The organism is Stenotrophomonas sp. (assembly GCF_032099025.1).
Classification (GTDB): Bacteria; Pseudomonadota; Gammaproteobacteria; order Xanthomonadales; family Xanthomonadaceae; genus Stenotrophomonas.
The window spans coordinates 22,409-71,574 of the sequence record NZ_DAMCID010000002.1 but is presented as its reverse complement, the minus strand read 5'-3'; the positions used below and the strand labels follow the sequence as shown (position 1 = coordinate 71,574).

Genomic DNA, 49,166 nt, shown 5'->3' with positions numbered 1-49,166 from the left:
ACGCCGGTAGAGCCACGCCCTGCGTGGCTGCCCGCGGTATCACCCCCACGCAATAAACCCGATCGCCACCACCGCCAACGCCAACCCCGCGCGGTTCCACCGCGTGGTCGGCTCGCCGAACGCGAACACCCCCACCAGCGCCCCCAGCACCACCACGCCGATGTTCATCCCGGCAAACACCGTGGCGGGGCTGTCCGGCAGCGCCTGGTGCGCATGCACGTAAAACAGGATGTTGCCGCCATTGAGCAGGCCCAGCAGCGCACCCGCGCCCAGGTTGCGAACCTCCAACCGGCTGCGCCCGCTCCCATGCCGCCACAGCTGCACCCCCAGCATCAGCACGAAGGCGATGCTGAAACAGGCCAGCAGCGCCGCCATCGACGGCGTACCCGACAGCGCCACCTGCTTGAGCAGCACGTCCACCAGCGCAAACCCCACCCACACCGCCAGCAGCCAGCGCCAGCTGCTGCCGTCACCGCTCACCGCCGGCCCACGCGGGCGCAGGCTGATGCCCACCATCGCCACCAGCCCCAATCCCAACCCGAGCAGCTTCAGTGGCGTGGCGTCCTGGCCAAAGAACAAAAACGCGGCCAACAACGACAACAGCAGCGACAACCGCTGCGCCACGTCGGTACGCACGATCCCGGCTACCGCCACCGCGCGGCCCAGCACCAGGAACAGCGAGGGCAGCACCACCGCCAGCAGCAGCAACGCCGGCCACGGCGCATGCGACGACTGCAGCGCGTCCAACGGCGGGCGCAGCACCAACGCCGTGAGTGCGGCGGCCACCAGGTAATTCCAGGTCACCATCTGCCCCACATCCAGGCGGCGGCGGGCGGCCAGCTTCAGCAGCACCGACACCAGCACGCTGCAGACCACGCTGAAAAGCAGATAGAACATGGGGTTCCAGGCAGGCGCGGCGGTCAAGCCCGCGGGGGAGCGGTATTATGACGCCATGCACAATCCCCCATTCCCAACTGAAAGCGGCACGCTGACGCTGGCCGGCCCGGTCGGCGCGCTGGAAGTGGTCGTCGACCTGCCCAAGGCGGACGTGCCGGCCCAGCCGGTCGTGGCGATCGTCTGCCACCCGCTGTCCACCGAGGGCGGCACCCTGCACAACAAGGTGGTGACCATGGTCGCCACCACCCTGCGCGAGCTGGGCATCACCACCGTGCGCTTCAACTTCCGCAGCGTTGGCGCCTCGGAGGGCAGCTTCGACCACGGCAACGGCGAGCAGGACGACCTCAAGGCCGTGGCCGCCTGGGTGCGCGAACAACAGCCGCACGCCACCCTGTGGCTGGCCGGTTTCAGCTTCGGCGCCTTCGTCTCGCTGCGCGCCGCCGCCGACCTCCAGCCCGACGTGCTGGTCTCCATCGCGCCGCCGGCCGGGCGCTGGGACTTCGACGGCGTACAGCCGCCGGCCAACTGGCTGGTCATCCTGGGCGAAGACGACGAAATCGTCGATCCGCAGGCGGTCTATGACTGGCTGGAGGAGCTGGGCGCCCCGCACGAACTGGTCCGCATGCCCGAGACCAGCCACTTCTTCCACCGCAAGCTGATCGACCTGCGCGGCGCGCTCACCCACGGCCTCAAGCATTGGCTGCCCAACCCGGACAGCGCCAGCGCATGAGCGATACCGCACTGACCCCGTCGCAGCGCTACGCCGACGGCGTGGCCCGGGGCGAATGGCAGAACGATCCGGCCCAGCACGCCGCCCTGGCCGAACTGGACCGGATCCACATCGCCCTGGTGGACAGCGCCCAGGACGGCTGGCTGGACCGCCTGTCGGCGTTCTGGAAGAAGCCCGAGCCGGTCAAGGGCCTGTACTTCTGGGGTGGGGTGGGGCGCGGCAAGACCTTCCTGGTGGATCTGTTCTACGACGGCCTGCCGATCGAACAGAAGTACCGCACCCACTTCCATCGGTTCATGCGCGGCATCCACGAGCGCCTGCGCGAGCACCAGGGCCAGAGCGACCCGCTCGCCCGGATCGCCCAGGAATGGCGCAACAAGCTGCGCGTGCTGGTGCTGGACGAGTTCTTCGTCACCGACATCGGCGACGCCATGCTGCTGGCGCGCCTGCTCGAGCGCCTGTTCGCCGAGGGCGTCACTCTGGTCACCACCTCCAACACCGCCGTGGAGAACCTGTACCTGAACGGCCTGCAGCGCGACAGCTTCCTGCCGGCCATCGGGCTGCTGCAGACCTACTGCGTGGAGCTGTACGCCGAAGGCACCGAGGACTACCGCATGCGCGCGCTGACCCGCTCGCCGGTGTACCAGTCCCCGCGCGACGCCGGCAGCGATGCCTGGCTCGGCGAGCGCTGGGCCGCGCTGAGTGGCGGGCAGCCGGCCAAGCCGGGCAACATCGAGATCGAAGCGCGCAAGATTCCGGTGCGCGCGCGCGGCAAGAGCATCGTCTGGTTCGACTTCAAGGCCCTGTGCGAAGGCCCGCGCGGCCCGTCGGATTACATCGAGATCGCGCACGAGTTCAACACGCTCTTGCTCGGCGACGTGCCGCATTTCGACCGCATGAACGAAGATGCCGCACGCCGCTTCGTGAACCTGATTGACGAGCTGTACGACCGCCACGTCAACCTGGTCTGCACCGCCACCGACCTGCCGGTCGCGCTCTATTCGGGCACCCGCCTGCAGGGCGCCTTCGAGCGCACCGCCTCGCGCCTCATAGAGATGCAGAGCGCCGAATACCTGGGCACGCCCCACAAGGCGTGATTGCGCCGCCGGAATCGAGGCACGCGCCTGTGGCGTGGCGTACGCCGCCTGCCGGCGGCCGGACATCACGCCCGAACCGGGGCACGCGTCTGTGGCGTGGCGTTACGCCGCCTCCTTACGCGTAGGGACACGCCATGCGTGTCCGCGCGGTGCCCGCCACCCCACGTTTGTTACGCCCACGTGATGCCCATCGTTCCGTTTTTCGCGCCCCTGCATCGCATCAAAAACACGGCGCAGCCGCTTGACTGCGCACTCCCTTTCGACGGGTCGCAACCGTTCGTCGGACGCCCCGCGCGCCGAATCCTTGCGCCACAAGGGATTGACCAGATTCACAAGATTTGGCGTTGACGGACCCCCATACCCCCACTATCTTGTGGCCGTCGGTCCCCTCGACCACAAGTCGAAGGGTCCAACGGGCCCAACGCCCACCGACAACCGCATGCCGTACAGGGTGCGGCGCTGGTAGCGCCAGTCTCCGGGGGGAGATGACCGGTGAAGCAAGGGGAAGCGTCCGCAGCGCCGTTGCGCTGGTCGCGTCCCATGCGACACCGTCAGTCCACCCTGAGACCCGAGTGCACCGGTCCCACGCCTGCCCCCCGCAGGCGACCCTGTACCACCCCAAATCACGCCCAGAGGAAAACGCCGTGAGCACCGAAACCAGCGCAGCCACCGACCAGGAAAGTGAATTCCTGTTGACCTCGCCGCCGACCGCGATGGCCATGAGCGTTACCAAGCGCAATGGCACCACGGAACTGGTGGATCTGAACAAGATCGTGCGCGCGGTGCAGCGTTCGGCGGAAGGCCTGCATTCGGTCGACCCGATGCGCGTGGCCACCCGCACCATTTCGGGCCTGTACAACGGCGCCACCACGCAGGAGCTGGACGAGCTGTCCATCCGCACCGCCGCCCTGCTGATCGGTGAAGAACCCGAGTACGGCCGCCTCGCCGCGCGCCTGCTGGCCAACTACATCGCCAAGGAAGTGTCGGGCCAGGAAATCCACGCCTTCTCGCAGTCGGTGGGCCGTGGCCACGAAGTGGGCCTGATCAACGACCGCCTGCTGAACTTCGTGCAGACCAACGCGCGCAAGCTCAACGATGCCATCGACATCGGTCTGGACCTGAACTTCGATTACTTCGGCCTGCGTACCCTGTACGACCGCTACCTGCTGCGCCATCCGCACACCCGCAAGGTGATCGAGACCCCGCAGCAGTTCTTCCTGCGCATCGCCAGCGCGCTGAGCGAGGACGTGCCGGAAACCCTGGCCCTGTACAAGCGCATGGGCAGCCTGGATTACCTGCCCTCCAGCCCGACCCTGTTCAACTCCGGCACCACCCACGAGCAGCTGTCCTCGTGCTTCCTGCTGGATTCGCCGCAGGACTCGCTGGAGTCGATCTATTCCAAGTACGGCGATATCGCCCAGCTGTCCAAGTTCAGCGGCGGCATCGGCGTCAGCTACACCCGCGTGCGTTCGCGTGGCTCGCTGATCAAGTCCACCAACGGTCATTCCAACGGCATCGTGCCGTGGCTGAAGACCATGGATTCGTCCGTGGCCGCCGTGAACCAGGGTGGCAAGCGCAAGGGCGCGGCCTGCGTGTACCTGGAAACCTGGCACGCCGACATCGAGGACTTCCTCGAACTGCGTGACAACACCGGTGACGAATCGCGTCGTGCGCACAACCTGAACCTGGCCAACTGGATCCCGGACCTGTTCATGAAGCGCGTCGAAGCCGACCAGGAATGGTCGCTGTTCGATCCGCGCGTGGTGCCCGAATTCACCGACCTGTTCGGTGAGGCGTTCGAGCAGGCCTACCTGCAGGCCGAAGCACAGGGCAAGGCCAACCGCACCATCTCCGCGCGCAAGCTGTACTCGCGCATGATGCGTACCCTGGCCGAGACCGGCAACGGCTGGATGACCTTCAAGGACAAGTGCAACCGCGCCAGCAACCAGACGCTGCGTGCGGGCAACGTGATCCACCTGTCCAACCTGTGCACCGAAATCCTGGAAATCACCTCGGCCGAAGAAACCGCGGTGTGCAACCTGGGCTCGATCAACCTGGGCAACCATTTCGATGCCCACGGCGAGTTCGACTACGAGAAGCTGGCCGACACCGTGCGCCTGGCCATCCGCCAGCTCGACCGCGTCATCGACCTGAACTTCTACCCGATCGAATCGGCACGCCGCGGCAACCTGCGCTGGCGTCCGGTTGGCCTGGGCTGCATGGGCCTGCAGGACGTGTTCTTCCGCAAGCGCCTGGCCTTCGACAGTGCCGAAGCCCGCGCGCTGTCGAAGAAGATCGCCGAGACCATCTACTTCCACGCGCTGGAAACCTCGGTCGAACTGGCCCAGGAACGCGGCAAGCACCCGTCCTTCGCCGACACCCGTGCCGCCAGCGGCGAGCTGCAGTTCGACGCCTGGAACGTGGTGCCCGAAGATGCCGCACGTTGGGACGCCCTGCGTGAGCGCATCAAGGAACACGGCCTGCGCAACTCGCTGATGATCGCGATCGCCCCGACCGCGACCATCGCCTCCATCGCCGGCTGCTACGAGTGCGTCGAGCCGCAGGTGTCGAACCTGTTCAAGCGCGAAACGCTGTCGGGCGACTTCCTGCAGGTCAACCGTTACCTGGTCACCGAGCTGAAGAAGCTGGGTCACTGGACCCCGGAAATGCGCGACGCCATCAAGCTGGCCGAAGGCTCCATCCAGGGCATCGTCCAGATCCCGGAAACGCTGCGCAACGTGTACCGCACCGCATGGGAACTGCCGATGCGTTCGCTGATCGACATGGCCGCCGAGCGCGGTGCCTTCATCGACCAGTCCGCCTCGCTCAACCTGTTCATGGAAAGCCCGAACATCGGCGCCATGTCCTCCATGTACATGTACGCCTGGAAGCAGGGCATCAAGACCACCTACTACCTGCGTTCGCGCCCGGCCACCAAGATCGCCAAGACCACCGTCAGCAGCTACACCCCGGTGGAAGCCGTGGCCTGCTCGCTGGAAAACCCGGAAAGCTGCGAGGCGTGCCAATAAAAGGCGTGCCGGCCTTCACGGCCGGCGCCCGCCGGGTGCACCGACCAACGGTCGGTGCCTACCCGGTCGAACACCACATTCGGTAGGTACCGACCGTTGGTCGGCACAATATTCGGTAGGTACCGACTGTTAGTCGGTACAAATTCGGTAGGTACCGACTGTTAGTCGGTACGCCCCAGAAGGAAAGAAACACCATGGCCGACAAGCCGACCCAAATGCTGCTCGATCCCGGTTTTGAACTGACCCTGCGCCCCATGCGCTACCCGCAGTTCTACGACATGTATCGCAACGCGATCAAGAACACCTGGACCGTGGAAGAGATCAACTTCCAGATCGACATCAGCGACCTGCATGGCAAGATGTCGCCGGGCGAGCGCCACCTCATCCACCGCCTGGTCGCGTTCTTCGCCACCGGCGACTCGATCGTGTCCAACAACCTCGTGCTGAACCTGTACCAGCACTTGAACGCCCCCGAAGCGCGCATGTACCTGTCGCGCCAGCTGTACGAAGAAGCGCTGCACGTGCAGTTCTACCTGACCCTGCTCGACAACTACCTGCCCGATCCGGACGAGCGCGCCAAGGCGTTCGACGCCGTGGAGAACATCGACTCCATCAAGCAGAAGGCCGACTTCTGCTTCAAGTGGATCGACTCCATCCAGAACCTCAAGCGCATCGAAACCCGTGACGAGCGCCGCCAGTTCCTGCTCAACCAGATCTGCTTCGCTGCGTGCATCGAAGGCCTGTTCTTCTTCGCCGCCTTCGCCTACGTGTACTACTTCCGTTCGCGCGGCCTGCTCAACGGCCTCGCCTCGGGCACCAACTGGGTGTTCCGCGACGAGAGCGCGCACATGGAGTTCGCCTTCGAATGCGTGGACGTCATCCGCGAGGAAGAGCCGGACCTGTTCGACGATGCGATGAAGCAGCAGGTCTATGACATGCTGGCCGAAGCGATCGAATGCGAAGTGAAGTTCGCCGAAGACGTGCTGTCCGGCGGCGTGGCGGGCATTTCCACCCGCGACATGCGCCACTACCTGCAGCATTGCGCCGACAATCATTTCCACCGCCTCGGCATGGAAAAGAAGTACAACGTGCGCAACCCGCTGAGCTTCATGGAACTGCAGGACGTGCAGGAGCTGACCAACTTCTTCGAACGCCGCTCCTCGGCCTACCAGGTGGGCGTGAAGGGCGAAGTGTCGTTCGACATGTCGTTCTGATCCAGCCGCACCACGTGAAATGAAGAGCCCCGGCACTGCCGGGGCTTTTTCGTTTCCGTTCGCATCGCTGCCGTATCATCCCCGTCGACCCCCCACACCGGCCACCGCCATGACCGCCACCCCCGACGTCGTCCCGCCCACCGAAGTGCGCATGGCCGAGATCGTTTTCCCCAACCACACCAACCACATGGGCACCCTGTTCGGTGGCCAGGCGCTGGCATGGATGGACAAGGCCGCCTTCCTCGCCGCCGCGCGCTACTCGCGCCGCACCGTGGTGACCGCCCGTTCGGACCAGGTGGATTTCAAGCTGCCCATCAGCATCGGCCAGATGGTGGAAACCGTGGGCCGCATCGTCGAAGTGGGCCGCAGCTCGATGAAGGTGGAAGTGGAACTCATCGCCGAAGACCTGCACACCGGCGAGCGCAAGCTGTGCACCCGCGGCCACTTCGTCATGATCGCGCTGGGTGACGACCACAAACCCACCGCCGTGCCCCCGCTGCCGGCGGACATCGCCGGTCCCTGAACGGCCGGGGACGATTGCGTAGCCCGCAATCGCCCCCATCTTGCTGGCATGTCCACCCCTCTGGCCGACTTCATCGACCGCGCCCGCCGCCTGTTCGTCCTCACCGGCGCCGGCTGCAGCACCGACTCGGGCATTCCCGACTACCGCGATGCCGACGGCCAGTGGAAGCGCACCCCACCGGTGAACTATCAGGATTTCATGGGCGAGGGCGCCACCCGCCAGCGCTACTGGGCGCGCAGCCTGCTCGGCTGGCCCCGCTTCGGCCACGCCCGCCCCAACGCTACCCACGCTGCCCTGGCCGCCCTTGAAGCGCGTGGCCAGGTCGAAGTGCTGCTCACCCAGAACGTGGACTGCCTGCACCAGCGCGCCGGCAGCGTCGGCGTGATCGACCTGCACGGCCGGCTCGACCAGGTGCGCTGCATGGGCTGCGAAACCCGCAGCGGCCGCGAAGACTTCCAGCACGCCCTGCTGGCCGCCAACCCCGGCTGGGACCGCCTGGACGCCGCCATCGCCCCCGATGGCGATGCCGACCTCGACGGCGTGGACTTCAGCCGCTTCAACGTCCCGGCCTGCCCGCAGTGCGGCGGCATCCTCAAGCCGGACGTGGTGTTCTTCGGCGAAAACGTCCCGCGCGACCGCGTCGCCGCCGTGCACGACCACCTTGCCAATGCCGATGCCGTGCTGGTGGTCGGCTCCTCGCTGATGGTCTATTCCGGCTTCCGCTTCGTCCAGGCCGCCGCCAAGGCCGGCCTCCCCGTGGCCGCACTCAATCTGGGCCGCACCCGCGCCGACGACCTGCTCACCCTCAAAGTAGAGCAGTCCTGCGCAGAAGGCCTGTCATTCCTCCTACCAGCCACCGCGTAGAGCACGGCGCTTCGTTTCCCCGGCGCGTGGCGACGCGTTCCTTACAATGGTGGTCGGGTTTCAAATCGCCTGTACGCTGCCCTGGTAGAGCGAGGCACTGCCTCGCTGGCCTCACCGTTCCACACATACGGTTGCCCGCAAACCCGCTTCGCGGTGCAATACCACCCCTGTTTCATCTCCCCCCGAGTCGCCCGCCCGTGAGCCAGCTTTTTTCCCCCGTTTCCTTCGGACCGCTGACGCTGTCCAACCGCATCGTCATCGCCCCGATGTGCCAGTACTCCTGCACCGACGGCCTGGCCAACGATTGGCACCGCCAGCATCTCGGCCAGCTCTCGCAGTCGGGCGCCGGCCTGCTGATCCTCGAAGCCACCGCCGTGCTGCCCGAAGGCCGCATCAGCTACGCCGACCTGGGCCTGTGGAATGACGCCACCGAAGCCGCGCTCACCTCGGTGATCGCCTCGGTGAAGCAGTGGTCGCCCATGCCCGTGGGCGTGCAGCTGGCCCACGCCGGGCGCAAAGCCTCCTCGGCACGCCCGTGGGACGGCGGTGGCCCGCTGCCGCCCACCGACCCCAACGGCTGGACCGCGCTCGCTCCCTCCGCACTGCCGTTCGCGGCCAACGGCCCGGTTCCCGAGGCGCTGGATGAAGCCGGCATCGACGCCGTGGTCGAGGCCTTCGCCGTGGCCGCACGTCGCGCCGAACGCGCCGGCTTGGACCTGATCGAACTGCACGCCGCGCACGGCTACCTGCTGCACCAGTTCCTGTCGCCGCTGAGCAACAAGCGCCAGGACCAGTACGGCGGCTCGCTGGAAAACCGCATGCGCCTGCTGGTGCGCGTGTTCGACGCCGTGCGCGAGGCCGTGTCCGACCGCATCAGCGTGGGCGTGCGCATCTCCGCCAGCGACTGGGTCGATGGCGGCTGGGATATCGAACAGAGCAGCACCCTGGCCCAGATCCTGGACATGCGCGGCTGCCAGTTCCTGCATGTGTCCAGCGGCGGCCTCGACGCACGCCAGAAGATCACCCTGGAGCCGGGCTACCAGGTGCCGTTCGCGGCGGCCATCAAGGCCAAGGTAAAGATGCCGGTGATCGCCGTTGGCCTGATCACCGATCCCTCGCAGGCCGAATCGATCCTGCGCCACAACCACGCCGATGCCGTGGCCCTGGCGCGCGGCATCCTCTACGACCCGCGCTGGCCGTGGCACGCCGCCGCCGCCCTGGGCGACTCACTCGCCCCCGCGCCGCAGTACCTGCGCTGCGAGCCGCGCGAAGCACGCGGCGTGTTCCTCGCACCCACGGCGTAACGTCACCGTCCCACGGCGGGTTGCCGTGGAGACATCGGTAGCGCCCGACCGTTGGTCGGGCGTTGCTGGATGTCACGCAACATCCACCCGCCAAGCAGCCGGCAACCCGTCCACCACGTGCTGCATCAACGCCCGCACCTTTGGCGTCAGATCCCGCCGATCGCTAACGCACAAGAACAACCGCATCGGCTCCGGCGACGTCCGCGCCCCATCGCCCGACGCGAACAACACCTGCAACTCCCCGCGCGCCAACCACGGCGCCGCCACGAACGCCGCCAACCGCGCGATCCCGCCCCCTGCGGCCGCCATCGCCGCAATCGCATCGATGTCATCGGACACCAGCGCCGGCCGCATCTCCGCATCGAAGCGGATCCCATCGCGAATGAACCCCCACGGCAGCAGCCGCCCCTCCACCGGGTAGCGGAACACCAGGCAACGGTGCTCGCGCAGGTCCTCCGGCGTGGCCGGCACGCCCGCCTCCGCCAAGTACGCGGGCGCAGCACACACCTGGAACGGCACCTGCGCGATGGCACGCGCCACCAGTCCTTCCGCCAACTGCGGCTCGATCCGGAAACTCACGTCCACGTCTTCGTGCGCGTGGTCCACGCTGCGGTCGGCCAGCAGCAGCTCGATCGCCAGGCGCGGGTAGCGCGCCTGCAACGCCGGCAGCATCGGCGCCAGCACATGCCGCCCGAACGCCGACGTACTGGCAATCCGCAGCCGGCCGTGCGGCATCGCCTCCGGATCGGTCACCGCGGCCTGCGCCCGCTGCAGGTCGCGCTCGATGTGGCGCACCTCCGCCAGGTAACGCGCGCCGCGCTCGGTCAGCGCCAGCGTGCGCGTGGTGCGGTTGAACAGGCGCACCCCCAGGTGGGTCTCCAGCCGCGCGATGTTCTGTCCCACCGCCGCCGGGCTGATCCCCAGCGTGCGCGCCGCCCCGGCCAGGCTGCCGGCGTCGGCGGTACGGATGAAACTGCGGATTGACTGGAGAATGTTCATGACGGCGCCTATTCTGGCCGGGCATTGCAAAGGTTTACTTTATAAAGAGCCAAGCCGACGCGGTCTACCGCCGTCGAAGGGGCCTGACTATCGTGCCGGTCCCGCAACCGCCGGTTGCCACTGAACTGGACCCCCGATGTCGCAACAACCCGACACCCTCGCCGCACCGCGCTGGAAGCTCGGCGCCCGCACCACGCCGTACGTCTTCGCGTTCTTCATGGCCTCCATCATGGCCATGCTCATGTGCCTGGTGATCACCGCCGCCAACGCCGGCATCCACGCCGACTTCCCCGCGCGCGTCCTGGCCGCCTACCAACTGGCCATGCCCACCGCGTTCTGCTGCGTGCTGGCGGTCCGCCCGCTGGTGATGCGGCTGGTGGCGCTGACGGTGCATCCGGCGCGGTGATGCTGATGAGCACTGCAATGGAAGTGCAGATGATGATTGATTGTCGATATACCGCAATTGCGCGCACAGATCGGAATCGGCGCGCACGTCACTCTCCCGGCGCGGTACATCCGCCGCGCTGGAAGGGAGAGAACCATGCAACCCGCAATGACAGGCGTAGTGTTGATGTTGGCGTTGATGCCAGTACGCGTGGAGGCCTGCACGCCATCATTTACCGAGGACGCGCAGCGCTCGGCGCAGGAGTTGCGTGCCGCGCCGATCAACAGCGCCGCCACGCTGGCCACGTACATCGACGCATTGCCCTACGACTCGCCGCTGCTCGCCCTGAGTGAGCCCTCGCGGAAGCGCTTCATTGAATCGATGACCTTCAACGCCAGCGGCCTGACCGGCTTCTCCTACGCGGATATCGAGGGCGAGCTCAGCGTGAGCCAGGCGCATGCCCTGCTGGAAGTGATCGGTTCGCAACGGGTGCTCGTGCATCTGCACCAGCTGGCGACGCGAACGGACCTTGATCGCTCCATCCGCACCGCCATCGCCAAGCGATGTGCAGGGGAGGCGGCGGGTACATCCCTCTAAAGTTTCAGATGACAGCATCCCTGCAGGGCGCGGTGCCTGTCCTCTACACTTGACCCATGCGCCCTGATTCCATCCTCACCCTCTCATGCCCGGACCGTACCGGGATCGTCTATCGCGTCTCCGGCCTGCTGTTCGAGCAGGGCTGCAACATCCTTGATGCGCAGCAGTTCGGCGACGACGAAAGCGGTCGGTTCTTCCTGCGCGTGCATTTCAACCGCGATCCGGGCCAGCCCATCGAGACCATCCAGCACCGCATGGCCGGGCTGGCAGAAGACTTCCAGATGGACTGGCAGCTGCATGACGCCCGCCGCCGCGCCCGCCTGCTGGTGTTGGTGAGCAAGCAGGGCCACTGCCTGAACGACCTGCTGTTCCGCGCCCACAGCCGCCAGCTGCACGTGGATATCGCCGCCGTCGCCTCCAATCATGAAGACTTCGCCGCGCTGGCGGGATCCTACGGCATCCCGTTCCACCATCTGCCGGTAAATGCCGACAACCGTGCCGTGCAGGAGCAGCAGATCATCGACCTGGTCGAACGCGAGCAGATCGACCTGGTGGTGCTGGCGCGCTACATGCAGATCCTCTCGCCGCGCCTGTGCGAGGCACTCGCTGGCCGCGCCATCAACATCCACCACAGCTTCCTGCCCAGCTTCAAGGGCGCGCAGCCGTACCACCAGGCGCACGCACGCGGCGTCAAGATCATCGGCGCCACCGCGCACTACGTCACCTCCGACCTGGACGAAGGCCCGATCATCGAACAGGACGTGGCGCGCGTGGATCACGCGATGACGCCGCGTGATCTGGTGCGGTTGGGCAGTGACACCGAATCGCAGGTGCTCGCCCGCGCGGTGCGCCGGCATGTGGAGCATCGCATCATCCTCAACGGGCACCGGACTGTGGTGTTCCGATAGCTGATTCCGTCAGCGGGATTGGCCATGCCAACACGCGCCAGCGCCGGCCGGCCGGCGCGTCATGGTTCCTACTGGTCAGCCGTTGCTATTCCTTCACACTCCCGCTCCAGCGCGGAGTAGGATGGCGCCATCTGGATGTATACGGAGCTTTGGGCGAAGGCCTAGAGTGTTCAGATGCCGCCACCGGTTACAGGCCTTGGCCGTTTGACGGGAGTGATCCCTAAGGGCATCCGCGAAACCCCCGCAAGGGGGTTTGTTTTTTCAGGCGCTGCGATGGGTGCTCAGGGCGTAGAAGCAGCAGCCGGGCGGAGCCCGGCTCTACCCGGATTCCGTCACTTCCTACTGTTCCGAATGCTCCTTGCGCGAGCGCTGCTTCTTCGGCTCGTGCTTGCGATAGCGGTAGGGCAACGGCACAGGCGCTTCATCGAGCTTCAACGTGACGCGCCCGGGTGTGACCTCTACAAACACACGATGGCCCGTCTTGAACCCCAGCCGCTCCAACCACACCCCACAGAGCGATAACTGGGGAATGGCCAGGCCCGGCGGCAGAATGTTGCCGGCAGGGTGCCGAAGGGCCAAAATGCGTAAGCTCTTGGGCTGATACCAGCCGATCCCAACCTGCTGACTGGGATCGTTGCATGAATCCATCTTTGAACTGCGCATGCGTCTACTCCATCGGAAGTACTCCCTCGTCGGCGACGAGGGAGTCGGGAGGTTGATATCCGCTAGACCGACGGCGTGACTTATTTCCCAGGGGGTGTTGTATTCGCCACCCTCCCGACGCAGAACTTCGCACTTTCATTGGTCTAACGAGGGGATATCAAGCCCCGAATCCAGACGATGCACAGCTGCTCTAATGAAGAGAAGTTGATGCTTAGCCAGCATAACGGCATGTTCCATTCATCGGGCAAATGGCATGACGCAAGTAAGCCGTAACGCGGGTGACAGCGAGTCTTCGCTGGAACGAACGTCGCAGAATCAAGGGCAGGCCACTGCGCACTGCGAATCTACTCATTGACCGACGCGCGACAAAGAAAAGTCGCAACCAACCCCTGATGCGCTGACATTGCTGAGAAGAGCAGGCGCAACCCGTAACGCCGGCCGCTGGCCGGCACGTAGCGGCAGGACGCTTGCGAACTATTGCCCAACGCCACCAACAGCGGCAGCAACGCCAGTTTGTAGCCCCCAACGAGCGTTACGCCGATCAGCCGCTGCCCGCGCACACGACGCCTGCTATTGCTTTGCCGATGAATCATCGTGCCGCCGCAAGGATGTCTCTACCTGCGCCGCCATCTTTACACCATCAACTGTCACCGAGCCGGAGCATTGTCCGGGAAGGCTCGCGCCGACTCGCAACAAAAACGGCAGAGCCGAATGTCGCGCACTTCAAACGCTTCTGCAAATATTCATCACTACTCACCTTGAGTGGGTGTGGGGCGAAGTCCTTGGCTAAGAAACTCGTTGAAGCCTGGACGAGCGTCCAGTCCTGTGGGCGACTGCAGAGGGGCGTTCATACTCCGCGACAACATCTCTTGCATGAGATCCGATTGAAGGCGCTGCGTACCGTTGAGCTGATTGGACACCAGGTAGCGCTGTTCGAACCCGGACTGGTCACCGGCGCGAGCCTGCAAACCGTAGTAGGCACTCGCCATGGCCGGATCGCGGAAGCCTTTCACTGCCATGTAAATATCGCCGGCGGTCTTCAGTGCGTAGACAGATCCTTCGTTGGCCGATTTGCTCAATATCGTAAGAACATCTTCGCGCGAGCCGCCCGAGGTAGCCAGCTTGTACGCGTAAATCGCGGCCGCGGGTTGATTGCCTCGCCCGGCAAGGGATTCCAGTTCCTGCATGGAGAGGCGTCGGAGATGATCTTCAACATCCGGACCTGGAAATCCCCGGGACTCCAACCATGCAGCGTCAGCTTCGCTTGCTGCGATGCCTGGCTTCGACGCATCCCACCGATATCCCAACTCCGACCTGGTGAAGGCCTGCGGCGAGGTTTGAGCAAAAGTCACTACAGACGAGTGTGATGTGACTTGAGAAGGCTGCTCACTCAAGCTCTGCCGGCTTGGTGAGCTCTCTCTGTCTTGAGCGGGCTCTTGATGCACGAAAGAATACAGTGCGAATGAAACGCCGGCTGCCAATGCTACGACGACGAAGACTTTAGTTCCTCGACCCATAGCCACGCCTCCGATCATGATTCATCTATTGTTTGCATGTTTTGGATTGTTCGTCAAAGGACCGGTAGCCCACCTGTTTTTGCGTCTTGGCAGGTCCACTTTTACCTTGGATCCAACCGGTCGATGCAACCCGCTTACGACCGCACGTTAGACCAATCTGTCGCTGCGCGTATGTCTATCGCTGCGCGTATGGCACAGGTCTACGCGAGAATGCGGGCGGACACCCCTAGGAGGGTGCCGCCCGTGACCGAACTTGATCAGGTCAGTTTGTAACGCTCTTCGATTGCCGCGAGCAGCTGAGCAGCCTCTTCGTTGGCGCGGCAACTGTCGTCGGTGGAGAGCGGCGCCAATACGATTCCGTCGTCGCCCCCGACATAGGCTGGCCCACCGACATCGTCGTCATACGCAGTACCGTCCTCGTTGATCGCTTCATGCCGGTCGCGGCTCAGGTCCCCACCCAGCATCCGCGATAGGTGCATCCAGACCCAAGCGCGGAACGGGGTCTCGCCCCGGCGTTCGATGAGCTCGCGCATGGCCGATACATCACCCTCGCGTGCGAGCACGGTCAGCCATTGGTAGGCCAGCTCGGATAGACCATTCGTATCGGCCAAGTCAGCCATGTCGTACGGCTCCATTTCATCCGACGGCTCAAGCTCGAGCGCTCCAGGATCGCGGTAGCGTTCCGCGGTGATCAGCATCGCGCGCCTATCCCCGCCGCGTGCCGCGGCAAGGAGATGGTACCGATGCTTGGCCACCACCTGAACGAACCTTTCTGCGTCTGCGGCGACCTCCGCGAAGCCCACTGGCTGGGTCGACCACTGACCGCGGCGGCGCAGTTCTCGACCGAAGCGGCGGTCATCCTCGGCTGACAGATCCCCATAGGGCTCGAGCACGTACGCGGTAGCAAGATGCGCAGCGGCCATGCCGCGCGCCGCAGCCGCCTCCAATCCCTCGAGCAGCAAGGGGAGCTCGCGGAGCAGCGCATCTACCCCTTGCTGAATGCGGCTGACTAGTTCAGTGGAAACCCACTCGGCAACGAGATGCGACCCCGCCTCATCAGTTTCCGCCCACTCGTCTTCTTCGCTGGCGAGCGCGGCAATCAGCTCCTCAAAGCGCACAGGCCCGTAGCCAGATACGCCGAGGAAGTTGACCACGCCTTCGGCTGTGCGCTCTGCCTCCTCGGCCGACATCCCAAAGTGCAGACAGCGCTGGATCACCCTATCCCTATCCGGCATCAGGCCAGTATCGCGCCAGGCAACATCGCACCACGCGGCCTGGTGATGGAAAGCGGCATGGGTGGCAAAGCCGGCGGCAGCCGCCAGCAGCTCATGGATCTGGCTGCGGGTAAGCGACGCGAAGCCCTGAGTCCGAAGGCACGCATGGGCATGAAACGCATACTGCTTGATGGTCATGACTCGTCCTCTACGGCCAGGCAGATCCGGGTCAGGCGCACACGTTTAACTCCCCGGCAGCTGGCCTGAAGAAGAGTCGATCAGGGATACGGCCTGTTTTTGCTCGTGTGCAAGCAAGGCGGGCGCCGCGGCCAGTGTATGCGGTCTGCTACCGTGACTCCACGCGCGGGCGAAAACTGTACGCGTCGGATCGCTGGGTAACCGTTGAGCTGTGCCTGGCCCCTTGACCGGGCCGAGTGGCGAGGCTCGATTCTCGCCGAGAGCGGCAAGGTAGCCCTGTGACCTGGCTACGGTAAGGGACGGGCAATTCATCGATTGTGTCTACCCGCATGCGACCCTCCAAGGCTCCCGCGAGTTGGAAGTGGATGAAGGGGCTTGCCGGGATTCGTCATTCGCGACCATGATTGGTCAAGAAGGCGGCGTATTGCGCTTGCGCCCGCACCGTGCGAAATTCCGCCTGTACTCCGGAGTAGTTCAGTGGCAGAACCCTCGGCTCTTAACCGGGAGGGCGCTGGTTCGACTCCAGCCTCCGGACCCATCTCTTCGCGATATCGACATCACGGATGACTTCAGATCGAAGTGACGGGCCCACTAGCGCCCTGGGCTTTGCTTACGCGCAGTTCCAGTTGGCCAAAGCGCTGGTCAGCAGCGAGCATCACATGGACCCGGAAGTGCGGGCCCGTGCCGAGGCGCGGTCTGAGCGATGGCGGCGGATACTCGAGCATTTTCGGGGTGGAACCGCGCAGTATGGCTCGCGCACTCCGTTCGAGGAGGTGCCTGCTTGGGCGACGCTGGAGGTCGCGACCGGCGGTTTCGCCACGGGAGGCCTGCTCGCCGGTGGTGAGCTGACCGACTACGAACGTGAGCTTTCACAAGGGGCGACAGGGGTTCGGGCCGATCAGACGCGGTTGGATCTGAATCTCTGGCATTTGACCGATGATGGCCTGAGCCACCTCCAGCAACTTCTCGCGGACGGTCGCTACCGAATCGACGTGCCTGAGGAGGCGGCCCTGCCGATGGTGGCGTGGCTTGTCAGTCAGGGGCAGATCGAACAATCGCAGGCGATCATCGAAGCGATTGCGCCCTTCTTTGACAGGCTGAGGTTCTTTCCGGCGCATACTGATGACGCCTCGCCTTTGACTGCGGAGGTAAGCGCCTTCACCGCTGGCGATGTTCGCAAGCGCCTATCCGGGCTCAAGGGGCAACGCCGGCTGGCGGAGCAGAAGCGCGCGATCAGCATCCGCCTGCCGCTTTACGACGCCACGATCTCGCTGTTCCTTGCCACCTACGTGGACGGATGGCCGTGCCGGCTATACCCGGAAGGCTGGCACGTATCAGCCAAGGCCCTGCTGACGCAGATCGACAGCGCAAAGGTCAGATTCCGCGGTGAGATCAACAGCAGGAATGACCGGGCGAGCGAGTTGCTCCGGCTCCTCGCAACCTGCTGCGACGATTCAGGCAACCTGACTGGGCGCCAGGTCGGGCGCATTCGCAGAATTGTCGACGATTTCGTTACTGCACATGGCAGACCCGAGTCGCCGCAGCACGTCGCCTTCAGACAGCGGCAACAGCGCGACGTTTCCTCAGCGGCGCACCACCTCATCGGGCACGCCGTTGCCGCGCGACTGGAGGGGTATCCAGAATCCGAGGGCATCGGTGACTTCTCTACGTTGACCTACTCAGTTACTGAGAGCGAGGCCGCCGAGTATTCAATAGAACCGGGAGAGGCGTTGCCCGACAGGATTCGCGAGCGTCTGGAGCGTTGCCGCCGCGGCACCATTGCAGAACTGGTCGATGTTGGCATCGTAACCTCCGGCGACACGATCGCCCGCCTGCTTCCAGCACTGACCGCTGAGATTCGAAGCAACCAGCTGGCGGATCCCATGCTGCGCCGCTTGTACGCCTCAACGTATCGCGCCTTCCGCAGACGGCGCTCGCTGCTGCTGCTCAATCTCCAAAGCCAAGTGCGTCTGAAGGAGCTGCCTTGGATCGCTGCCGTGGACGGCAATCGTGAACCAGACGCGGCCAGCGCGGAAAGTGCACGCTTGGCGCTGACTGAATCGGCGCGGGTGGCAATTGAGGCGTTTCCCCATGCCATCACCCCCAACAAGCTGGTGAGCGAGTTCCGCGCCCTTGCCGAAGGAGCCAAGCTGAAACTTCCGTTCGTGGATGAGATCGCAGCCGATATCTTCATGGGGGAGTTCACCAGCACGTTCATTGCGGCTTCCCGAAGCGCGGCACGTGTTGTAGCTGGAACGCTCTACGCCAACTATTACGACATTGACACCGATGCGTTGGCGGCACTGCCGGACAAGCGGAAAGCGAGAGCAAGGTATGCCCTGTGGCGCCGGTCCACTGATGGTTCGGACGCACTTTCGAAATTGGCTGTTGAACGTGCAGACGTGAGCTCGGCTGGCTCGTCCACCGCGATGAACGGCGCCATCCTCGAACAGTCACAGATCCTGACCACGCACAATCTTGCAGTGCTGTTCGACGGTGCAGGGCTCCGCACGCTGTTGGACGCTTCACTGGATGCGATGGCAATACGTTGCTTTCAGTGGATCTGCAAACGCCAGCAGATGCGTATCCCGCACTGGCATGGCCGTCTGATCATGCTCAAGAACACCGCGTATGCCTGGAGACAGATGATCTTCTTCCTTTCGATGCTCGGCGATGCCCGCAGGCATGCTGCGATCGCGCGAATTGAAGCCCATTTCCGGGAGCAGCCCGAAACCTTCAGGCTGCGATTCGCGCCCGCCATGACGGGGCTACGGCAGGCCGAAGCCGGCCGACGCTTGCCTCAACACGCGCCCGGCGTGGATGGGGCGCGCGTCTTCAAGGGGTGGACAACGGCAAGGCACTGGCTGTTGCCCTGAGCTTCCCAAACAAATTGGTAATAGCGGCGCGAACGAATTCGGACATTGGCCGGCGGAGAAATGGCGTGAAACAGTACCATCGAATGATGCGACGCCGGAATGCGACTCAGCACACCGACGCCGAGCGCAGTGACCTATTTCAGGTGCTGACGTCGGCTCCGGGCGCATCGAACGTGGAGATCGTAGAGGTGCACCTAAAGGGTGGATATCGGACTACGTTTGATTTGGAGCCGGAGTCAATCGACGCGTTCATTTCATACCTGGAAGAGAAGGACTGGATGTCTGTGTGGTAGGTCCCCTCTTGGCCGGAAAAGAGCCTTCTCTGCCGACCATTCAACCGCGGGTGTAAGAGGGTTAGAACGATGACGGCAGTCACGAACAACGGTCGTGACCTACCGGCGGAAGCAACGTCGGGCATTCTGCAGCGTACCCGTCCTGTGGGACAGATCACCGCAACCTTGGCCTTCGCCAACTGCTCACGCACCATCCCATCATTGGACTCAGTCACCGGCCGCGTCAGCTCCCAATGGAACTTCACCCGGAACCCAGCCTTCACGGCATCCTGCGCACTCCACAACACGCAGTAATCCCGCGCCAGCCCGCACACATGCACCTCGCGGATGCCGCGCTCATGCAGCCAGCCGGCCAGCCCTGTAGCCGGTCGGGTGCCATCAGGGCCGTGGTTCTCGCGGAAGGCGCTGTACGAGTCCACCTCGCGGCGGGTGCCCTTGCGCAGGATCAGGTCGGCTACGGTCCAGTCCACGCCCGGGTACAATGCGGCACCGGCGGTGCCCTGCACGCAGTGGTCCGGCCACAGCGTCTGTGGCTGCGAATGCAGCAGGATCGCCTCGAACGGCAGCTGGCCCGCGATGCTCTCAGTCCCTTTGGCGGCCCGTCCGGCCGACGTGGGGTCACACTTGGATCTCATCCAAAATGCCATCTGAGCAGTAGATGTCTGCTTCTGGCGGAAGGCCAACACTCGGAAACTCTGCCACCTTGATCATCGGAGTTGAAGAGGTGCCCCGTGATTGTGTGTTGAGCTTGGCTCGAAGCAGGCTCTGATCCAGATGTCTGCCACTTACGCTACTGTTGGGAAATGAATCATGGATTTTTGAATCTGCCAGGCGCCTTGCTGTCGCGAAGCTCAACCAGATTCATCCATCCGGGTCCTTGCCCGAGTGGGTTGATCGAGCTGTCACCATCGGCGGCGCCAGGTCTGCTGGCGGCGAATGGAGGGTTGATTTCATCTTCTTCGAGAAGGAACCGTTGGAAGATGGTGAGCAATGGAGCCTGATCAATGGTAGTCGTGTACTACTCCGCCTCAATGCAGCGACAGGCAATGAAATGGTGGTTCTGACCCGGGGCAGTAAGACTGAGCCTCTGGTGGTGTTCAGTGTGCTGGTGGATCCAAGCACAGCTGAGGTCAGCGTTCTGCGTGATTGCGAGTTCGCTGAAATGAATGCTGATGACTACGAGGTCATTGTCTGACGTGCTGCGGGACGCCGCAGTTCTGCGCCTACTGCGAGAACACCGGGCACTACAGTCCATCGAAACGGTTGGTTCGCAATCTGCCGCACGACAGCTTTCGGTTCCCTGCCGCTTGGAACGTTGCACCTTAGATAGGACGCCAGGTTCCACAACATGATCGATCAATCGCAAGCGCTGCCATGTCTCGTGGAAGCATGCCCAACATTTCAGGATGCTTGGGAACGACACCTAGTCGAATGGGGACAAGATCTCCCGTACATTGCAGCCGGCGAACTGGCCCACCACCTGCTCGAACGATATCGAGTCGGGGATTCATCCTCATTCCCAGGACTGGCATTGGCTATTGAGCAATTGATAACTGAGGGCTCGCCTTGGGTGCAGGAATCTGCCGTCATCGGCGTATTGGAGGCAGTTCAGAACGTGTGGGGATGGGGGGACACCAACCCTGACATGTTTGCAATTCATCTGGGCCCTCAGGGTCTGTTGGAGTGGACTCGACTCAACGAATTTTGGTCCGGTCGCGCCATTTCTGAGAGTGGAGCGGCGTCCAACGCAGGCCGATGACCGCTTCTGGCTGGAAGCGGACGCACTGTCAACCAGCTCTCAATGATGATGCTAGTGCTCACCTGCCGCCCCCCCATAGGACGCATCAGAGTCCTGAGGTTTGAACAAATCGCAGGCACAGAGCTTGGAATCGATGGCCAGGTTGTACAGTGACAGGTCACAGACCTTACCGCGCAGCTGCAGCCAGACCCGGATTGCCCAGATGTCCCCGAGTTTGAGAGGTGCCTTCTGGGCGAGCAGGATTCCCTTGTTCCAAGGTTGACGGGGCTGATGCATGAAGGCTTGCCATTACCATCTCCTATTCGAAGGTGGATCGGCAATGGTTCTCTCCTAAGTGGCAGTAGGGCGTGATGCGACCCGAAGCGGACTTAAACGCGGAGCGCATCGAACGCCAAACGGAATGCAGGCGATGACTGTCTACGGCCGGTGTAGTACAAGTGGTATCCAGGAAACGGCGGACACCAACGCGCTAGCACTCGCACCAGTTCGCCTGATTAGATATGATGCGCGAACTCGACTTCGGGCAGGAAGGTGCTTCTTAGGCCATCCAGCGCGGCCGCGATGAAAAGGAAGTTGGTGCAGCGATGTCCTACCAGATCGCGCGGCGTCTTCGGTCGCGCATCATTACTTGATGGCCGCCTCTGGACGAGGCTTGTCGTATGAACGAGGGGGGGCTCATGGACATAAAGATTCTTGGGGGCAACGGACTGCACGCTAGCGAAGTTCGAGCGGTCAAGAGGATGCAGGAGTCGTTGAGGCAAAGCTGGTTTGGTTACGCCAGTCTGCTCGTTGTTGATGACGAGGGGTCCATGGACGTTGACACGATGATCGTCACGCATGACCGTCTATTGCTTGTGGAGCTCAAGGAATGGACCGGAAAGCTTGAAAGCAGTGACAGCCGCTGGTACCTCAACGGTTACTCCAAAGGGAAGAGTCCCTATGAGATCAAGCGTGTCCACGCGATTCGAATTGGCAAGCTGCTAGGAAGGGAACTTCAACACAAGCTCGGCTATGTCCCCAGGGTCGAGGCCCACGTCGTAATGTGCGGGACTGCTGGTCCAGAGAATCTCTCTACAACTGAACGTCGCTTCGTTCACACGCTTGATGAGTTTCTCAAAATTGCTGGGGCCAACGACTACGCAAGGCTTGCTTCTGAGGCGCCGCAAAATTACACGGACCTGTTTGATCGCCGAGGGAAGCCGCGACCAAATAGCGCGACTTGTCGGCCGATCTTCGAACAGCTCTTCGCCGGAAGCCGAGTCAGGCCGAAGGAATTTTCCCATCACAGCTACACGGCCGAGCCAACCCCTTGGTTTCGGCACAAGCTCGGCTTGTTCGCGGAGTTCAAAGGCCATCATCAGGAAATTGCCAATGATCTGGCGCTGATGAGGCGTTGGAACATGTCGTCGCTCGGCGTCGGCAACGCGACGCAAGAACAATGGGCAAAAGTCGCCCTTCGCGAAAATCGAGTGTTCGCGCTCGCAAAATCCCATGAGCGAGGACTGGAAGAATATCTGCTACGCCCGCTCCTTCCGCTCAGCACGAGTGACGTTTCTGACGACTTTACAGAGCTTTACGAGCTCAGGAGAACCTTTAGCCGCCTAGATGAGCACCTAAGCAAATTAGGTCCGGCTCATGATCCCAAATCCCGCTTGGATCTGGTCAGAGCTCTCTTAGCGCCATTTTCAGAATTGCACGCTCTAGGTGTTGCGCATCGTGATGTCGACCTTCATAACTTATGGCACGCGTCTGATCAGCGAAGCGTGGTCGTCTCTGGCCTCGCAGCGGCTTTTTTCCCAGAGCGCGGAACGGTTAGCGAGGTACGAGACCTTCTGCAGGGTTCGCATGTCCGGTTGCCGGAAGAGGCGATGGGCGTAGACGGGGAGATCTACGACGCCTTTAGGCAAGATGTATTCATGCTGGCCGCCGCTGCGTATCGAATTCTGTTCCCTGAGTCAGACCTTCCGCGCGACGAGCAAGGAATCTGGCAATGGGTCCCCCCAAAACAAGATCCATATGGCGGCGCCTTGAGCGATTGGCTTCAGCGCGCCCTCTCCTGGGGGCCGGCCGATCGCTTTGAAAATGCTGCCGCGATGTTGGCGGCTCTCAACGAGTGCTTTAAGCCGGCGGCGGCGAGCAAAGATGAGGAAATCAATACCTGGAACGAGATATCGGATGGCGAGTTCATAAAGCGGGGATGGGGCCAGTTTCAGATCTATCAGTACTTCCCACCAAGCCACGGCGAGAACCCTGGATCGGGACAAGTGCTCAAGTACAGATCCGCGGTTCACGACGAGCCCGTACTGGTCAAGCTTTGGTTGCAGGTTGCCCCGAACGCCGGCACGCACGGACTGAATCGGCGTGTCGCGGCATTCCGATCAAGGGCCGAGAAAGTCAGGTCACGTGAAACCGCGACCCCGCACCTTGTCGACTTCGGCTTGCTGGAGTCCGGAGGCCTCCTTGTTGTAACAAAAATTGAGCCAGGTAAGGAGTGGCAGGAGGCTACCGCCGGGGCGGACATACCATCGCGCAGGCGTGTCGCTGCGGCCCTGATCCAAGCAGTTTCGGCACTGCACGACCAGCAGCTGAGCCACGGGGACATCCACCCAGGAAACCTGCTGGTGCAATCTTCCGAGCCGCCAGAGGCAGGCTCCGAAAGGGTCCTTCTGCTCGACTTTCTCGACTTTGGGGAGAGGACGCAACCCTTCAATGTCGAATATGGCCCATCAAATCCGGCATCAACCGACGGCTTCGGTCGCGATCGCTTTGCGGTCTACAAGCTCGTGGAAGAACTCCTAGTCGAAGAATCCGACGAACAATTCAGACAGGAGCTAGAGGTCGGTCGCAGCCAGCCGCAAGGCGTTCCCGTATCGCTATCTCCGCTGCAGGCCGAGGTTCGACGGCTCATCGAGCGAGCATCGGAATCGCCCGATGCGGCGGCACCCATCATTGTTCCTTGGAACCGACTTCAGTTCGCAGGCTCGGAATTCGCGCTCGAGTCCGATGGCGGCGGCTACCACTTCAATTGCAAATGGGATAAACGCAACGATGCCTTGCTTGACTGCTACGTAACGGGACTTAATGGAGCAATCACGTTTGTGATTGACCCCGAGCAACGTCAACTTCGGGATGTCCGATTGGCAACCCCAATATCGCTCAGTGAGCTTGTGTCAGCCAGCAGCAGGTCCTCCGCAAGCATCGAACGCCCCATCGAGCTTCTCAAGTCGAATGAACGCGGGCCAGGGATTCAAGATCTGCTCGACCTGGTTCTGGGGTTGGATCCGGTGCTCTCGCTGCTTGAATCGAAATTCTCCCCCCCGAGCTCGGAAGCGACGGAGAGACAGGAGGACTCAGGCATCCGTATCGAAGAGATTTGGCGAGCTCTGATGAACACGGAAGAGGCGAGCATCCTCGAAGTCGAAGTAACCGGTGCCATCCAAGAGAACGCTGTGGGCCAAATGCGGCTTCCATACCGTACGGCGAACGGTGCCGCGATGGATTTTGGCTCGGATGATCGCGTTTTCGTTAGTTTGAAGGGCGACGGTAACAATTTTGCAGTCCTGGACATACTCCAAACGAGTCAAGATGAGCTCGTGATCGATGTCACCAGAATGGACGCCCGAAAACGTGTCATAACGGGGGCGATACTAAGGCTCGAATCCTTGCAGAGCAAAGCCTCGCGAGACCGAAAATCCAAAGCAATGGAGCGAGTGCTAGAGCACGCCTCGGCAATTCCCGATCTCCTAAAGTACTTTGACCCCATTGCTAAGCCATCGATCTATCCGATGGCCCCTCGACCCAGTGCCGAGCGAATCAGACAGCTGTACGATGATGAAGAGACAAGCCTCAATGAGCGGCAAGTCGAGGCTTTTCAACAACTAATTGAGCACGGGCCCGTTGGCGTTCTTCAGGGGCCACCAGGCACCGGAAAGACCACCTTCGTTGGGGCGTTCATTCACTACCTCTTTAGCGAGGTCGGCGTTAGAAATGTCCTGCTGGTCGGGCAGTCTCACACGGCTGTTGATGCAGTTGCCACGAAGGCTCGAGCGATGTGCCAGAGGCACGCTCTTCCGCTCAGCGTAGTTCGAATGGGACAGGAGCGCATGCTCGCCACACCAATGTTGGATGCCCACTCGCGGGCGATCCAGCGTCAAATGCGACATTCATTTCATCGCGAGTACGAGCATCGTATCGCGGTTTTTTCAGAGCGTCTTGGGATACCGACGCAGCTTTCGGCCGAGTTGGCCTCTCTGCACCGAACGCTAGATGGGCTCGTCTCGTCAATTGCTAGGTACAAAGCCGAGTTGAACTTAGCAAAGTCGGGGACAGCAAGCGGTGACATTCGCGAACGTGTTCCTGAGCTGCAATCTCGGCTCGACGAAGTCCGAGATCTCACATCGAGAATTGTTCGAAATCGATTCCCAGCAGAGGCCGCGTCTCTCCTAGAGTCCGAGGATCTATGGGAGAGCACCATCACGTTGGTTGCCTCTGCCCACGGCATCAATAACCCAGCAGCTCTCTCCCGGCTAAAGATGTTGCTTTCACTCAGCCAGGAATGGCTTTCGGTCCTACACGCAGGCCAGGCCAACTACGACCAATTCCTGGTGCAGACGAGGCAGCTGGTCTGCGGCACTCTGGTTGGCATGGGACAGAAGCAACTCGGCGTAGCCGATGTCGATTTCGATTGGGTGATTGTCGATGAAGCTGCTCGCGCGCAAGCGAGCGAGCTAATGATCCCACTTCAGTCTGGACGCAGGATCTTGTTGGTGGGTGACCACAGGCAGTTGCCGCCGGTCTACGAACCATCTCACCTTCGCGCGGCTTCCAAGTCTCTGAGAGTCTCGCCGGACTCACTTAGACAGACCGACTTCGAGCGCGCATTCCGTGTTACCCGCGGAGTTGCCCTCAATACGCAATATCGAATGGTCGAGCCAATTAGCGACCTGGTTTCCGATTGCTTCTATAAAGATGACGGCGTGCAGCTGAGGACCGGCCGCGGCCAGTCACAAGCTTGGTGCGAGCACCTTGCCTTTCCTTGGAAGTCTCCTGTCACTTGGATCGATAGTGGAGCTGGGCCAGACTCAACCGGCGACAGCGACCCGAGTAAGCGAGGAAAATACGTAAATCCTCACGAAGCCCGCCTAGTGCTTCGGCTCCTTCAGCGCCTCGCCGCCCCAGACAAGGCGGAGGTGCTCAAGAATATCCAGTCCTCACACCATCCAATTGGCGTGATCACGATGTATAGCGCGCAGAAGGCACTGCTTGAAAAGGAACTCAGCAAGGCCGAGTGGGCTGCCTCGATTCGTAGCCTGATTAGAATCGATACGGTCGATAGCTATCAGGGGCAAGAAAATCCGTTCATCATCTTGAGTCTTGTTCGAGACAACGTCAGCGAGGCACAGGGCTTCATGTGGGAGCCGTCGCGAATCAATGTTTCGCTTTCCCGAGCGCAAGAACGCCTTGCTATCGTAGGTGCAGCACGCATGTGGCGAAAGCAAAATAAACTACATCCGTTGGGGCGCGTGCTTCACTTCATCGAGGAGAAGGCGGCACTGCGGCATCCGGGATATGCGATCGTGACGGAGTTGCCCGAATTCGACTTCCAACAGGCCGTCGCTGAGGAGGCCCAAAATGCTTGACGAAGAGCTTGATGTCGGCGAGCTGGAAGGGCGGGGCAAGCGGCGACTGGCAAATGTCATTTCCGTACTGCTGCCGGCGAGGGAGTACCGGCTGGAGTGTTCGTGGACCACCGAAAGGCCGCTTCCGGCTATTGAGGAATTCGCTTGCAGATTGATCGTCATGATGGAGAGCGCTAGCCCTGGCGAGCTTCAAGCGTACTTTGGACTGTCTAAGCTGGAGACAGATGGCTTGGTTGGCAGCCTTACAAGAAATAGGCTGGTTGACGTTGCGGACGACGGGGTGCTTCACCCTTCGGCGATCCTCCGCGCGAAGCAGATCATTGCAGGAGAGGTTCCGACGTTTACAACCTTCGAAACCCGAGAGGAAGACGCAGTATTTGACCTACTGGCCCTTCAGCTCGTCCCGCGGCGCGGCTACAGCAATTCGAGGTTTGGTCTGCCCGAGGTCCCAATGCCGGACATAGCGAAGTCGGTCGCTCCCGACCGCGTAGCTGAGGCATTCAGCGAGCAGTCTCGAGCGTTCTTGGAATTCTCGTGGGGCCGCACGAAGGAAAGCTTCAAGACTCGCCTGTACAAGGTGGCCCGCTGCCGACCCATGCGCACCCTGCAGGTGCCGGTGGACATGGAGATTTCGCTGGATGTGGGCGCCACAGGCGACTTGAACGTACACCGAGACGCTGTGGAACGCTTAGGAGACAACCGTAAGCGGCCACTTTCGATCGAGCTTGAGTCGAAGGTGGCGGACTACCTCGCAAGCGAGAGCCTTCCCAAGGCCGGCGCAACCTTCTCAGACTTTTGCGCTTTGGTTGACGACGAGGTTCTCGCTCGATATGTGCGAGAAGGCGAATTCGACATTTCTAAGTGGCTAAGGGACCGAGATGCGAACAAGACTGGCTATGGGTCACAACTGACCAGGGGCATCCTGGGGCCGATTTACCTCGCTGGAAATCGAACGACGCTCATCAATATGTTGCGGCCGGAAGACCCCGAGGAGGAGAGGTCCAGCATCGCGCACTGGTTGCCTGCGGACGTCCCATTCTGGGCAGCGAACAGCACTGAACTGGTCGAATTTGTCGCAAAATTCCAAAAGGCCCTTGATCGAAGAGATGGAGGTCGACTGGTCGCGTGTTTTAAGGGTGAGGGCGCTTCGGAGGAGCGTTGGCTTAAGCGGACATTTCACTCTAGGTTGCCTCACGCAGTGATGTTCTCCGGTGGAATCCGATTGGATAGATTCGAATTGCTCGTGGTACCCGAGCGCCTGGCAGTTGCGCAATACCACGTTCAACCGAGCAAGGTGAGTGCAGTGACGCTTCCGATTGGTTACGCAACCACGGACCCAGATCGAGTGGACAGAATCACTAGGCTATTCGCTCAGCGGCTCGCACCGACGAGTAGCACTTCTATTTCTTGGTCGGCCGATTCGCAGCAGGTTCAAAGCCTGATCGATTTCAAAGCACTAGGTATTGGTGAGGCGGCCCGACCGAAACCCTCGGGCGCGGCTAGGACGACCGACGCAACCCCCGCAGCATCGGCTGAGAAGCCGCGCGCAAAAATAATCGTCAAGCGACCAAAGTTTAGCTCTTGACGAGCGACCACTCGCCTCTTGATTTCAACCAGCGTTTTCGTGACAGATAGTGAGTCATACGTGAGTTAAGCGGCCAACATGATGAGACGTCCCAGGTAACCGTTGGCGAGTCCTCTAACCCGCCCCCACTGGTCCGCAATCTGGTTAGAAACGCCACTGACCGATCGCCGTCTCGCTGATATCCGCTTATGGCCGGAAGCGGACCTTATCTGCGGGCCGTACAGCCGTGGGTGTCAGCAGGGCAGAACGATGACGGCAGCCACGACCAACGGTCGTGACCCACCGGCGGAAGCAACGTCGCGCATTCTGCGGCGTGCCCGTCCTACGAGTCAGATCACTGCAATCTTGGCCTTCGACAACTGCTCCCGCACCATCCCATCATTGGCCTCAGTCACCGGCCGCGTCAGCTCCCAAATGAACTTCACCCGGAACCCAGACTTCACCGCATCCTGCGCACTCCACAGCACGCAGTAATCCCGCGCCAGCCCGCACACATGCACCTCACGAATGCCGCGCTCGTGCATCCAGCCGGCCAGGCCGGTGGCGGGACGGGTGCCATCAGGGCCATGGTTCTCCCGGAACGCACTGTACGAATCCACCTCCCGCCGGGTGCCCTTGCGCAGGATCAGGTCGGCCACGGTCCAGTCCACGCCCGGGTGCAGCACGGCGCCGTCGCTACCCTGCACGCAATGATCCGGCCACAGCGTCTGCGGCTGCGCGTGCAGCAGGATCGCTTCGAACGGCAGATGCCCCGGGTGCTGGCTGGCGAACGAGGCGTGATCGGCCGGGTGCCAATCCTGGGTGGCCACCACGGTGCAGTAGCGGCGCTCCGCCAGCAGGGCGGCAATCGGTGCCACCAGCCCATCGCCCTGCTTACACGCCAGCGCGCCACCGGGCATGAAGTCCGGCTGCAGGTCGATCACCAGCAGGGCAACATCGGCGGGTAGGGCGGTCATGGCAGGTCCAACGCGACGAAACAGGGGCGACCAGCGTGGCCGCCCTTGGCGTGAACGTCAATCGCCCTTGGGCGCGTCGTTGTCCTGGCCGTAATACAACAGGCCAATCTTGATGCGCTCGCGGTTGTTCTCGCGGCGGTGGCGGTTGGCGTCGCGCAGCGAGTACACGCAGCCGCAGTACTCCTGCTGGTAGAACTGCTCGCGCTTGCTGATCTCCACCATGCGCGCCGCACCGCCGCCCTTGCGCCAGTTGTAATCCCAATACTGGATGCCCGGGTAGTGCGCAGCCGCGCGGTGGCCGCAGTCGTTGATCTGGTTCATGTCCTTCCAGCGCGAAATTCCCAGCGAGCTGCTGATCACCGGAAAGCCATGCTCATGGGCATACAGCGCGGTGCGGACGAAACGCATGTCGAAGCACATGGTGCAGCGGATGCCGCGTTCGGGTTCGTTCTCCATGCCGCGCGCCCGCGCGAACCAGTTGTCGGTGTCGTAGTCGGCGTCGACGAACGGCACGCCATGTTGCTCGGCGAATCGGATGTTCTCCTGCTTGCGCAGCTCGTACTCGCGCGCGGGATGGATATTGGGGTTGTAGAAGAAGATGGTGTAGTCGATGCCGGAGGCGGTGATGGCTTCCATCACTTCGCCCGAACACGGCGCGCAGCACGAATGCAGCAGCAGCTTGTTGTGGCCGCCGGGCAGGGACAGGGTAGGGCGAATGAAATCGGTCATGCGGAAATCCATCGGCCCCGCCGCCGGCAACGGCGGCGGCGGGGCCTTCATGCAGCGGTGAAAGAAATCAGGCGGCGTTGGCGTCGGCGGTCTCGTCGCGCAGCTCGCGGGCGGCCGCGACCAGCGCGTCCAGCGCGGCGCGGGTCTCCGGCCAGCCACGGGTCTTGAGCCCGCAATCCGGATTCACCCAGATCTGCTCGGGACGCAGCACCTCCGCGGCCTTGCGCAGCAGCGACAGCATCTCTTCCTTGTCCGGCACGCGCGGGGAGTGGATGTCATACACGCCCGGCCCGATCTCGTTGGGGTACTGGAAGCGCACGAAGGCGTCCAGCAGCTCCATGCGCGAGCGCGAGGTCTCGATCGAGATCACGTCGGCGTCCATCGCGGCCACCGAGTGGATGATGTCGTTGAACTCGGAGTAGCACATGTGGGTATGGATCTGGGTGGCATCGCGCACGCCGCTGGCACTGATCCGGAAGGCTTCCACCGCCCAGTCCAGGTATTCGCGCCACTGCGCGCGACGCAGCGGCAGCCCCTCACGGATGGCCGGCTCGTCGATCTGGATCACGCCGATGCCGGCCGCCTCCAGGTCCAGCACTTCATCGCGCAAGGCCAGCGCAATCTGCCGGCAGGTATCGGCACGCGCCTGGTCGTCGCGCACGAACGACCACTGCAGCACCGTGACCGGGCCGGTCAGCATCCCCTTCATGGGGCGGTCGGTGAGCGACTGTGCGTACTGCGACCAGCGCACCGTCATCGGCTTCGGGCGGGTCACGTCGCCGTAGATCACCGGCGGCTTCACGCAGCGCGAGCCGTAGCTCTGCACCCAGCCGTTCTTGGTGAAGGCAAAGCCGTCCAGCTGCTCGCCGAAGTATTCCACCATGTCGTTGCGTTCGAACTCGCCGTGCACCAGCACGTCCAGCCCGATCTGCTCCTGGATGCGCACGCAATGCTCGGTCTGGGTGGCCAGGAAGGCATCGTAGTCGGCGTCGGACAGCGTGCCGGACTTGTTGCTGGCGCGTGCTTCGCGCACCTCCAGCGTCTGCGGGAAGGAACCAATCGTGGTGGTGGGGAAGCGCGGCAGCTTCAGTGCGGCCGCCTGGGCCTGGTGGCGCTGCGGGTAGCGGCTGTGGCGCTGTGCATCGGCTGGGGTGAGTGCGGCCAGGCGCGCGGCCACCGCCGGGTTGTGCACACGTGCCGAGCGCCGGCGCGACTCAATGCGCTCACGCGAGAGGGCCAGCGGGGCTTCGGCACGGGCCGGGTGGTCGATGGCATCGGCCAGCACGCGCAGCTCGGCAAGCTTCTGCTTCGAGAAGGCCAGCCAGCCGCGCAGTTCACCGTCCAGCTTCTTCTCGTGGTCCAGGTCCACCGGGCTGTGCAGGAGCGAACACGACGGGCTCAGCCACAGGCAGTCGCTGCCCAGCTGGCCGTGCGCATAGCGCGCGAGCACCAGCGCGTTGTCCAGGTGGGTGCGCCAGATGTTGCGGCCGTTGACCAGCCCGGCCGAGAGCACGCGGCCAACGGGCAGCGCCTTGATCACCGCGTCCAGCTGTTCCGGTGCACGCACCAGGTCCACGTGCAGGCCGTCCACGGGCAGCGACGCGGCCAGCGCCAGGTTGTCGTCCAGAGCGCCGAAGTAGGTGGCCACCAGCACCTTCGGGCGCACTGCCTTGGCCAGCACCGCGTAGGCATGGGCGAAGGCCGCGCGTGCGTGGTCGTCCAGGTCCTGCACCAGCACCGGCTCATCCAGCTGTACCCACTGTGCGCCGGCGGCGTGCAGCTGGGCCAGCAGTTCCACGTACACCGGCAGCAGCGCGTCCAGCAGGTCCAGCGCCGGGCTGCCGTCGGTGGTCTTGGACAGCAGCAGGAAGGTCACCGGTCCAATCAGCACCGGGCGCGTTTCAATGCCCAGCGCCTTGGCCTGGCGGTATTCGGCCAGCGGCTTGTCGCCGCGAAGTGCGAAGCCTTGGCCTGCCTGCAGCTCCGGCACCAGGTAGTGGTAGTTGGTGTCGAACCATTTGGTCATTTCCAGCGCGTGCAGGTCGTACCCGTCGCGTTGCACGCCGCGGGCCATGGCGAAGTAGCCGGCCAGCGGGTCGGCGTCGGCCAGGGCGCGGTAGCGCGCCGGGATGGCATCGAACAGGAAGGCGGCATCCAGCACCTGGTCGTACAGGCTGAAGTCGTTGCTGGGCGGCACGTCTACGCCGGCGTCGCGCTGCAGCTGCCAGTGCGTGGCGCGCAGGCCGGCGGCGGTGTCGAGCAGCGACGCGGCGCTGCTTTGGCCGGACCAGAAGGCTTCCAGCGCGCGCTTCAGCTCGCGCTTGGCGCCGATGCGGGGAAACCCCAGGTTGGTAACAGTGGTCATGGAACGTGTCCTCATTGCGTATTGGCATTGAGGAACGAAGGAACTGCGCGGCCACCACGCCATTGCTGCCGTGCCCGCTGCGCCAGCGACCTTCGCCCCCGCGGGCGAACCGGATGCCGTGAAGCGGACGCACAGGGACAGCGCCACGCGGCAGGCGTGGCGTCAGGCCCCGGCAACCTCCCCGCGGACGTTCCAGGTCGAATCGGAGGACGGTCGTGTCCTCCGGCCGGGGCCGGTATTCGGGCTGATGGACACGGGCGCGGACGCCCACCTACTCCCTGCCGCTTCCCAGGCGATCACGCCCAGTGCTGTTGGCAGGCTTCGTTTCCATTCACCGCTGCGGGGCAGCTCCGGAATGGGTGCGCAAGGCACCTTCACCGGATTCCCGTTTAAACCCATCCCTTCATCTGCATGAAGAGATGGATACCTTCGGCGAGCACAAGGTAGGCCCACTTGGGGCAACGGTCAAGAGGCGTTGCTTACAACCGCGCGGTGTTGGCCCGGCCGCGGATCTGCTCCAGCGCCTCGTCGTGTAGCAGCTGGCCGTTTTCCCAGACCGTCACCATGGCGTCCTCGAAGCCCAGCGGCATTTCCATGTCGGCCAGCGAGGCGGCGGTGGCCGGCACCGGCACGGTGCGGAACTGGCCGTACTCGCGGTGGCGCAGCAGGCGCAGGCGGCCGCGCTTGCTCTGCTTGCCGCTGTCGGTCACCGGGTCCTTGTAGACGTCGATCCAGCGACCATTCACCCGGGCGGCCGAGCACTTCAGCGCGAACTTCTGGGTGTCACGGTCCAACCGCTGCAGCAGCGCGCCGCCCATGCCGAAGGCGAGGTTGTCGGCGGCGTAGCCGGCCGTGGTGATGCTCTCCAGGATCTCGCCGATGCTGGTCGGGTTGACCCCATCGCCCTGGATCACGCGCACATGGTTCAGCACCTTGTAGCCCTTGCCGTTGACGGTGTGCCCGAAGGCCTCGTCGAGTAGCTGCAGGCACTTGAGGACCACCGTCACCGGGTCGCCCGAGTCCGGGCGGATCACTACCGTGGCGCCCGAGTCGATCACCTGCTGGCGCAGCGTGGTGCCCCAGTGCTCGGTGATGGCGTGGTAGATGTCGTAGCTGTCCGACACCACCGCCACCAGCGCGCCGGGTTTGGCGAACTGCGCCAGCATGTTGCGGTAGGCCTCCACCTCGCCATCGCGGCCCCAGCTGGTGATCGTGCTGTGCTCGGCGGCCGGAATCGAGTAACCCGCCATGGGGGCGTGGTAGAACGCCCGGGCATACAGCAGGGCCGACACGGTGTCGGTACCGAGGAAGTTGACCAGGTGCGCCGCGCCGCCGATGGCGGCCGATTCCAGGCTCGAGACACCGCGGCTGCCGAAGTCGTGCAGCTTGAATGGCAGCTGCCCCTCCGGGTCATCGCTGGTGCGTTCCAGGAACTGGCGAATGGTCTGCTTGGCATGCCAGCTGATGGTCGCCACGGTGACCGGGTACCAGATGCGCAGCAGCATCGTTTCCAGATACGACGGCACCCAGAACGCGTTCGGGTCGTTCGATTCGATGGTCATCAACGCGTTGTGGACCGGAACGACCGTCCCCTCGGGCACCGCGCGGATGCGGATCGGCATCAGGCCGTCATGCTGGTCGACGATGTAGCGCCAGCCGTCTTCGTTGAATGGCACACCGTGGGCGGCGAACAGATCGCGCGCGGTATCGACATCGGCATGGGTGATCGGCTTGGCCAGATACTCCTTCAGGAGCGCCTGAAGGCCGAAGAAGACGGTGCGGTCGTACAGGCCGCCGCGCGATTCCACGTAGAAGAAGGTGGCATCGGTACCCGGCGGATACTGCAGCCAGTGGCTGGCCTTGTAGCTGTCGGTATTGAGGAGAAGATTATCGAGGTAGTGCATGACGGAAGCTCCTTCGCGTCGGGGGAACACCGGCGGTCTATCCGCCGGCGTGGGAAACGGGTCGGGATCAGCCCCGGCCCAGGAAAAACTCCAGGATGTGCAGGTGGTCTTCGTACAGCTGCGGGCCCATGTCCAGCGCTTCGCTCACCGGAATCCAGCGTGCCTTGTCGGCATCGTCGCCGCCGCGCACGGGCGGCAGTTCGCCTGCCGCAAACTCAAAGTGGAAAGCATGGGTGATGGTGCGGCCGCGCTGGCTGCGCTCGGGGTGGTCGAAGACATGCTGGCTCTTCAGCGAGCCCTTCAAGACCGGCAGCGGAATCTTCAGGCGGGTTTCTTCGCGCAGTTCACGCAGGCAGCTGTCGAGCAGGCTCTGCTGCTGGCCCACGAAACCGCCCGGCAATGCCCACAGGCCCTTGCCCGGCTCCGAACGGCGGCGCACCAGCAGCACGTGGCCGGAATGCACCACCACGGCATCGGTGGTGACGAAGGTGGGCGCGTAGGGCGCATCCTTCCAGGCCGCACGGTACTGCTCGATGAAGCGGTACTCGGCCACCAGCTGGCCGTACGCCGGCGAGCTCTTGCGGAAGGCTTCCAGCATCTCGTACACCGGTGCCGGCACGTTGCCGCGCAGCATCAGCAGTGCGCCGTGGAAGTCCAGGTCGCCGGACTCGAACAGGTAGCGGCGCAGTTCCGTGGCCGAGAGCGTTTCGGTGTGCTGCACATCCACCAGCGGCCACTGCGGAAACTCGCGCAGGTAGTAGCTCGACACATCCTTGTCCATGCCCACCAGCCCGACCTTGGCATCGGCGGCGGCACCATCGCTGCGCAGCGCGTCGGCCACGGCACGCTGCACGCCGGCAATCCAGTGCGCCTCGTTGTAGAGGTGGTCGCGAAGGGGACGGATGATCAGCCGTTCGGTGCTGCCATCGAGGGCAGCCTGGATCATCACGGCGCGTTCGGCCACGGTCCAGGGATTGCGGAGGCTGCGGGGGGTGTCGGCAGAACCGACCAGGAAGATCAGCTTGCGTGCCCGGCTCAGGGCCAGGCGGGCAACGGCGGCATGGCCGTTGTGGAAGGGCTCGAAACGCCCGATGAAAACGAGATAGTCGTATTCCATGAGAATCCCTCATGTCGTTGTGGCTGCCGCGGGTCTGTCCCTTGGCTTGCTGCAAATGCTACGCCTCCTGTTCAGGCCGTCAAGCCCCTGCGCTCGGCTGACTCGCCAGCGCCTGGACCGCCTGCGCCACGCGCGCCTCCACGCTGCCGGTAAGCAGGGTGAACGGCATGCCCTGTGCGGACAGCGCCGCCACGTAGGCGCGTTGCTGGGCCAGGCGGAAGGCATCGTCGCGTCGGGTGCCATCCTGCACGAACGGGAAGTCGGCCGCGCACAGGAACAGCAGGTCGTATCGGCGCTGCGCCAGCGCGTGCAGCGCGGGCTCGGCGCGGCCGAACATGTCTTCGCAATACAGCAGGGTGGTCAGCGGGGTGGTGTCGCACACCAGCCAACGATTGGCGTGGCCGGCCATGGCGTCTTCCCGCGCGACCTGCACCTGCGCGATATGCAGCAGGTCGTCATAGGTCAGCGCACCTTGCCGGGCCTCCCAGTGTTCGCGCCCGAACTCTGCCACCCATTGGGTCTGCAGGTGGCTGGCCAAGGCGGCGGCGAGCGTGGTCTTGCCGCTGGATTCGCCGCCCAGCAGGCCGATCCGGCCGACGAAACCGGCGTAGACGCGCGGGTCGAGAAAGCCGCGCAGGGCGTGCGGATCACGCCGCAGCGCAGTGCCCGAGACCGGAACCTGGCGGCGGGCCTGGTCCAGGCACACATGGGCAACCGGCCACGGCCGCCCCGCGTCGGTGCTGAAATGCTCCTGCAGGGCTGCCGCGAATCCATCGCCGTACGATTCGCTGGTAAACACCGCGTCCACCCGCACGCCCCAGAGGGCGCTGCACACCCAGCCCACGAATGCGCGCTGGGACGCGTCGTCGTCCTCGTTGGTGGGCAGCCGCCGTACCGGCAGGTTGTGCTGCCGGCACGCTGCGGCCAGTCGGCCATCGTCCAGCACCAGCCGTGTCACGTGCGGGTACAGGGCCTGCAGCCACGCCTCACGCTGAGCCGCATGGCAGCCGCTGAATTCCGGCTGGCTCCAGCTCAGCAGCAGCACGCGGTCGCACCGGGCCAGCGCATGGTCGATCAGCGCCTGGTGGCCACGGTGCAATGGACTGAACTTGCCGACCACCAACCCCGTGCGGAAGTGCTCAGGCATGCGCCGGCTGCCCGCGCATCAAGCGGTGCCAGTGCCGCAGCGACACCAGCGCGTTGATCCAGAACACCACGTACAGCACGGCGGTGAGGTGCAGGCCGCGGCTGGCGTACAGCGGCACGGCCACGCTGTTGACCAGCAGCCAGAACCACCATGAATCGAGCTTGCGGCGCATCATGAGCAGCTGCGCGACCACACTGAGGACCAGCACGGCCGAGTCCAGGAACGGTGCATAGGCATCGGTCCAGGTATGCAGCAGCAGGCCGTAGCCGACGCTGGCCAGCACGGCGGCCGGCAGGATCCAGGCCAGGGTAGGCAGTTGAACGCGGGTGATCGGCAGGGCATGCCCGTGGTCGCCGCGCAGCCACTGCCACCAGCCGATCACGCTGGTGGCCACGAACACGCCCTGCAGCACCACGTCGGCGTAGAGGCGGGCCTCGTAGAACACCACGCCGAACAGGGTGCAGCCGATGATCCCGGTCCACCAGGTGTGCACGCTGTTGCGGCCGGCCAGCAGGATGGAGGAGGCCACGGTGACGTTGGCGGCAATTTCCAGGGCGCTGGTCATGCCGGCGCACCCGGCAGGTTGGAGCTGTACTGCAAGGTCTGGTCCTATCCCTCAAGGGCGTGAAGGATAGCGGACTACCCTTGGCCGATCGCCCTGCATCCAAATCGCTCCTTCCCGCGTATCTGCAGACGAGCCTTCACTGGAACTGCCCATGCGCCCGCCCTCGCTGCTGCTTCTCGCCCTGCCGCTACTGGGAATCCCGGCGTTCGCCAGCGCCCAGGGCATCCAGCGCCAGGAGGGCCGCGCCTATGCGGCCTCCGGTGCGGCCCTGCTGTATCGCGAGAGCCACTGGTTGCAGGGCCCGCCCGAGGCCCAGTCGCGGCTGGTGCTGTACCGCTGCGCCGACGGGCGCGCATTTGCCCGCAAGTGGATGACCCCGCAGGGCAGCCCGCAGACACCGGACTTCGCGCTGGAAGATGGCCGCGACGGGTACCAGGAAGGGGTGCGCGGCAACGGGGCGGCACGCACGGTCTATACCCGCGCCTCGGCCGACGCCGCGCCGGTCAGCCATGCACTGGTGGTGCCGCCCGATGCGGTGGTGGATGCCGGCTTCGATGCTGCGGTCCGCCGCCACTGGGCGGACCTGCGTGACGGGCAGGCGGTGGCGTTCCAGTTCCTGCTGCCCAGCCGCCAGCGGCTGGTGCCGCTGAAGGTGCAGCGCACCGGCACGCTGACCTGGCAGGGCCAGCCGGCCCAGCAGCTGCAGATGAAGCTGGATGCGTGGTTCGGGTTTGCGGTGCCGGCGGTGACCCTGGTGTACGCCAGCGCCGACCAGCGCCTGCTGCAGTTCAGCGGCACCGGCAACGTGCGTGACCGCAACGGGCGCTATCCGCAGGTGCGGGTGGAGTTCCCCGCGCGGCCGGTAGCGGCGTCCGCCGCCGAGCTTGCCACGGCACGGGTGCAGCCACTGGTGAAGACATGCGACAGCTGAATACCCTCTTGCGGCCAACCGCCGGAGCAACGACCATGCAGACTCGCTCCCTGCCGACATTGAGCCCGCGATGCCTGAGCTGGACGTTTCCGACACCGACGCAGCAACGCGCCTGGACGAACTGCTCGTCCGCGTCGCCGCGGGCGACCGCAAGGCGTTCGAATCGGTCTACCAGCTGGCGTCCGGGCGTCTGTTCGCCATCTGCCTGCACCTGCTGCACGATCGCGGCGACGCCGAGGACGTGCTGCAGGAGGTCTTCGCCAGCGTGTGGAAGAAGGCGGGGCAGTTCGATCCGGCCAAGGCCTCGGCCATGACTTGGCTCTCGATGACGGCCCGCCACCGCGCGATCGACCGCCTGCGCGCCGCGCCGCCGCGCGCGATGGACGACCTGTCGGTGATCGACGACCTGCCCGACGCCGACGCGCAGCCGCCGCAGGCCGCAGAGCAGGCGTCGGACCGCGAGCGCCTGGCACGCTGCCTGGACACGCTGGAAAGCAAGCGCCGCGCGCTGATCCGCGCCGCATTCATGGACGGCTCCAGCTATGAAGAGCTGGCCCGTCGCATCGGTTCGCCGCTGGGCTCGGTGAAGAGCTGGATCCGGCGCGGCCTGGGCCAACTGCGGGTGTGCCTGGAACAATGAACATCCGCGACCTCCACGACCTTCCTGACGACGGCGAGCCGCCGACCGCCGACATCCTGGCCGGCGAATACGTGCTGGGCGTGCTCGACGCCGCGCAACGCGCCGAGATCCAGCGCCGCATTGAAACCGACCCGGGCTTCGCCCGGCTGGTCCAGCAATGGGAACAGCGGCTGGCGCCGCTGCTGGAATCGCTGGGCACGGCCACGGTGCCGGCGCACCTGTGGCCGCGCATCCGTACCGAGCTGGGCTGGCCCGCGGTCGCCGCGGCGCCGGCAAGGCTCTGGCAGCGCACCGGCTTCTGGCAGGGCATGACCGCCTTGGCCGCGGCATTGGCGCTGGTGGCGGTGTTCAACCGCCAGGAACTGCCGCCCACCGCGCCGGTTACCCCGGTGGCCGTCACCCCGACCCCGACCCCGGCCGAACCGGAGCAGGCCACCAAGCCGGTCACCCCGCTGCTGCACGACGACGGCACGCCCGGTTGGCTGGCCTCGGTCGACAAGGCGCAGGGCAAGGTGCTGATGGTGCCCGTGCCCGCCCCGGCCGATGCGGCCGGACGCGCACCGGAGCTGTGGCTGATCCCGGCCGGTGGCACCCCGCGCTCGCTGGGCCTGGTCTCGATCAACCGGGCGCACACGGTGGCGGTCCCGGACACGCTGCGTGACGTGCTGGTGAACGGCTCGATGCTGGCAATCACCCTGGAACCGTCCGGCGGCGCGCCGCAGGGCATTCCGACCGGTCCTATCATCGCCAAGGGCGACATCGCCAACCTGTAACGGCACCCTTCCGGAAGTATTTTTCGGAATGGGTGCATCCAAACGCCGCCGGCCTGCGTATCTCCTGATGAACCGCTCAGGAGACGCGCGACATGCTGTCCCGTTCCACCCCCGATGCATCCGGCCGCGGCCCCCGCCGCCGGATGGCCACGCTGCTTCGCTGGTTCGATACCGGCGCCGACGCGCCGGTACCCGACGGCGCCGAGCAGCGCGTGGACTGGCTGCGCGCGATCCCGTTCGCGGCCATGCACCTGGCCTGCCTGGCCGTGATCTGGGTGGGGGTGTCCTGGGTGGCGGTGGGCGTGGCGGTGGCGCTGTACGCGCTGCGCATGTTCGCCATCACCGCGTTCTACCACCGCTACTTCGCGCACCGCACCTTCCGCACCTCGCGCGTGGTGCAGTTCGTGTTCGCCCTGATCGGCGCGTCCAGCGTGCAGCGCGGGCCGCTGTGGTGGGCCGCGCACCATCGCAACCACCACCGCCATACCGACACCGCCGCCGACCCGCATTCCCCCAGCGTGCACGGCTTCTGGTGGAGCCACATGGGCTGGTTCCTCACCACGGAAGGGTTCCGCACCGACTGGGCGCGCATTCCCGACCTGGCGCGCTATCCCGAACTGCGCTGGCTGGACCGCTTCGACACCCTGGTGCCGATCGCGCTGGCCGCAGCGCTGTTCGGGCTGGGCGCCCTGCTTGAGCATGTGGTGCCCGCGTGGGGCACCAGCGGCGGGCAGATGCTGGTGTGGGGCTTCTTCATCTCCACGGTGGTGCTGTTCCACGCCACGGTGACCATCAACTCGCTGGCGCACCGGTTCGGCCGCCGCCGCTTCGACACCGGCGACGACAGCCGCAACAACCTGTGGCTGGCCCTGCTCACCTTCGGCGAAGGCTGGCACAACAACCACCACTTCTTCCCGGGCACCGCGCGGCAGGGCTTCTACTGGTGGGAAGTGGATGTGACCTGGTACGGCCTGCGCGCGATGGCGCTGCTGGGCCTGGTGCGCGACCTCAAACCCGTGCCGGCCTGGGTGCTGGCCAAGGCGGAGCACTGACATGCGCATCGCCGTGATCGGATCGGGCATCGCCGGCCTGGCCAGTGCGTGGTGGCTCAGCCAGCGCCACGAAGTGACCCTGTTCGAGGCCAACGACTACCTGGGCGGCCACACCCACACCCACCAGGTGCAGGTGGATGGGCGCATACACGCGGTGGACACCGGTTTCATCGTGTTCAATCCGCTGAACTACCCGTTGCTGACCGCGCTGTTCGACGAGCTGCATGTCGAATCGCAGCCCACCACGATGAGCTTTTCCGTGCACAGCGAACGCAGTGGGGTGGAATACAACGCCACGTCGCTGGACACGCTGTTCTGCCAGCGCCGCAACCTGGTGTCGCCGCGCTTCTGGGGCATGCTGCGCGACCTGCGGCGCTTCTACCGCGAGGCGCCTGCGCTGCTGCACGGCAACGATGAGGGCCCGTCGCTGGGCGAATTCCTGGACCAGGGCGGCTACGGGGGCGCCTTCATCCAGGAACACCTGCTGCCGATGGCGTCGGCGCTGTGGTCGTCGCCGATCGCCAGCCTGGCCGACTTCCCCGCACGCTACCTGGTGCAGTTCATGGCCAACCACCAGATGCTGCAGGTCAGTGGGCGTGCGCCGTGGCGGGTGGTCACGGGGGGCTCGTGGCAGTACATCCAGGCGCTGCGCCGGCGCTGGCACGTGCGCGAACGGGTGGGCTGCCGGGTGCTGGGCGTGGAGCGCCACGAACACGGCGTGCGGGTGCATACCGCCGGCGGGCTGGAAGGCTTCGACCAGATGGTGCTGGCCTGCCACAGCGACCAGGCGCTGGCGCTGCTCTCCGACGCCGATGGCACCGAACGCAGCATCCTCGGTGCGATCCGCTACCAGCCCAACGAAGTGGTGCTGCACACCGATGCACGCCTGCTGCCGGGCAACCGCAAGGCCTGGGCAGCCTGGAACGCGCATGTGCCGCGCGACCCGATGGCCGCATGCACCGTCAGCTACTGCATGAACCTGCTGCAGGGCATCGACACGCCCACGCCGCTGGTGGTCACGCTCAACCGCAGTGAAGCGATCGCGCCGGAGAAGGTGCTGCGGACGCTGCAGTACGCGCACCCTGTGCACGACCATGCGATGGTGCGCGCGCAGTCGCGCTGGGCCGAGATCCAGGGCCGGCGCCGCACCTGGTTCGCCGGTGCCTACTGGGGCTGGGGCTTCCATGAGGACGGTATCCGCAGCGCGCGCCGCGTGGTGGACGCGTTGCATGCGCTGGATGCCGAAGCCTGGTGGCCGCTGTCGCATGGGGTGCCGGCATGACGGCCAGCGCGATCTACCGCGGCAGGATGCGGCACCGCCGGCATGCCCCGCGCGCGCATGCGTTCGGCTACCCGGTGGCGCAGCTGCTGCTCGACCTCGACGAGATCGGCCAGGTGTTCTGCGGCCGCTGGCTGTGGTCGGTGAACCGCCGCAACGTGGCCGAGTTCCGCCGCAGCGATTACCTGGGCGACCCGCAGCAGCCGCTGGCCGAAGCGGTACGCGCGCGTATCAGCGCGGCGCTGGGGCGCGCGCCGGCCGGACCGATCCGCCTGCTCACCCACCTGCGCTACGCCGGCCATGTGTTCAATCCGGTGAGCTTCTACTACTGCTACGCCGCCGACGGGACCACGCTGGACTGCATCGTGGCCGAGATCACCAATACGCCGTGGAAGGAACGCCACGCCTACGTGCTGCCGGTGGCGCAGTCCGACCGGCACGGGCGCGCGCTGTGCTGGACCTTCGACAAGCAGTTCCACGTCTCGCCGTTCATGCCGATGGACTGCGAGTACCGCTGGCGCTTCACCGCGCCTGGCGATGACCTGCACGTGCACATGCAGGTGTGGCGCGCGGGCGAGCGCCAGTTCGACGCCGACCTGGACCTGCGGCGCCAGCCGCTGGACGGGCGCGGGCTGGCTGGCGTGCTGCTGCGCCACCCGTTGATGACGTTGAAGGTGGTGGCGGCCATCCATTGGCAGGCGCTGCGCCTGTGGCTCAAGCGCACCCCGGTCCACGACCATCCCTCCCTTGCGGAAAAGCAATCATGAACGACCTCTCCCGGGCGCTGGCGCCGCCACGACCCACTGCACTCGAGGCGTTCCTGCGCCGGCGCCTGCTGGCCCAGCTCGGGCCGTTGCAGGGCGGCTGCCTGCAGCTGCGCGATGCACTGGGCGAGGTGAGCCTGGGCGACCCCGCCGCACCGCTGAAGGTGACGGTATGGGTGGACGATCCGGCGTTCTACCGCGCGGTGGCCGCGCAGGGCAGCGTGGGTGCTGGCGAGTCCTATATCCGCGGCGATTGGCGCTGCGACGACCTGGTGGCGCTGGTGCAGCTGCTGGTGCGCAACCGCGATCTGCTCGATGGCATGGAGCGCGGTCCGGCGCGGCTCGGCGGCTGGCTGCTGAAGGGCTGGAACCGGCTGCGCCGCAACACCCGCGAGGGCAGCCGCCGCAACATCGCCGCGCACTACGACCTGGGCAACGCGTTCTTCTCGTTGTTCCTGTCCTCGGACCTGATGTACTCCTCGGCGCTGTATGCCGAGGCCGGCGACACGCTGGAAGTGGCCTCGCAGCGCAAGCTGGCGCGCATCTGCGAACAGCTGCAGCTTGCGCCGGGTGACCGCGTGGTGGAGATCGGCACCGGCTGGGGCGGCTTCGCGGTGTACGCCGCGCTTCACCACGGCTGCCATGTCACCACCACCACCATCTCGAAGGAACAGTACGCGCTGGCCAACGAACGCGTGGCCGCCGCCGGCCTGCAGGACAAGGTCACGGTGCTGCTCAAGGACTACCGCGACCTGGACGGCCAGTACGACAAGCTGGTGTCCATCGAAATGATCGAGGCGATCGGCGCGCAGTACCTGGACACCTACTTCGCGACGCTCGGGCGCTTGTTGAAGCCTGATGGTCTGGCCCTGCTGCAGGCCATCACCATCGAAGACCAGCGCTACGAACAGGCGCGGCGCAGCGTGGACTACATCAAGCGCTTCGTGTTTCCGGGCAGCTTCATTCCGTCGATCAACGCCATGCTGGCGGCCAAGACCCGCAGCAGCGATCTGCAGCTGATCGGCCAGCATGACTTCGGCCCGTCCTACGCACTCACCCTGCGCGCCTGGCGGCGCCGGTTCCTGTCGCAGCTGCCCGCCGTGCGTGCACAGGGCTTCGATGATCGCTTCATCCGCCTGTGGGAGTTCTACCTGGCGTACTGCGAGGGTGGATTCCTGGAGCGGTCGATCGGCGTGTCGCACCTGCTGATGGCGCGGCCCGGCTACCGCCCGGCGCTGATTGCAGGCACCCACTGACATGCGCCACTTCTGGGCCAACGTGATCGGCAACCAGCTGGTGTGGCTGTGCGCGGTGGTCGGTGCCGGGCACGGACTGCGCTGGCCGGCGCTGCTGGCCGCGACCGCCTACGTCGGCAGCCAGCTGGCGATGTCGGCGCGGCCTGCGGTGGACCTGAAGGTGCTGGCGGTGGCCGTGCTGTGCGGGCTGGTGGTGGATGGTATTGCCGGGGGCTCGCAGCGGGTGGTGTACGCCGCGGCGTGGCCCAGCGCGTGGCTGGCACCGGTATGGATTCTGGCGTTGTGGGCCGCGTTCGCCATGACCCTTACCGTTTCACTGAAGGTGCTGCAGCAGAAGCGGTGGCTGGCCGCGCTGCTCGGGCTGCTCGCGCCGCTGGCCTATCTCTCCGCCTCGCGGGGCTGGTCGTCGGTGCTGTTTGCCGCGCCGTCCTGGCAGGGCGTGATCATCCTGGCGCTGGGTTGGGCGGTGGCGCTGCCGCTGCTGGCGGCCAGCGCGCGGCATTGGCAGCACGACGCTGCCGCCGTCGCGAATACGAACGGAGCACACGCATGAACGTACCTGGATGGGGCTCGCTCGGGTGGGTCTGGCTGTATGCCGCGCTGATCATGTGCTGGGGCTGGTGGTGGCAACGCCGGCACCAGAACATCGGCGTGGTGGATGTGTTGTGGGCTAAAGGGGTTGGCGCCTCTGCGCTGCTGTTGGGACTGCTGGGGGAGGGCAGTGCCGCACCGCGCATCGCGTTGGCCGTTCTGGGGGGCGCCTGGGGAGTGCGCCTGGCCCTGCACCTGTGGCGCCGGGTGCGCAGTGAGGCGGAAGACGGGCGCTACCAGCACCTGCGTCGCCACTGGAACGGTCACCAAGGCAAGATCTTCGGCTTCTTCCAGTTCCAGGCACTGTTGATCGTGTTGTTCGCGCTGCCCTTCGTGGCGGTGTCGCAGAGCGCAGCGCTGCCGGTTGGCTGGATCATTGCGGCGGCGGGCATGTGGCTGCTCAGCGTGGGCGGCGAAGCCATTGCCGACCGCCAGCTGGCGCGCTTCCGCGCCGACCCGGCCAACAAGGGCAAGACATGCCGCGAGGGCCTCTGGCGCTATTCGCGGCACCCCAACTACTTCTTCGAATGGCTGCACTGGTTCACCTACGTACTGCTGGCCGTGCACTCGCCGCTCTGGTGGCTGGCCTGGTCCGGACCGCTGGTGATGTACGTGTTCCTGCGCTGGGTGAGCGGCATTCCGTTCACCGAAGCGCAGGCGCTGCGCAGCCGTGGTGAAGACTACCGCGACTACCAGCGCACCACCCCGATGCTGTTTCCGTGGTTCCCCTCTCGTACCACCTCCCCCCAAAAGGAGTCGTCCCCGTGAATGTCGCCCGTGAATCGCTGCCCCTGCCGGACTACGCACCTGGGCTGACCGGCCTGGCCGAACGCGGCCTGTTGCCCGATGCGCTGCTGCGGCTGGGCATCCGCCGCCAGTGCGAACAGCGCTTGCGCGAGGAAAGCGCCGGCGGCGCGGAGGGGCAGTCGCAGCGCTTTGCCGAGCGCATCGCGGGGCTGTCGCGCAGCCCGCTGGCCCTGCACGTGGATGCCGCCAACCGCCAGCACTACGAAGTGCCGGCGGCGTTCTTCCAGGACTGCCTCGGCGCGCGCCTCAAGTACAGCAGCTGCTATTACCCCACCGGTACCGAAACGCTGGACCAGGCCGAGGAGGCGATGCTGGCGCTGTACGGCGAGCGCGCCCAGCTGGCCGACGGCCAGGACATCCTGGAACTGGGCTGCGGCTGGGGCTCGTTGACGCTGTGGATGGCCGAGCGCTACCCGGCCGCGCGCATCACCGCGGTGTCCAACTCCAACAGCCAGCGCGAATACATCATGGCCCAGTGCCGCGCGCGTGGGCTCGACAACGTGACCGTGCTGACCCGCGATGTGAACCAGCTGTCGTTGGACGATGGCAGCTTCGATCGCTGCATCTCCATCGAGATGTTCGAGCACCTGCGCAACTACGAACGGCTGCTGCAGCGCATCCAGCACTGGCTGCGCCCGGACGGCAAGCTGTTCGTGCACATCTTCGTGCATCGCACGCTGATGTATCCGTTCGAGACCGAGGGCGAGGACAACTGGATGGGGCGGCACTTCTTCACCGGCGGCCTGATGCCGTCGGCCGATACCCTGCTGTGCTTCCAGCAGCACCTGCACCTGCAGCAGCGCTGGTTGCTCGACGGGACCCATTACGAGCGCACCGCCAACCACTGGCTGGAGCGCCAGGACCAGAACCGCGACGCGGTGATGGCCGTGCTGCGTGCCGGCTACGGCGATGCGGCCGCAGCGCTGTGGTTCCAGCGCTGGCGCATGTTCTGGATGGCCTGTGCAGAGCTGTTCGGCTACCAGCAGGGCCAGCAGTGGATGGTTGCGCACTACCTGTTCGGTCGCTCCTGACCCCCTTCGAGGAAACCGCCATGTCCCTCCGTCGCCTGCTTCCCCTGCTTGCTGCCGGCATGCTGTTTGGCTGTGGTGGCAACACCCGCCCCATCCCGCCGGTGGCCCACGTCGATGTGCCACGCTTCATGGGCGACTGGTATGTGATCGCGCATATTCCCAGCCGCCCGGAACGCGAGGCCTTCGATGCGGTCGAGTCGTACCAGCTGCGCCCCGACGGCCGCATCCAGACCACCTTCCGCTACCGCAAGGGGAGCTTCCAGGCCCCGATCAAGACCATGCATCCGGTGGGCACCGTCAAGGAAGGCACCAACGGCGCCGAGTGGGGCATGCAGTTCGTCTGGCCGATCCAGGCCGAGTACGTGATCGTGTCCCTGGACGATGACTACCAGCAGACCATCGTCGGGCGCAGCAAGCGCGACTACATGTGGTTGATGGCACGCACCCCGAAGATCTCCGACCAGGACTACCAGAAGGCCATGACCCGCATCGCCGCGCTGGGTTACGACCTGTCGCAGGTGCGCCGCGTACCGCAATCGGCCGCAGGCGACCGATAGCCGCAACTGCGGCGCGGTTCTCAGGCCCTGAGAAGCCTCTGGGGGATACTGTGCCTATGGCGTCACCCCGTGGCGTGTCCGTCCTGACGCGGGCATGTCGTGGGGGAATGCTGCAGTGACAGGCAGGTCTCGTGGGTCCAGGGAAGGCGGCTGGCGCGGCAACGCGCGGTGGGCGGACAGAGGGCGGCGACGTGGCGGACAAGTACTGCGATCTGGTCATGAAGGGCGGTATCACCAGCGGCATCGTGTATCCCAATGCGGTGTTGTCGCTGGCCCGCGACTACCGGTTCAAGAACATCGGCGGAACGTCGGCTGGCGCGATTGCCGCCGCAGTGGCGGCCGCGGCGGCGTTCGGCGACCGCCGCCGCCACGCGGGTGAACCGGTGCAGGCAGAGGTCGGCTTCGCGGGGCTGGCCGACGTATCGGCGCAGCTGTCGCGGCGCGGCTTCATCTACAGCCTGTTCCAGCCTGCGCGCGGGGCGCATACCGCGTATCGCCTGCTGGTGACGCTGGCCGGCAAGTCCAGCCTGCCGCGCAAGATCGCCTGCCTGCTGGCGGCGGTGTTCGCCATCGCGCCACTGGAACTGCTGGCCGCGCTGGCGCTGCTGCTCGGCATCGGGTGGCTGGCCGCCGGCAGCCAGGGCATGTGGGCCACGCTGCTGCCCTCGCTGCTGTGCGCCTATGGGGCCGGCGTGCTGGCCTCGGCGCTGCGCGTGGCACGCGTGGCGCGGCGCAACCTGCTGGGACTGTGTTCGGGTGCCACGCAGCCTGATGCTACAGCGCCGGCCCTGACCGACTGGCTGCATGCGCGCCTGCAGGCCCTGTCCGGGCAGCCGCTGGCGCAACCGCTCACGTTCGGCGACCTGCACCGCGCGCCGCGCTATCCCGGCGAACCCGCCGGTTCGCAGTCGATCAGCCTGCAGATGATCACCACCTGCGTGTCGCACACCGAGCCACGCACGTTGCCGTTCAACGGCGCGCACTTCTGGTTCCGGCGCGAGGAGTTCATGCAGCTGTTCCCGGCCAGCGTGGTCGAGTGGCTGGTGGCACAGGCCGGCGCGCCGCAGCGGGTGGAGGGCGTTGATTACTACCGTCTGGTGGATGGGGAGCAGTTGCCGGTGCTGGTTGCCACGCGCATGAGCCTGAGCTTCCCGCTGCTGATCAGCGCGGTGCCGCTGCATGAGCCGGCGCGGCGCGAGCGGCGCTGTGAATCGGCCGACGAGGCGCAGCCGCCACGCGACAACCGCAACGTTGCCGACAGCACGGAGGGCCTGACCAGTGCGGGCCAGGGCGAGGGGTCGGTGATCGCGGCGTTCCGCGTGTGCTGGTTCTCCGATGGGGGTATCAGCAGCAACTTCCCGATCCACCTGTTCGACGCCGCGCTGCCGCGCTGGCCGACGTTCGGCATCAATCTGGTGTACCCACGCCATCCCGACGCCGCGCAGCCCGGCGACGATGCGGAAGCTGCGGTCGACGCCGCCGTGTTCCTGCCTACCGAGAATCGCCAGGGCTGGCAGCGCAGCTACCAGCCGATAGCGCGGCCGTTGGCGGCGGCCGAAATGTCCGGCTTCCTGTTCTCCATCGTGTCGACGATGCAGAACTGGCGCGATGTGTTGCAGGCGCGCGCGCCGGGGTACCGCGACCGCATCGTGCACGTCACGCTGCAGGGCGACGAGGGCGGCATGAACCTGGACATGCCGCAGGCGGTGCTCAGCCGCATCGCCGCCAAGGGCAGCGTGGCCGGCGAGCGCTTCGGTGATTTCTCGTTCGCCAACCACTACTGGATCCGCTGGCGCAACCTGGCCTCCGCCTACCAGCGCTATACGCTGGAAGTAGCGCGCACCGATGACCCGGCCCAGCGCGTGGCCGGGTGGCGGGACGCGTACGAAACCGTGGCCCGCGGCGAACCGCCCGCGCCCTCGTACCGGCTGGGTTCGGAGGACAAGCGGCGTGCATCGCAGCAGCTGTGGCGGCTGATGGTGGAGCAGGGGCAGGCATGGGAGGATCTCGGCCCGGACCTCACCGAAGGCGCGCCGCGCCCCCTGCCGCAGATGAAGGTGACGCCGAGCTATTGACCGCAGAGCGGTCAAGAGCCGGTAGTGCCGGCCGCTGGCCGGCTCCAGGCATTGCTCCACCACCCGCCGCAATGCCGGCCGCTCGCACCACGCGCCGCAATGCCCGCCGCTCGCACCACGCACCGCAATGCCGGCCGCTGGCCGGCTCCAGGCACCACGCACCGTGATGCCAGCCGCTCGCACCAGCACCGTAGTGCCGGCCGCTGGCCGGCTCCTCGCACCACGCACCGTGATGCCGGCCGCTGGCCGGCTCCTCGCACCACGCACCGTGATGCCGGCCGCTCGCACCAGCACCGTAGTGCCGGCCGCTGGCCGGCTCCTCGCACCACGCACCGT

General features: G+C 64.9%; 38 protein-coding genes, 1 tRNA gene, 1 pseudogene and 1 riboswitch. Of the genes and pseudogenes, 27 read left to right on the top strand and 13 right to left on the bottom strand.

The annotated features are described in order from the left end of the window. Positions 1-39: 39 nt before the first annotated feature. Entirely contained in the window at positions 40-897 is an 858-nt protein-coding gene (locus tag RT456_RS02550) for an EamA/RhaT family transporter (RefSeq protein ID WP_313342068.1), read from the bottom strand. Positions 898-952: 55 nt separating this feature from the next. Here RT456_RS02550 and RT456_RS02545 point away from each other — a divergent pair, with 55 nt between their 5' ends. From RT456_RS02545 to RT456_RS02515, 7 genes are all read left to right on the top strand, one after another. After that, entirely contained in the window at positions 953-1,627 is a 675-nt protein-coding gene (locus RT456_RS02545) for a CocE/NonD family hydrolase (protein ID WP_313342066.1), read from the top strand. After that, a complete protein-coding gene (gene zapE, locus RT456_RS02540) occupies positions 1,624-2,724 on the top strand; it encodes a cell division protein ZapE (RefSeq protein WP_313342064.1) in 1,101 nt (366 codons plus the stop codon). Before RT456_RS02545 ends, zapE begins: the two co-directional genes overlap by 4 nt. A gap of 644 nt (positions 2,725-3,368) precedes the next feature. Further along, positions 3,369-5,753, top strand: a complete 2,385-nt coding sequence (locus RT456_RS02535) for a ribonucleoside-diphosphate reductase subunit alpha (RefSeq protein WP_313342061.1) — start codon at positions 3,369-3,371, stop codon at positions 5,751-5,753. A gap of 194 nt (positions 5,754-5,947) precedes the next feature. Next, a complete protein-coding gene (locus RT456_RS02530) occupies positions 5,948-6,967 on the top strand; it encodes a ribonucleotide-diphosphate reductase subunit beta (RefSeq protein WP_313342059.1) in 1,020 nt (339 codons plus the stop codon). Positions 6,968-7,076: 109 nt separating this feature from the next. Beyond that, a complete protein-coding gene (locus RT456_RS02525; protein ID WP_313342057.1) occupies positions 7,077-7,490 on the top strand; it encodes an acyl-CoA thioesterase in 414 nt (137 codons plus the stop codon). Positions 7,491-7,538: 48 nt separating this feature from the next. Further along, positions 7,539-8,354: an NAD-dependent protein deacetylase gene (locus RT456_RS02520; RefSeq protein ID WP_313342054.1), complete on the top strand. Its 816-nt coding sequence runs from the start codon at positions 7,539-7,541 to the stop codon at positions 8,352-8,354. A 197-nt stretch (positions 8,355-8,551) separates the two neighbouring features. Beyond that, positions 8,552-9,658 (top strand): NADH:flavin oxidoreductase/NADH oxidase, encoded by a 1,107-nt coding sequence (locus tag RT456_RS02515; protein ID WP_313342051.1) that lies wholly within the window; start codon positions 8,552-8,554, stop codon positions 9,656-9,658. A 72-nt stretch (positions 9,659-9,730) separates the two neighbouring features. Here RT456_RS02515 and RT456_RS02510 read toward each other — a convergent pair whose 3' ends face one another. Beyond that, positions 9,731-10,657 carry a LysR substrate-binding domain-containing protein gene (locus tag RT456_RS02510; protein WP_313342048.1) on the bottom strand — a complete coding sequence of 309 codons (927 nt, stop codon included), beginning with the start codon at positions 10,655-10,657 and terminating at the stop codon, positions 9,731-9,733. A gap of 136 nt (positions 10,658-10,793) precedes the next feature. Between RT456_RS02510 and RT456_RS02505 the strand changes: the two genes are divergently transcribed. From RT456_RS02505 to purU, 3 genes are all read left to right on the top strand, one after another. After that, on the top strand, positions 10,794-11,063 hold the full coding sequence (locus tag RT456_RS02505) for a DUF2798 domain-containing protein (protein WP_313342045.1): 270 nt from the start codon (positions 10,794-10,796) through the stop codon (positions 11,061-11,063). Between the two features lie 147 nt (positions 11,064-11,210). Beyond that, complete coding sequence (locus RT456_RS02500) at positions 11,211-11,639, top strand: hypothetical protein (protein ID WP_313342043.1); 429 nt, start codon at positions 11,211-11,213, stop codon at positions 11,637-11,639. Between the two features lie 56 nt (positions 11,640-11,695). Continuing rightward, the gene (purU, locus tag RT456_RS02495) at positions 11,696-12,547 is read left to right on the top strand and encodes a formyltetrahydrofolate deformylase (RefSeq protein ID WP_313342041.1); all 852 of its coding nucleotides are present in this window, start codon (positions 11,696-11,698) and stop codon (positions 12,545-12,547) included. A 339-nt stretch (positions 12,548-12,886) separates the two neighbouring features. On the opposite strand, the gene RT456_RS02490 is transcribed toward purU, so the two are convergent. The 3 genes from RT456_RS02490 to RT456_RS02480 all read right to left on the bottom strand — a co-directional run bounded on the left by RT456_RS02490 (position 12,887) and on the right by RT456_RS02480 (position 16,139). Beyond that, positions 12,887-13,210 (bottom strand): SymE family type I addiction module toxin, encoded by a 324-nt coding sequence (locus RT456_RS02490; RefSeq protein ID WP_313342038.1) that lies wholly within the window; start codon positions 13,208-13,210, stop codon positions 12,887-12,889. A 749-nt stretch (positions 13,211-13,959) separates the two neighbouring features. Beyond that, positions 13,960-14,727 carry a hypothetical protein gene (locus RT456_RS02485; RefSeq protein WP_313342036.1) on the bottom strand — a complete coding sequence of 256 codons (768 nt, stop codon included), beginning with the start codon at positions 14,725-14,727 and terminating at the stop codon, positions 13,960-13,962. Positions 14,728-14,984: 257 nt separating this feature from the next. Continuing rightward, entirely contained in the window at positions 14,985-16,139 is a 1,155-nt protein-coding gene (locus RT456_RS02480; RefSeq protein WP_313342034.1) for a hypothetical protein, read from the bottom strand. 463 nt (positions 16,140-16,602) lie between these two features. Between RT456_RS02480 and RT456_RS02475 the strand changes: the two genes are divergently transcribed. Next, a tRNA-Lys gene (locus RT456_RS02475) sits at positions 16,603-16,677 on the top strand. An 88-nt stretch (positions 16,678-16,765) separates the two neighbouring features. Further along, the gene (locus RT456_RS02470; protein WP_313342032.1) at positions 16,766-19,015 is read left to right on the top strand and encodes a hypothetical protein; all 2,250 of its coding nucleotides are present in this window, start codon (positions 16,766-16,768) and stop codon (positions 19,013-19,015) included. Between the two features lie 445 nt (positions 19,016-19,460). Here the strand turns inward: RT456_RS02470 and RT456_RS02465 are convergent. Beyond that, positions 19,461-19,880, bottom strand: a pseudogene (locus RT456_RS02465) (isochorismatase family protein); the annotation flags it as partial. A 305-nt stretch (positions 19,881-20,185) separates the two neighbouring features. On the opposite strand from RT456_RS02465, the gene RT456_RS02460 reads away from it, so the two are divergent. The 3 genes from RT456_RS02460 to RT456_RS02450 all read left to right on the top strand — a co-directional run bounded on the left by RT456_RS02460 (position 20,186) and on the right by RT456_RS02450 (position 28,291). After that, entirely contained in the window at positions 20,186-20,503 is a 318-nt protein-coding gene (locus tag RT456_RS02460) for a hypothetical protein (RefSeq protein WP_313342030.1), read from the top strand. A 1,241-nt stretch (positions 20,504-21,744) separates the two neighbouring features. Continuing rightward, positions 21,745-26,706 (top strand): AAA domain-containing protein, encoded by a 4,962-nt coding sequence (locus RT456_RS02455; RefSeq protein ID WP_313342029.1) that lies wholly within the window; start codon positions 21,745-21,747, stop codon positions 26,704-26,706. Beyond that, positions 26,699-28,291, top strand: coding sequence for a hypothetical protein (locus RT456_RS02450; protein WP_313342026.1), 1,593 nt, complete (start codon positions 26,699-26,701; stop codon positions 28,289-28,291). The genes RT456_RS02455 and RT456_RS02450 overlap by 8 nt, the downstream gene beginning before the upstream one ends. 329 nt (positions 28,292-28,620) lie before the next feature. Here the strand turns inward: RT456_RS02450 and pncA are convergent, their stop codons facing one another. The 7 genes from pncA to pnuC all read right to left on the bottom strand — a co-directional run bounded on the left by pncA (position 28,621) and on the right by pnuC (position 37,074). Further along, positions 28,621-29,247 (bottom strand): bifunctional nicotinamidase/pyrazinamidase, encoded by a 627-nt coding sequence (gene pncA / locus RT456_RS02445; RefSeq protein WP_313342023.1) that lies wholly within the window; start codon positions 29,245-29,247, stop codon positions 28,621-28,623. Between the two features lie 57 nt (positions 29,248-29,304). After that, positions 29,305-29,976, bottom strand: coding sequence for an epoxyqueuosine reductase QueH (locus tag RT456_RS02440; protein WP_313342021.1), 672 nt, complete (start codon positions 29,974-29,976; stop codon positions 29,305-29,307). 67 nt (positions 29,977-30,043) lie between these two features. After that, on the bottom strand, positions 30,044-32,341 hold the full coding sequence (metE, locus tag RT456_RS02435; RefSeq protein WP_313342018.1) for a 5-methyltetrahydropteroyltriglutamate--homocysteine S-methyltransferase: 2,298 nt from the start codon (positions 32,339-32,341) through the stop codon (positions 30,044-30,046). A 212-nt stretch (positions 32,342-32,553) separates the two neighbouring features. Further along, positions 32,554-32,787, bottom strand: a riboswitch (cobalamin riboswitch). A 33-nt stretch (positions 32,788-32,820) separates the two neighbouring features. Beyond that, on the bottom strand, positions 32,821-34,245 hold the full coding sequence (locus RT456_RS02430) for a nicotinate phosphoribosyltransferase (RefSeq protein WP_313342015.1): 1,425 nt from the start codon (positions 34,243-34,245) through the stop codon (positions 32,821-32,823). Positions 34,246-34,312: 67 nt separating this feature from the next. Next, positions 34,313-35,368 (bottom strand): bifunctional nicotinamide-nucleotide adenylyltransferase/Nudix hydroxylase, encoded by a 1,056-nt coding sequence (locus tag RT456_RS02425; RefSeq protein ID WP_313342447.1) that lies wholly within the window; start codon positions 35,366-35,368, stop codon positions 34,313-34,315. 73 nt (positions 35,369-35,441) lie between these two features. Continuing rightward, a complete protein-coding gene (locus RT456_RS02420) occupies positions 35,442-36,509 on the bottom strand; it encodes an AAA family ATPase (RefSeq protein ID WP_313342012.1) in 1,068 nt (355 codons plus the stop codon). Then, positions 36,502-37,074, bottom strand: a complete 573-nt coding sequence (gene pnuC / locus RT456_RS02415; RefSeq protein ID WP_313342009.1) for a nicotinamide riboside transporter PnuC — start codon at positions 37,072-37,074, stop codon at positions 36,502-36,504. The genes RT456_RS02420 and pnuC overlap by 8 nt, the downstream gene beginning before the upstream one ends. 151 nt (positions 37,075-37,225) lie before the next feature. On the opposite strand from pnuC, the gene RT456_RS02410 reads away from it, so the two are divergent. The 12 genes from RT456_RS02410 to RT456_RS02355 all read left to right on the top strand — a co-directional run bounded on the left by RT456_RS02410 (position 37,226) and on the right by RT456_RS02355 (position 48,830). Beyond that, complete coding sequence (locus tag RT456_RS02410) at positions 37,226-38,005, top strand: hypothetical protein (RefSeq protein ID WP_313342006.1); 780 nt, start codon at positions 37,226-37,228, stop codon at positions 38,003-38,005. Between the two features lie 70 nt (positions 38,006-38,075). Continuing rightward, positions 38,076-38,645, top strand: a complete 570-nt coding sequence (locus RT456_RS02405; protein ID WP_313342003.1) for a sigma-70 family RNA polymerase sigma factor — start codon at positions 38,076-38,078, stop codon at positions 38,643-38,645. Further along, complete coding sequence (locus RT456_RS02400) at positions 38,642-39,418, top strand: anti-sigma factor (RefSeq protein ID WP_313342001.1); 777 nt, start codon at positions 38,642-38,644, stop codon at positions 39,416-39,418. The genes RT456_RS02405 and RT456_RS02400 overlap by 4 nt, the downstream gene beginning before the upstream one ends. Before the next feature lie 143 nt (positions 39,419-39,561). After that, positions 39,562-40,470 carry an acyl-CoA desaturase gene (locus RT456_RS02395; RefSeq protein ID WP_313342445.1) on the top strand — a complete coding sequence of 303 codons (909 nt, stop codon included), beginning with the start codon at positions 39,562-39,564 and terminating at the stop codon, positions 40,468-40,470. 1 nt (position 40,471) lies between these two features. After that, positions 40,472-41,752: an FAD-dependent oxidoreductase gene (locus tag RT456_RS02390; protein ID WP_313341998.1), complete on the top strand. Its 1,281-nt coding sequence runs from the start codon at positions 40,472-40,474 to the stop codon at positions 41,750-41,752. Next, the gene (locus RT456_RS02385) at positions 41,749-42,516 is read left to right on the top strand and encodes a DUF1365 domain-containing protein (RefSeq protein ID WP_313342442.1); all 768 of its coding nucleotides are present in this window, start codon (positions 41,749-41,751) and stop codon (positions 42,514-42,516) included. Before RT456_RS02390 ends, RT456_RS02385 begins: the two co-directional genes overlap by 4 nt. Next, positions 42,513-43,769, top strand: a complete 1,257-nt coding sequence (locus RT456_RS02380; protein ID WP_313341996.1) for a cyclopropane-fatty-acyl-phospholipid synthase family protein — start codon at positions 42,513-42,515, stop codon at positions 43,767-43,769. The genes RT456_RS02385 and RT456_RS02380 overlap by 4 nt, the downstream gene beginning before the upstream one ends. A gap of 1 nt (position 43,770) precedes the next feature. After that, a complete protein-coding gene (locus RT456_RS02375) occupies positions 43,771-44,322 on the top strand; it encodes a DUF2878 domain-containing protein (protein WP_313341993.1) in 552 nt (183 codons plus the stop codon). After that, on the top strand, positions 44,319-45,128 hold the full coding sequence (locus tag RT456_RS02370) for a DUF1295 domain-containing protein (RefSeq protein WP_313341990.1): 810 nt from the start codon (positions 44,319-44,321) through the stop codon (positions 45,126-45,128). Before RT456_RS02375 ends, RT456_RS02370 begins: the two co-directional genes overlap by 4 nt. After that, entirely contained in the window at positions 45,125-46,198 is a 1,074-nt protein-coding gene (locus RT456_RS02365) for a cyclopropane-fatty-acyl-phospholipid synthase family protein (protein WP_313341988.1), read from the top strand. Before RT456_RS02370 ends, RT456_RS02365 begins: the two co-directional genes overlap by 4 nt. 20 nt (positions 46,199-46,218) lie before the next feature. Next, the gene (locus RT456_RS02360) at positions 46,219-46,755 is read left to right on the top strand and encodes a lipocalin family protein (RefSeq protein ID WP_313341986.1); all 537 of its coding nucleotides are present in this window, start codon (positions 46,219-46,221) and stop codon (positions 46,753-46,755) included. A 218-nt stretch (positions 46,756-46,973) separates the two neighbouring features. Further along, positions 46,974-48,830: a patatin-like phospholipase family protein gene (locus RT456_RS02355; protein WP_313341984.1), complete on the top strand. Its 1,857-nt coding sequence runs from the start codon at positions 46,974-46,976 to the stop codon at positions 48,828-48,830. The last annotated feature ends 336 nt before the right edge of the window (positions 48,831-49,166 follow it).

Coding starts and splice junctions, on each gene's coding strand:
- RT456_RS02490 (WP_313342038.1), bottom strand. CDS start 13,210: ATGCGCAGTTCAAAGATGGATTCATGCAACGATCCCAGTCAGCAGGTT.
- purU (WP_313342041.1), top strand. CDS start 11,696: ATGCGCCCTGATTCCATCCTCACCCTCTCATGCCCGGACCGTACCGGG.
- metE (WP_313342018.1), bottom strand. CDS start 32,341: ATGACCACTGTTACCAACCTGGGGTTTCCCCGCATCGGCGCCAAGCGC.
- RT456_RS02355 (WP_313341984.1), top strand. CDS start 46,974: ATGAAGGGCGGTATCACCAGCGGCATCGTGTATCCCAATGCGGTGTTG.
- RT456_RS02485 (WP_313342036.1), bottom strand. CDS start 14,727: ATGGGTCGAGGAACTAAAGTCTTCGTCGTCGTAGCATTGGCAGCCGGC.
- RT456_RS02405 (WP_313342003.1), top strand. CDS start 38,076: ATGCCTGAGCTGGACGTTTCCGACACCGACGCAGCAACGCGCCTGGAC.
- RT456_RS02395 (WP_313342445.1), top strand. CDS start 39,562: ATGGCCACGCTGCTTCGCTGGTTCGATACCGGCGCCGACGCGCCGGTA.
- RT456_RS02500 (WP_313342043.1), top strand. CDS start 11,211: ATGACAGGCGTAGTGTTGATGTTGGCGTTGATGCCAGTACGCGTGGAG.
- RT456_RS02390 (WP_313341998.1), top strand. CDS start 40,472: ATGCGCATCGCCGTGATCGGATCGGGCATCGCCGGCCTGGCCAGTGCG.
- RT456_RS02440 (WP_313342021.1), bottom strand. CDS start 29,976: ATGACCGATTTCATTCGCCCTACCCTGTCCCTGCCCGGCGGCCACAAC.
- zapE (WP_313342064.1), top strand. CDS start 1,624: ATGAGCGATACCGCACTGACCCCGTCGCAGCGCTACGCCGACGGCGTG.
- RT456_RS02505 (WP_313342045.1), top strand. CDS start 10,794: ATGTCGCAACAACCCGACACCCTCGCCGCACCGCGCTGGAAGCTCGGC.
- RT456_RS02430 (WP_313342015.1), bottom strand. CDS start 34,245: ATGCACTACCTCGATAATCTTCTCCTCAATACCGACAGCTACAAGGCC.
- RT456_RS02410 (WP_313342006.1), top strand. CDS start 37,226: ATGCGCCCGCCCTCGCTGCTGCTTCTCGCCCTGCCGCTACTGGGAATC.
- RT456_RS02375 (WP_313341993.1), top strand. CDS start 43,771: ATGCGCCACTTCTGGGCCAACGTGATCGGCAACCAGCTGGTGTGGCTG.
- RT456_RS02455 (WP_313342029.1), top strand. CDS start 21,745: ATGGACATAAAGATTCTTGGGGGCAACGGACTGCACGCTAGCGAAGTT.
- RT456_RS02370 (WP_313341990.1), top strand. CDS start 44,319: ATGAACGTACCTGGATGGGGCTCGCTCGGGTGGGTCTGGCTGTATGCC.
- RT456_RS02510 (WP_313342048.1), bottom strand. CDS start 10,657: ATGAACATTCTCCAGTCAATCCGCAGTTTCATCCGTACCGCCGACGCC.
- RT456_RS02530 (WP_313342059.1), top strand. CDS start 5,948: ATGGCCGACAAGCCGACCCAAATGCTGCTCGATCCCGGTTTTGAACTG.
- RT456_RS02550 (WP_313342068.1), bottom strand. CDS start 897: ATGTTCTATCTGCTTTTCAGCGTGGTCTGCAGCGTGCTGGTGTCGGTG.
- RT456_RS02360 (WP_313341986.1), top strand. CDS start 46,219: ATGTCCCTCCGTCGCCTGCTTCCCCTGCTTGCTGCCGGCATGCTGTTT.
- pnuC (WP_313342009.1), bottom strand. CDS start 37,074: ATGACCAGCGCCCTGGAAATTGCCGCCAACGTCACCGTGGCCTCCTCC.
- RT456_RS02480 (WP_313342034.1), bottom strand. CDS start 16,139: ATGACCATCAAGCAGTATGCGTTTCATGCCCATGCGTGCCTTCGGACT.
- RT456_RS02400 (WP_313342001.1), top strand. CDS start 38,642: ATGAACATCCGCGACCTCCACGACCTTCCTGACGACGGCGAGCCGCCG.
- RT456_RS02545 (WP_313342066.1), top strand. CDS start 953: ATGCACAATCCCCCATTCCCAACTGAAAGCGGCACGCTGACGCTGGCC.
- pncA (WP_313342023.1), bottom strand. CDS start 29,247: ATGACCGCCCTACCCGCCGATGTTGCCCTGCTGGTGATCGACCTGCAG.
- RT456_RS02520 (WP_313342054.1), top strand. CDS start 7,539: ATGTCCACCCCTCTGGCCGACTTCATCGACCGCGCCCGCCGCCTGTTC.
- RT456_RS02385 (WP_313342442.1), top strand. CDS start 41,749: ATGACGGCCAGCGCGATCTACCGCGGCAGGATGCGGCACCGCCGGCAT.
- RT456_RS02380 (WP_313341996.1), top strand. CDS start 42,513: ATGAACGACCTCTCCCGGGCGCTGGCGCCGCCACGACCCACTGCACTC.
- RT456_RS02450 (WP_313342026.1), top strand. CDS start 26,699: ATGCTTGACGAAGAGCTTGATGTCGGCGAGCTGGAAGGGCGGGGCAAG.
- RT456_RS02420 (WP_313342012.1), bottom strand. CDS start 36,509: ATGCCTGAGCACTTCCGCACGGGGTTGGTGGTCGGCAAGTTCAGTCCA.
- RT456_RS02525 (WP_313342057.1), top strand. CDS start 7,077: ATGACCGCCACCCCCGACGTCGTCCCGCCCACCGAAGTGCGCATGGCC.